Below are 57,671 nucleotides of genomic sequence, written 5' to 3'. Positions count from 1 at the left end.
TCGATCCCACGAACGACAACGCTCTAGACCGCGCCATCGTGTTGCATAGCGCATGGTATGCGAACGAGGACATGATCCATACGCATGGAATGCTGGGACGCAGCCAGGGATGCTTCGCTGTGGGGGAGACGCACCTTGACGATCTCTTCTCGTTTCTTGGCAAGGGTCGCATGATTTACGCGGGCCGCGCCTGAACTCTTCGCGCCGTTACTTTTCCGGCCATGCAACATCGGTGATGCACAATCGTTAACATACAGGTCTTTCAAGGAGATCCGTGTGCGAAAGAGTGTCATTGCCGCTTCGATCATGGTCTTGACCATGACGCTTGCCGGCTGCGGAGCAACATCGGGAGATGCCAATGGGCAGGCGTCGGGCTCCGGCCAGCTGAGCTGGAGTTCATCGAGCCAGCGTCAATTGCGTGAAGCGCTCGACCAGCGCGCCGTGCACGGGCTCGATCACGTCACCTTCGCGGCAGACGGCGCATCGCAGGCAGGCGAGGCCTTTACCCAGGAAGCACTGCGTTACGCCCGTGCGCTTGCCCAGGGTGCCTCCTCGCCTGAGGAACTCTTCAAGATCTACACCATCCCTCGTCCGCACCCCGATCTCCTTCAGGGGCTGACGAGGGCCCTGGCCGACGGGAATCTGGAAAGCTGGCTCAATGGCCTGGCTCCGCAGAGCGCGGCCTATCGCCGCCTGTCGAAAGCCTACATGGAGCTCAAAAACAAGCAGGCGTCCCCCTCCCCCGAGATTCCCCTTGAGGAGGACCCGCTGGAGCCCGGTGACAGCGATCCACGCGTTGCTGCGGTCGCCCGGCAGCTTGCCGCCTCGGACTATCTGGACAACCCGTCCGGCACCGGCAATCGCTACTCCCCGGACATGGTCCGCGCAGTCAAGCGCATGCAGGCCGACTATGGCATCAAGCCCGACGGCATCATCGGCAAGGACGCGCTTGAGATCCTCAATCTCTCGGATACCGACAGGGCGCGTGCGCTTGCCGTTGCCATGGAGCGACTGCGCTGGCTCGAGCGCGATCCGCCGGCAACCCGCATCGATGTGAATACCGCTGCGGGCAGGCTGACTTACTGGCGCGATGGCAAGGTTGTCGACACACGCAAGGCCGTCGTCGGCGAGCCGGGCCGGGAAACACCCCAGCTGGGTTCTCCAATCTACCGACTGGTGGCCAACCCGACATGGACTGTCCCCCGGTCGATCCAGGAAAAGGAGTTCGCAGGCAAAGGCGGCGATTACCTGCAAAGCCACAACATGGCCTGGCAAAACGGCTGGATCGTTCAGCAGTCGGGGCCCGAGAATTCCCTGGGCCTGGTCAAGTTCGACATGAAGAACGACCACGCAATCTATCTGCACGACACACCGGCAAAGTCACTGTTCCAGGAAGTGCAGCGGCAACGCAGCCATGGCTGTGTGCGTGTGCAGGACGCGCTGGGCTTTGCCGAATTGCTCGCCCGCGACGAAGGCGTGCTCGACCAATGGCGCAAGTCCCGCGCCAAGGGCGATGAGACGTTCGTGCCGCTGCCGCGCGAAATCCCGGTGAGGCTGCTCTACCAGACCGTCCTGTTCGATGCGAAGGGCGCCCCGGTGGTCCGCGCCGATCCCTACGCTTGGGATGATCGCGTGGCCGTCGCACTGGGTTTCCCATTGGCAAAGAGCCACTTGCTGCGCAATCCCAGCGGAGACGTCGGACCATGATATCGCTTTCGCGCTGCGTCCTCGCGAGACGTAAGGCTCGACTACGACAGGCGAATTCTGCGACAGGCGAATTCTGCGTAGAAACAACGCGGTCGACACAGGCTGACCGAGTAGATGGCTCGTGACGCGCGCCGGCGATTGGAGCAAGACCTGTTGCGCTGCAGATCTCGGGGAACCGGGATCGATCTGGATACTTTTGATACGTCGTGTGGAGCGATGGAACATGGAGATGCCTGCGTGCAGGATGAGACGGTACCAGAGAAGCTTCGCACGTTCTTTCAGGATTCCCCTGTTGCCCTTGCGCTGGCTGCCCCGGCCCGTGACAATCCCCTCATCCTCGTCAACGGACGCTTCGTGGCGCTGACCGGCTATTCCAACGCTGAACTGGCGGGTCGCAATTGCCGCGTCCTGCAGCAAGACGCGGATAACCGCGAAGCACGGGCAAAGCTGCGGGCCTTCCTCGACGACGAGGACGCCCCGAACGTGCGCACCCCGATCCTCAATTTCACCAAGGACGGCACGCCCTTCGTGAACCTGCTCTACATGTCGCGGCTGCGGCAAGCGGATGGTGAAGCGCGCTACATCTTCGCCTCGCAATTCGATGTCAGTCGCGCCCGGCCCGAGCGCCTGCAGGCCTATGATCGCGACCTCGGCCAGACCCTGACCAAGCTGAGCCCCGTCGCAGCGGAAAGCGGCATCATCGTCGAAGGTACGCTGACCTCCATCGCCAACTCGGCGGCAACGATCGCGCAGGCGAAACTTTCGCTCGCGGGTCTGGATGACAGTTCCTTGCTGTGAGCCAGGGCGACGAACACATGGATGCGGGCAACCGCGCTGACGCCGGGACAAGTGTTCCAGTCATCGGGATCGGCGCGTCCGCTGGCGGTCTGGAAGCCTTGCGCGAAATGCTCTCGGCCGCCCGGCCACCGACGAACCTCGCATTCGTGGTCGTCCAGCATCTCGATCCCAATCACGAAAGCCTGCTCGCCCAGCTTCTCGATCGAGCGAGTCCGCTCGACGTCCTCCAATGCGAAGGCGGCGAGGAACTGCAGCCCGAGCGCGTCTACATCATCCCACCGGGTCGCGGCCTCGCCATCCGCGAGGGCAAACTGCAACTGACCGACTTCGCGCAGCCGCGCGGCCTGCGCCGTCCGATCGACGACTTCTTCATTTCCCTGGCCGCCGACCAGCAGGCCAATGCCGCCTGCGTGATTCTCTCCGGGACCGGCGCCGACGGATCGACCGGGCTTCGCGCGATCAAGGAACATGGCGGCGTCTGCGTCGTCCAGCAGCCCGAGACCGCACGGTATGACGGGATGCCCGTTGCAGCAGTCGGTACCGGTCTTGTCGATTACGTGAAGGCCCCCGGCGAAATCCTCGACTGCCTGCTGTCCTTTTTCCAGCGACGCTCGGGAGAGCCGCAGGATCAGGCGGGCCGGCTCGTCGCCGACCATGTCGACGATCTGTGCGCCACCTTGCGCAAGGTCATCGGTCACGACTTCTCCGGCTACAAGCGCTCGACGCTGGTCCGCCGCGTCGAGCGTCGCATGCATGTACTCAGCATCGACAGTGCCAGCGCCTACGTCCAACGCGTGCGCACCGATCCGGGAGAATGCGAGGCGCTGTTCCGCGACCTGTTGATAAACGTTACCCGCTTCTTTCGCGATCCTGACATATTCGAGGCCCTGCGCGCCAGGGTCGTCGAGCCACTGCTAAAGGAACGGAACGCAGAGGAAGAAATTCGCGTCTGGGTTCCGGGCTGTTCCAGCGGCGAAGAAGCCTACAGCATAGCCATGCTCTTTGCCGAGGCTGCTCGCGATCAGGGTCTGGCAAACCCGGTGCAGATCTTTGCAACCGACATCGACGAACAGATGCTGCAGGTCGCGCGCGAGGGAAGCTATCCCGCGGCCGCGCTGGCTGACATCCCCTCGCCCATGCGCGAACGCTGGACAGTCCCGCACGGTGAACGGTTCTCGATTGCCGGTCAGATCCGCGACCTGATCCGCTTTTCGAACCACAGCGTCATCAAGGACCCGCCCTTCTCGCGCATCGACCTGGTGTCATGCCGCAATCTGCTGATCTATTTCGACGACCGGCTGCAGCAGTCGGTCATGCCGATCCTGCATTACGCGCTCAAGCCGGGCGGCTACCTGTTCCTCGGCCCGTCGGAAAGTATCGGCCGCTTCGACAACATGTTCCCAGCGCTGGATCATCACGCTCATATCTTCGAACGTGCCCCGGGCGATCCCATCTACCCGATCGACCTTCCAGCGAACGAGTACAATCAGCCGAGCCGCAATTCCAGCTCGGCCATGAACATCGGCAAGATGAAAATATCGGAAGGTGGGATGGCGATCAAGCGTCTGGCGGAGGGCTACGCACCGCCGGCGATGGTCGTCAACCAGGACGGCGCGGTGCTCTCCGCCTACGGCAAGCTCAGCCGCTACTTCGACTTTCCGGTGACCCGCACCGGTGGATCGAACGCAATTTCGCTGGCCAAGCCGGGACTTCGCGACGTCCTGGGCCCCCTGGTGCGTCAGGCCCGTGACAGCGGCAAGCGGGTCATCGCACGGGAGGTCGACGTCACTTCCGACTATGGCGTCCAGCCGATCGAGGCCATCGGCGAACCGCTGGGCGATGGCACCTTGCTGCTGATCTTCCGCGACCGGGGCCCATTCGCGCCATTCGCGGCCGCCGATCTGTCCGAGATCGAAAGCGGCGACGATCACATGGAGGCGCTGGAGGAGGAGCTGCGGCTCACCCGGCACAAACTGCGCACCGCGGTAGAGGAACTGGAGACAGCCAACGAGGAACTGAAAAGCTCCAACGAAGAAATGATGTCGATGAACGAGGAGCTGCAATCGACCAACGAGGAGCTCTCAACCGTCAACGACGAATTGAAGAGCAAGGTCGACCAGCTCACCGTGGCCAACTCCGACTTGCGCAATTTCTTCGAATCCACCGAGCTGGCCGTGATCATCCTCGATCGCGATCTTCGCATCCGCAGCTATACCGAGGCGGCTACCACGATCTTCCCGCTGCAGGTAACCGACCGGGGCCGTTCGATCGCCGATGTTGCGACGCGGCTCGACGAGGGCAACTACCTGGACGATGCCCGCGCCGTCGCCACCCACGGCGAGCCCGTCCAGCGCCGCGTGCACACGCGAGACGGCAAGCGCACTCTCTCGCTGCGCGTACTGCCCTACCGCACCCAGCATGGCACGATCGATGGCGCGACCCTGGTACTGACCGACATCACCGAGGCGCTATCCATGGAACACGATCTGGCCGCCGAGCGTGAGCGCCTCGATCTTGCCATCAGGGCCGGCGGCATCGGGGTTTGGGAATACAGCGTCGATAGCGGCGAACTGATCGCCGACGCCACCAATCGCCGCCTTCTGGGCCTGCCGCCTACCGGCGACGTGCGGATCGACGATGCGTTCGCGAACGTCCATCCTGAGGACCGCGCGACGATCGAGGCGAGCCTGCGCAAGGCCAGCGCCGCCAACGACGATTTCGAAGCCTCGTTTCGGGTCATGCTGCCGGACGACAGCGTCCGGCACCTCAAGAGCTTCGGTCGCCTGATATCGAGTTCGGAACCCAAACGCCTCGTGGGTGCAGCGATCGACATGACCCCGGAATACGCGCTGGCGGAAACCAGGGCGCTGATGCTGCGCGAGATGAACCACCGGGTAAAGAACCTCTTCGCGGTGGTCAGCGGCATGATTTCGGCTGCCGGCCGCTCGCACGACGACGTGCGCAGCTACAGCGAGGACTTGCGCGAACGGATTGCCGCGCTGGGACGTGCGCATTCGCTGGCCGCGCCTTCGGGCGACCAGCAGTCGATCCCCTTGCGCGCATTGATCGAGACGACAACCGCCCCCTATGACGGCCACGCGCGGATCGAGTTGCACGGCCCGGATGTCTCCATCGAGCGCTCCTGCCTCTCCTCGTTGGCGCTGATCCTTCACGAATGGACGACCAATGCCGCGAAGTACGGCGCGCTCGGCTCCGGCAATGGCGCCCTCGTCGTTACATGGGAGCTGGGCGAGGAAGGCCTGGACCTCAACTGGACCGAGCGCAGCCAGGGAAGCGTCGAGATACCGGAGGGCAGCGGCTTCGGAACGCTGCTGGTTACGACGTCCGCCCGCCAGCTCAAGGCCGAACTGTCGCGAGAAGTGAACGATGACAGCTATAGGCTGCGCATACAGCTTCCGCCCAAGGTGATGCTGGCATGACCCGCTCCGTGCTCATCGCCGAAGACGAACTGATCGTCGCGCTCGACCTGGAAGCCATCGTCGAGGAGGCCGGTTTCGCGGTCTCGCGGACCTGCGAGTCCCTGTCTTGCACGCAGGAGGCACTCGATCACGGGATGCCCGCCTGTGCAATCCTAGACGTGCGTTTGGTGGATGGAGAAGTCTATCCGGCCGCGGATCGGCTCCATGCTGCCGGCGTGCCCATCATCTTCCACTCCGGCCATGCCGACGAGGCGCAATTGCGGGACCGCTACCCGGACGCCCAATTCTGCCCAAAGCCCAGCTCACCCTGGTCCCTGCGCGACGCCCTGCAACGCGCGCTGGCCGGGTAGCCGTTCCCACTCCTTCGTGTTCCCGCTCCGCGCAACCGCACCTTTCGGGCAGCGCGCAGCCTCGCTTTCCAGCCTCTTCCCGACTGGATTTCGTGCCGGGATCAAGGAGGCGGAAAGGATGGCAATTCGGGTTCGGGGCCGCCGCCCTCCCGCTTCGCCGGGCCCCTTCCGCAAGGGGCGGCACTTGCTCGCAGTCCTGCGGCGCAGGACTTAACTTAGGCCTTACCGTCCAACGTTGCCTGTATTCAAGCGGCGAGAGCCCTGTCGCGCGCCTAAGAGCCCCCCGTAGATCCGCAATACCTCCCACGTCTACCTGTATTCTTCCCAGGCCAGTGAGGCCTCGCTGGTATCGACCGGAAAAACCGCCCGGATGCCCAGGGCCTCGCGCGCCTCCACTATCGGCAGGTGGAACACGTCTTCGTATTTCATCATGAATATGGGCTGCGACTGCTCGCCCACGCGCATTCCGGCCTGAGCTGCGGCAAGGGCAGCGAGGAAGGACTGCTGGTAGTGCAGCCCCGTGCGCGAAAGAAGCCTTAGCGCCCCCAGCAGTTGCCCGGCGTTGACCGGTCCGGCAAGCGCGGGATCGAGAAACCTCGGAACGTTGGACAGACGCGCGAAATAAGGAACCAGTTCGCCCAGAATGTCGAAGTTGCCGCCAGTGACGATGTGCTCCAGATCATGGGTCTGACCGCTGCGCAGCGCATAATATTCGAACTGGGACCTGGGCTCGAAGCGCGGAACGATGTCGATCTCGAAGCCATTGTCGGTCAGGTATTTTCCGAAGGTATGGCCAAGCGAACCTTCGGGATGGGCAAGCAGGTCCTTGACGCCGAAGGTCGAGGAGAAACCCTCCGCGAACCATTTATCGAGTTCGGGCCATTTGAGCCGTTGCTCGCTGAAGAGCGTCTCGATCAGGTCCAGATCGAGCACGTCGCGCAAGATGCGGTGCAGTTCGTAGGAATCCGCCGAGGTCGGCCGATCCTTGCCGCTACGCCGCAGGAAGCTTGTCGCGATCCAGTCGCGCAGGCGCAGCTCGTTGAGATAGGGTGACGAGCTGACGAGAACACTGCTCTGCGTGGCGATGCCCTTAATCCCGCGAAGCAGATAGGGAATGTCGTCATTGGTCTGCATGGTCTTGCGCATCCTCCTCGATTTCGTGGATCTGCCTGCGGTCAGGCACTTAATGAGCGGGCAAGGCTGGCCGGCACCATGACCGGCATTTCGAGCAGGAACTGCCCCATCGTCTTGGCCGCTGCGTCAAACCGCGGCGACATGTTGATCCCCCCGCCCTGCGCATCGTGAACGACAAGGTTCAGCGCTTCGCATCCGGGCGCGAGGTAGACATCGACACGCGCCCGGGCGGGATCGTCGAACTGCTCGCGGTACCAGCGCGCAACCGCTTCGGCCGACAGGCATGCCCGGATGTACGGCAGAAATTCGGGGCGCCGCGCGATCACGCCGACATTGAACAGGCGCCCCTTGTCGCCGCTGCGCGCCCATGCGAGCCGGACGAGCGGAACCTGCGTATGTCCGTCTTTCGGCGCATCAAACGCTTCCACTTGCGGCAAGCATTGCGGGTCGAAACCCGCGAGGTCGGGGAAACGAAGCGGAATCTCTCGGCCCTCGATTTTGACGCAGGGTCGCACCCGGTCCTTGTCGATCAGGAACAGGAACATCTCGGTCAACGGCACGGCGCGGGGCGCAGCAACGATGGGCGCGATCGAGGTGCCCACAGCCATGTTCATGATTGCGGTCGATTGTTCGCGCCCGAACATGGCGGCAGCGGCGACGTCCTCGTGATCGACAACAATCTTCAGCAAGACTTCGCGCGGGTTCAGCGGCCGGGCCATTTCGCCATAGCTCACTTCGGTGCCGATAACCTCGACATGGGTCATGCGCCAATCGGGCTGAGAGCGCCCCTTGAGGATGTTCGAGGTGCGCTCCAGCAGCGCATCGGCAGTCCTTCGCGCCTTGGCCACCGCATCGATCCCGGCGATCGGGATCAGCGCAACCGACCGCCATCCCGCGTCATACGTCGCGCAGGCCTTGTATTGCGCCGTTGGCGGACGGCCCTTGGCACCCGAAACCCGAACGCGGTTCGCGCCAATCTGCTCGATGCGGACATCGGCGAAATCGCAAACGACGTCCGGAAGAAAATAGGCGCGCGGATCGCTGACCTCGTAAAGCAACTGCTCGGCCACGGTGCCGACCGAGACCAGACCCCCGGTGTCTTCAGGCTTGGTGATTATGCAGGTGCCGTCCGAGTGGCATTCGCCCACCGGAAAACCGATGTTCGCCCAATCCGGCACGTCCTGCCAGTCGGTGAAGGTTCCACCCGTCACTTGTGCGCCGCATTCCAGCAGATGCCCAGCCAGCGAGCCCGCTGCCAGAAGGTCGAATGCATCGTTATCCCACCCGAACTCGTGGATCAGCGGCCCAAGGATCAGCGCGCTGTCGACGACGCGGCCGGTGATCACGATGTCCGCTCCGGCATCGAGCGCCGCCGCAATCGGGAATGCTCCAAGATAGGCATTGACGCTGCCGATGGCGGCTTGCGGGAAGGGCTCGCCGCTGAACATCTCGCACACACCCTCGTCGCGCAGCTCCGAAACCAGGCCTTCGATGTCGTCGCCCGAAACGGCGGCAACCTTGATGTCCAGGCCGAGTTCGCGCCCTTTGCGGCGGATCAGTTCGGCCAGTTCCCCCGGGTTCAGTCCTCCGGCGTTCGAAATCACCTTGATCCCCCGCGCCTTCAACTCAGCAAGGTAGGACCCAATGTGAAGATCGACGAAGTCGGTCAGAAAGCCGGAGCGCGGATTGGCCTCCTTGAGGCGGCGCATGAGGCCCATCGCCCCTTCGCCAAGATAATCGAATGCAAGGTAGTCTATATCCGGTACACGCAGAAGCTGTGGCACGGCGATGAGGCTGTCGTTGAGGGCGCCTGCCGCGCCGCCGATTTTCACTACCTTCTTGACGTGTTCCTGGGCCACCCGATCCGCTCCCGATAAGCAGCTTGAACTGCCTTGTCGTCCGATGTGTAGAAACATGCCTCCGGGCAGTGTAGTAAGCGAATTCAGCCTATGACCCAGAGTGACAGCCTAATCCATCCGCAGCCGGACGATGCTGCATCCTGGCGGCGGCGCGAGCTTGCCACTTTCCTGCGTTCACGGCGCGCAAGACTGTCTCCAGCAAGCCACGGCATTCCCGAAGGCGGTCGCCGCAGGACCAGTGGGCTGAGACGCGAAGAAGTGGCCATGCTGCTGGGCGTTTCGGTGTCGTGGTACACCAAGCTGGAACAGGGACTGGACGTAACCGCCTCGCCGCGCCTGCTGGGCAAGATTGCGGACGTGCTGGCACTGACTTCGGTCGAACGCACGCAGCTCATGCATCTCGGGCTAGAGGATCAGGGAGCCGTAGCGGTGCCAGCGGTCGAGGAAATACTGGTGTCGGCACAGATGATCGTCGATGCCATGCACTATTCGCCCGCCTTCGTGCTGTCACCGCGCGCCGACTACGTCGCCTGCAATCGGGCGGCGCGGGCGTTCTTCGGCAATTTCGAGGATTTCGCAGGCAACGGAAACCAGTTGATCTCGCTATTTCTGGACAAGGCCGTCAGGGAAGTCCTGCCCGACTGGATGGAGTCTGCCCGCAGCCAGGTGGCCATGTTCCGCGCTGCGTTCGCGCGCAACATGCACGATCCCGATCTTCAGGCGCTCGTCATGCAGCTGCTGGAAGGGAGCGAGGAATTCAGGGACTTGTGGGAGCGCTATGAACTGCCGTCAGGAACTTCGCGGGATCTGAATTACCTGCTGCCGAGCGGTCAGCAGTGCCACTTCAGACACTTCACCTTCTTCGCGGACATGTCCGGCGAATTCAGGGTGGAAGTCTTCAACCCGATTGGCGAGGCAACCTTGCAATGGATGATCTCCATTGTGAGCGCCAAGGAAGCATCGGCGCACGGTTGACGCCCGCTTCACTGCCCACGCACCGGATCGCCTGGCCGCCGCCCTCAAGGAAACGGCAGCGGCATTCGCCAACGGCAATATGGCATCGCTGCCTTTCCCGATTGAGCGTACCGAGCCGGTAAACTTTCACAAGAAGTACGAAATTCACATCCGCCACTTGCTCAGTCCTGCTGCGCGGTGCGCGCAGCGGCTGGGTCTTCTTCAGCCAGGCTAAGGCCATCGGCCCGGTCTGCCAACCCACTGTCCTGAAGTGAGTGCCTGCAAGACCAACGGCGGCAGCGAGGCGATGATCCACCTCGCTGCCGGCCGTCATAAACCCGCGATAAATCCCCGCGATCCTCAGAGTTTCACCGACAGGTCGACGCCGTAAGTCACCGGATCGTCGAACATGCCGGTCGCGGTGATCCCGGTATTGGCATTGAAGTTCAGTTGTTGCTTGTTTGTGAGATTGCGGCCCCAAAGCGAGACGGTTGCAGTGGTCGGCCCCACCGGAATATCCATGACCGAAACGCGCGCATTGAGCGTCAGCAGAGCCTTCTGCGTGTTCATGTCGTTGATATAGCCGTTGTCATAGGCAATCCCCGCAGCGACAAAGCCCGCATCGCCGACCAGGCCGGAGCTTACCACGATCCTCGAGCGGTATGCACCGTCCACGCGCACGGACATGCGCGTGTCGCCTGCAAACGGCACGACGTATTCGGCAGAGACGTTCGACATGAACTCGGGCCGCAAGGACTTCGGATAATCCTGGACCCGGCTCACGGCGGCATTCGCCAGCACGGCCGGGTCGATTTCCAGGAACCTGAAGCTGGTATAGCTGCCCGATGCGCTCAGCGTCAGATGGTCGACCGGCACCGCAGTAATTTCAAGTTCGGCGCCATAGGCCCGCGACTTGCCGAAGTTCGTCGTGAAGGCGGACGAGGTGATCGGCTCGCAGGTTCCGCTCGGAGACGTGATGCAGCCCTCTGCAGAGAAAATCGCGGTCTGCTGGTTGGTGTAGCGTACGTGGAACAGGGCCAGGTTCGTGCGCAGACGGCGGTCGAACCACTCCGCCTTGACGCCGCCTTCGAAGGAATAGGCGCGTTCCTCCTTGTAGGGGATGGCCGCACCCTGGAAGACCTGGCCCGTCACGCTGTCTATTGCGAGCGGTCCCGGCGAGGAACCACCGGCAATGAAGCTGGTGACGTACTTGGCGTAGAGCAGAAGGTCGGGATTCGGCTTGTAAGTGATGTTGGCCAGGTAACTGAAATTGCCCTTCGAATAATTGAAGTTCGCGCCGGGCTCGCCTGCCGAGGTGTCGAAGAAGGTCTTGTCGTCCTGCGTGTAACGAATGCCGCCGGTCACATCGAGAGTATCGGACGCATGATAGGTCACCTGCCCGTAGCCCGCGACCTGCCGGACCTTGAAAAAGAAACTGCGGTCGAAATCGGTGATCGGATCGCCCGGATGGCTGTTGCCGGGGAAAGGCTGGAAGGCGTCGACGAGAATGAGGCCAAATGGATTCGTGTCCGGCGGCGTTCGGCGATTGTAGATGAACAACCCGCCCGTCGCCGTTACCGGCTGCGTCTCTATGCTGAACTGCAGTTCGTTGCTGAACTGGCGCAGTTGATTGCAGCAGCGCACGGACAGGAGCGCGAAGGGCGCGAAGGCGGTCGGGGTTCCATCGGGCGCATAGGCAATGGGCCCGATGACCGCGCCGGCTCCATCGAGGTTCGAGGTGAAGGCGTTGCGGTCAAGATTGCGCCAGCTCGTGGTATTCTTGATCGTGATGTGTTCGTTCGCCCTGTAGGTGGCCACGATCAGATGCGACCGCGTCCTGGTAGTGCTGGGCGCGGTGTTGTTGTTGAAGGCAATCCTGCCGCGCCTGGTCTGTATATATTCATCCAGCGGCGCCCCCCCGAAGTAGATCTGCGATGCCACCAGCTGGTAGGCGCCGATGCCCCCCGGTGTATCGGGAAACCCGAGCAGGTAGACAGGCGGCGGCGTGAACTTCTGGCGTGACCAGTCGAACTTGTAGTCGATCGTGAGATCGTCTGCCGGTTGCCAGCGAACGGCCGCATGTACGGCATTGGTGACGCTTTCATTGAGGTGCCTGACCGAGGTCAGTTCGCCCACCCGTCCCGACGTTTCGTTAGAGTAGTCGAGGGTGATTCGGTCGAAATTGCTGACGTTGCTTCGTCTCTCGTTATGCAGGTAGGAGATCGAGGCGCTCAAACCGTTCCACTCGGGCAGGTCGAGGCGGGTCTTGGTGCGAAACGAACCGAACCGCGAATAGCCCGCGTCTTCGGTAATTCCAAAAGTCCCGCGCGGGCCGGACGTGATGTAGTTGATTGCGCCGCCGGTCGAGTTGGTGCCGAAGAGCGTTCCGGCGGGTCCACGGATCACTTCGATCCGCTCGATGTCGGCAATGTCGAAGATAATGCCGCTGAGCGAGCCGAGGTAAACGCCGTCGATGTAATAGGAAATGCCGTTATCGACGGTAGGGTTCGAGGAAGCGCCCGACACCTGCCCACGTATCACCGTAGTCGGGATCGAACTCCCGCCGGGCTGCGTGACCACATATAGGTTGGGCGCGATCGAGCGCAGGTCAGCGATATTCTCGATACGCGCATTCTTGATCTCAGCCGACGTGATGGCGGTCACGGCGACAGGAACTTTCTGCAGGTTTTCCGTCCGCTTCTGCGCGGTCACGATGATTTCCTGGATCGCGCTGCCCGACCGGTCGGCGAATTGCTCTTCGCCGGAAGTCCTGTCCGGGCCTGACTGCGCGAGCGCCGGCCCAGCCACGATGCAGGTCGCGAATGCAAGAGTTGAACAGCCGACGACATAAATACGGCTCAAGTCCTTCATTATTCAGGCACCTCCCAAAGTGGTCATATTGATTATTATTCGGCGATCTCTCCGGCTATTGCCGGGCCATTCCCCCAACCGAACCCGCAAGGATTGCCGATACGGCCGCGCCTCCGCGCACCAGGGCACGCAAGTTTTTCACCAGGCATGCGCCGCTGGAAACTGCGTTTGCGCGCGCAGATGACGCGGGAAGCCCGATGACTCCCCGCGGACATCCGCGTTGCCACTCGATGAATGCAGGTTTCCGATTCCGGCAAAGCCGTCGCAGCGACGGTGCTTCCGGTTTATTCGGCGGCTTCCATGAGCGGAACGCCGTAGTTTGGATCATCCTCGTTGCAGAGACGATTTGTTTCGAGCCAGAGCCCATCCTCCACCGGCGTGATCCCGAATTCGCTGCGGATGTCGGCAATCTGCCAGTCGACGTAGGCGCGCCAGTCAACGAGCATCAGCGGGAACTTCCAGTTGCGTCCCTGCTCCGCCCCGCGAAACTCGGCCTCGAGGTGAACGACCATCGCCTCGGGATAGTGCAGTCCGTCCTTCATCACCGTCTTCGCCTTGAGGTAATACTGGATCCGGGAGAAAAAGGCCGAGAGTTCAGGATGGAAGTAACGCGACTTGGCATGCATGTTAGCCGACAGCAGCGCCAGTTCGCCGCCGTGATTTGGGCCGAATCCGGTGACCATGTGCTCGATGTCGTGGGTGAGCGCCGTCTGCCGCAAATAGAAGGTGAAGTCGTTGACCACCTTCACTTCCTGGAAAAACAGATCGAGCTGGTAGCCCGAGTTCACCATGAAGCCGCGGATCGCCGCACCCAGTGTGCCGGAGGCGCAGCCTTCGAGCTCGGCGATGGTGAAGTCCGACAGGCTGCGGCCTTCCAGCCACTCGCGAAACTGCGGGAGACGGGCCTTTTCGATCTCGAACAGCTCGATGATACGCGGCATATCTTCCAGATCGTGGAGGATTTGCGCCACCTCGGGAATGTAGGCGGTATTGGGCAGGTCCGGCCCGTTTCGGCGCAGCATTTCCTGCGCGATAAGAGCCCTCAGGCCCGCATGGTTGAGATAGCGCGACGAGCTCACCAATACGGAACTTTCCGTGGTCACCTGCTTGATGGCACCGTTAAAATAGGCACGGTCCGCATCGCCGATCTGGGCTTCATTCATCTTGGCATCCTTTCCACTGAAATGGGCGCACCTCTCTTCGGGAGGCGCTGCCCATGATTTTGCGATCAGGCCTTCATTCGGCCGCCACTGCCATCTGCTCGGCCGGGGCATACGAAGGCGAAAGGAATTCGCCCGGCATGGCTCCGGTGAATGCGCCGTTCTCGAAAGTCGGCACGCCGTTCACCAGCGTCAGCCGGGTCGGCATTGCCTTTCGGGTGAAGCGCCATGTCGTACCGCCGCGCCCGTCCGGCACGTCATTCGCCTTTTCCATTTCCTGGCGTTCGATTTCGGCGAGGTTGAACACGGCGATATCGGCACGCTTGCCCGGCGCGATGACGCCGCGATCGGACAGGTTGAAGTGCCCGGCGAGCTTGCCGGTCATGACATGGACGGCCTCCTCGATGGTGAGACTGCCTTCCTCGCGCACATACTGGGTGAGGAGCAGCGCATTCTCGCCGCCGCCGCACAGCATCTGCAGGTGCGCACCGGCATCGGAGATATTGCCGACAGTCTTGGGATCGCGCATCAATTCGATGGTCAGGGCCTCATCCTTCGGGAAAGGCGCCATGTGAACGGTCGAGCGGGTGCCGTTCTTGAGGATCCAGTCCGCCATGGCATCGGAGCGATGCAGGCCCAGCGAATCCGCATATTCCTTCAGCGTGATATTGAGCGGGCCGGCCCCATTCTCGCTGTCGATCAGGTGGAGCTCCTGCGGGTTCTTGAGCGGCGAGTGATCCCAGGCCTTTTCGTCCCAGCTCGCGCGGGCACGCGCGCGCCATTCCGGATCGGCGAGCAGCTCGGCCTTCTTGTGATGATCGTCCTCCATTACGACCTCGTGCCAGACGAAGTCGTTCGACTGCGCGAAGATCAGCGACTTGACCAGCGAGAGCACATTGGTCGGCGATACGTGCGCGAAGCCCGGCCACACGTCGACATCGGCCTCACGCATCTTGCGCAAGGATTCCTGCATCGCGGGAAGGATGCCCTTCTGGAATTCCAGCGTCGGCACCGCGCCCGCGATCTGACAGCGGATCTTGCGACCACCGAGCAGTTTGGCGAGCCTTTCAAGATCGGCCGGGCCGGTCATGCGCATGAAGGTATCGACGATGACCTGGTAACAGGAGTTCGGGTACTTCTCCATGACGTCGAACAGCGCGGCGAATTCGGCATCGCTGGCCTTGAGCGTCGGCACGGGGCGGTCCTGTCCGTCATGATCGTGCAGGTTGTCCGACATGCCGAGCGCGCCTGCGGCCAGGGCATCGTCAAGCAGTTCGCACATGTGCGCGATTTCTTCCGGGGTCGCTTCGCGGTCCCACGCCTCGACTCCCATGGCAGCAAGACGGATGGCGATGTGACCGACATAGGCGGCATAATTGAGTGGCACCGTCACGTTGCGCTCAACGGAGGCACGGTATTCCGACCACTTGTGCCAGTCCCATGGAAGGTTCTGCATGAAGGGGCCTTCGGGGATATCCTCGAAGAACGAGAAAATGCCGATCATCTCGCGCTGGGCTGGCATGTACTTGTGCAGCGGCGCGGTCGAGAATCCGCAGTTGCCGAGGATCATCGTCGTCGCGCCGTAACCCGGCAGTGGGTCGAGATCGGGCTGCCACCACATCGTCCCGTCATAGTGCGTGTGGCTCTCGATGAAGCCGGGCGTCACGTAGCAATCCGTGGCATCGACGATACGTTCGCCCCTGGCCTCAAGGTCTGCGCCGACCTCGGCAATCGCGCCGCCGTTTACGCGAACGTCCGCCTTGAAGGCCGAAGCCCCCGTACCGTCCACGACCGTTCCATTCTTGATGAGTATGTTTTCCATTTTCCGAGCCTCTCCCACGTTTTCTAGTCCGGCCTGAAAGCGCCGTGTGCATCTGGGCTGGGCGGATGCTATTTCAGAGGTCGATTTTCTCGAAGGATCAGCTTGAAATTCGTATCGTTTACTGCACTTATCGGTATCATCATGCGATACGATTCCGTAACTGACGCCATGCTCGGCGTCCTGCGCCGCCACCTTCGCCACGATGGTTGGACCGCCCCCCGCCTCGCCGCGCATTTCGGCATCGGCGAAGCCACTGCGAAGCGGTGGATCGTGGGCAAGGGTCTGACCCTGGAGCGACTCGAGCAGATGGCAGGCCTATGCGGAATGACCATCTCCGAACTCGCACGAGAGGCGGAACACGCACGTTCCGGCATGAAGCGCGAACTCACACTGGCACAGGAACGCGCCCTGTCGACCGACGTATTCCTGTCCTTCCTCTTCATGACGATCCTTGCCGGCGCGACACCGCAGGAACTTATCGATGACTTCGAACTGAAGCGGCATGTCCTCGACGCCGCGCTAGGCAAGCTTGAAAGGCTTGCCCTGATCGACCGGTTGCGCGGCGACCGGGTCCGGCCGCTTGTCGACCGCGCGCTGATCTTCCGCAAGCTGCCGATGCGGGCGCTCTTCGACAAGTACGTGAAGCACCAGTTCATGGAGATGGACTTCGCCGCTCCCGAGGCGGTCTATACGGCCGAGATGCTCAAGCTCTCCGATGCAGGCGCCGGGCAACTGGCGGAACTGATGGAACGTCTGCGCCGTGACGCACAGGTGCTCGGCGACCATGACCGTGAAGAGAGCCTGCGCCCACGCCGCTGGATGATGATGATGTGTGCCATACGCCCGTTCGATGCCTCGGGCGTTGCCGATTCAGCAGCCGACTTCTCCGGCAACTAATCGAGCAAGAGGTGCATCCGCCCCGTGGCGATCGGCCTGTCCCGGTCCGCCTGCCAGCAAGTTGCGTCCGCGTTTACGACCTGCCTGCCGATGCGGACCAGGCGTGCCTGCGCGAATGTATCGACCATCAGGCCGCCGCGCAGGAAATCGAAAGTCATGTTGATCGGTTTGGGCCTGCGCTCCGGATCGCCAAGCTCACGCCCGATAGCATCGAGGCAGGCGAGTTCCAGCAGACTGCCGATGACGCCGCCGTACAAAAACCCTTGCCGCCCTTCCAGCTTGGGGTCGGCGGGCAACAGGAGGACGATGGTCTCATCATCGCCGGTAATTTCACGCACGCCAAGCAACTTCGCATAGGGCGTACCGGCAATCATGCGTCACCTGTAAAGAAGAAGGTGGCGGTGGCATGGGCCACAGGATCGCCAGCATCGCCATCATGGACGTCACAGCGGGTGAAGGCGACCTTGCGGGTCACATGATAGCAGGCAGCGCGCGCGCGGAGCGTGCTGCCTGCCCGCGCGGAGCGCAAGTAATCGACGCGAAGGTCCAGCGTTGCCATTGGCCGCCATTGCCGCGTGCGCGCAATGATCGCCGCACCCGCCGCCGCATCGATCAGCGAGACGACCGGCCCCGACGATACCAGGCCGGCCCCTGCATCCATCAGGAAGCCTGGCGCGAAGGGGCAGGCAAGTTCCGCCCAGTCCGGCCCGTCATCCACATTGTAGATGCCGAGCAGGGCATGATGCCCGCGCGGCGGCAGGTTTTTCAGCCGTTCGAAGGGATCGTCCTCGCCCTTCATTCCCGCTTACGCCGTCCAGCGCGGTTCGCGCGGCAGACCCAGCCCGCGTTCGGCGATGAGATTGCGCTGGATCTGGTTGGTGCCGCCATAAATGGTATCGGCGCGCGAGAAGAGGAACAGATTGGGCAGCGTGTCCCATTCGTAATCCGGATGGTCGCTGATCTCGCCCGCCTGCCCCAGCACGTCCATCGCCAGTTCGCCGAGGCTTCGGCGCCAGCTTGCCCACTGGATCTTGTAGGTCAGCGCCGCACCGTCCATGCGCGAATGGTCGGTATTCGAGAGCATCCGCAGCGCGCCGTAGCGCATCAGGCGCAGGCCGATTTCCGCCTTGGCGATGCGCTGGCGGATCAGGGGATCGCGAGCTGCGCCGTTGGCTTTTGCCGCTGCGACGATCTCGTCCAGTTCATAGCGAAAGCCCATCTGCTGGCCGAGCGTGGAAACGCCGCGCTCGAAGGAGAGCAGTCCCATCGCGATCTTCCAGCCATCGCCCACCGCGCCAATCAGGCTGTCCGCCGGGCAGCGCGCGTCGGTAAAGAACGTCTCGTTGAATTCGGCATCGCCGTTGATCTGGCGAATGCCGCGGATCTCGATCCCTTCCTGATCGACCGGCATCATCAGGAAGGTGAGGCCCTTGGGGCCCTGCGATCCTTCCTCGGTGCGGGTGACGACGAAGATCCAGTCGGAGATATGGGCAAGGCTGGTCCAGATCTTCTGGCCGTTGACCACCCATTCGCCGTCTTCCAGCCGCGCCTTGGTCCTGACGCTGGCAAGATCGGACCCCGCGTTGGGCTCCGAGAAGCCCTGACAGAAGATCGTCTTGCCTGCCGCAATGCCGGGCAGGAAGCGCTGCTTCTGCTCATCGGTGCCGAAAGTCAGGATCGTCGGGCCGGCCAGTTCGATGCCGATGTGATTGACGCGGCCCGGCACGCCCGCGCGGGCGTATTCCTCCGCAAATATGACCTGCTGCGCCAGCGTCGCATTGCGGCCACCCCACTTTTCAGGCCAGCCGATGCACGACCAGCGGTGCGCGGCGAGCTGCTGTTCCCATTCCTTGCGGCGCTCGGGGCTGCCCGTCAGCTTGGTAACGCCCTTGATGTCCTTGAATTCGCCGGCCATCTGGCCATTGAGCCAGTCGGCGCATTCCTGACGGAACAATTCGTCATCCACCGAAAATCCGAGCTTCATGCTGCTTCCCCGAGAATCATAGTGGCAATCCTTTCGCGGTGCCAATTGCCGTCGCCGAGCATCGTCTGCAGCGAACGGGCGCGCTTGAAGAACAAGTGCGCATCATGCTCCCAAGTGAAGCCGATGCCGCCGTGAAGCTGGATCATGTCCCCCGCGCAGCGAAAGAAAGTGTCTGTGCAGAAAGCCTTGGCCGCGTGCAGCGCCAGGTCTGCGTCCGGCGATCCCTCGTCCACCGCGCAGGCCGCCCAGTAGACTGCCGAGCGGGCCTGCTCGATCTCGATCATCATGTCCGCAAGCCGGTGCTTGTAGGCCTGGAACGAACCGATCGGGCGGCCGAACTGAACGCGCTCCTTCGAATAGGCGACAGTACGATCGAGGCATTCCTGCGCTCCGCCCAGTGCCTCTGCCGCCACTGCGACCAGTGACGCGCGATAGCTGCTGGCAAGCGCGGCAGCGGGATCGGCCAGCTGATCGCCCACGGCCCCGTCCAGACGGACCGATGCGAGGGGACGCGTCTGGTCCATGCTCGTCGGCACATCGACCGAAACGCCCGGCGTATCCGCCCGCACGATCCATGCACGGCGGCCATTAGAGACGACCAGGACCTCGGCGCTTCCTCCATGCGTGACGAAGCGCGATGCGCCGGTCAGCCGACCTTCACTTTCCCTAAAGCCGGCATCTTCGACGAAGGCGGCTATCGTCTCGCCGGACAGCAGGCCTGCAATCCATGCGGACCGCTGCGCCTCGCTGCCCCCGGCCGCAATCGCCTGCGCGGCCTGCACGATGCTGCCGAGCATGGGCAGCGCCGCCACTTGCGAACCGGCTGCTTCGGCGATGATCGCAAGTTCGACGAGCCCAAGGCCCGAACCGCCCCGGTCTTCGGGAATGGCGATGCCGGAAAATCCCAGTTCCTGACAGTACCCCTGCCACAAGGCGCGGTCGATGCCATCGCCCGCCATCGCCTCGCGCGTGCGGGCACTCGTCGCATTTTCAACGAAGTAGGCGCGCGCCGTCTCCGCGATCATGTGCTGTTCGTCTGTAAACGCGAATTCCATTTCAGGTGGCCTTCAGTTTCCGGCGGCAGTCTTGCCAGGACGCAAATCGTTCGTCGCAGGCGCCGCCGATTGCCTTCGGCCAGCCGCCCGGGACCTGACTGCACCCTGCTCCGCATCCTTGCTCGCATGCACTGTGCGGCATACAAGCTGTCTAAAATTCACGCTATATGAGGTTAAACAGCATTTCAAGCTTCGATTTGCGGATTTTAAGTCTATTTCTTATCCGCATATATATCGAAGCTTTACAACTTTTCGCACATGCTTGGCAGCAAGAGCCGAACTCTCTCCGGCCCGAAGAACATTCAATTTCCGGTCAGTGCATCAGCTGCTGTTCGCCGCGCTCACGCTGACCACGCCGTTGGTGAATTTCACGGTCTTGACGGCAATCGACGTCTCTACGTGATGGACGCCCTCCACCGCCAGAATCTGGCTGACCGTAACGGCGTGCAGTTCCTCGATGTCACGATAGACACAGGTCGTCATGATATTGAATGGCCCCAGCATCGTCATGATCGAATGGATCGTGGGGATGCGCTTCAGTTCGCGCGCGATCTGGTGAAAATGGAGCATGTCCGCCTGCACCGCGACGAAGGCCAGATTGTTGCCCTTGTCGAGCCGCGGGCTCGTCAGCGCCGTAAAGGCGATGAGGCCCTCGTTCTGCAAACGCTTCAGACGGCCGCGGATCGTTCCCTCGTTGACATCGAGATCGGCCGCGATCTTGCGGTTCGAGACCCGTGCGTCCTGCGACAGGATGGCGATGATCCGGTGATCGAGTTCGTCGAGTTCGGGCCAGCTCATAGCACGCCCTCGACGTCGACGGGGTTGGCTCCGAGGCCATACTTGACGATGTCGAGCCCGATCGACTGCGTGATCGAACGGATTCCCGGCACTTTGGAGAACTTGGTCGCGATGAACTGCGCCAGATCCTCTATGTTCGGCAGGGCCAGCAAAACGCTGACTTCATAGCGGCCGGTCACGAGGTAAGCGGCAAAGACCTCGTCGAATCCTGCAAGATCCTCCGCCACTTCGGCAGGCGCGCGGCCGCTGACCTCGACCCCGACATGGATCAGGACGTGATAGCCGTGGACCGCGAAATCGGAGACGGCCACGACGCGAAGCATTCCCGATTCTTCCATTCGGCGAATGCGGGCGGACACAGTCGTCGCGACGAGATCGAGGGATTTGGCAATCTGCTGATGAGTGGCACGGCCGTTGCGCCGCAACTGCTCGACGATCCTGAGGTCCGTTTCGTCAAATTCCAGCATGTCAGTCATGCGCTTGCTCTGATCCCTTCCTGTGACTCGCGAAGTCAGCTTTCGTCTTGTCAGCAAAGGCGGCCGAGGTCGATGCCTAAGCGCATGTGGCGTTCCCGGCCCCTTGAGGATCAGGCGCACGTCGTCAATCGCGGAACAATCCGCCACCGTTCACGTGCCAGACCTGGCCGTTGACCCATTCCCCGTCATCCGACGCGAGGAAGGCCACCGCGCCGGCGATGTCGTCCGGCTTGCCAAGGCGGGTGTGGGGCACCATCTCCAGCATCGTTTCCACGTATTCGTCGGTCAGGTGCTGGGCGACCGCCTCGGTCATGACGAGGCCGGGGCAGATACCGTTGGCGCGAATACCTTGCTTGCCGAACTTGCGCGCGACATGGCGCACGAGCGCGTGGATCGCGTTCTTGGTCATCGGATAGGCCACCTGGAAGGCGCTGCCCGAACTGGCGGCGCCGGACGAAGTGTAGATCATCGAGCCGCCGCCTCGCTCAATCAGCACGGGGAGCGCGGCCTGCGACGCCAGAAAATGACTCTTGGCATTGATGGCAAAAGAGCGGTCCAGGACTTCCTCGGGACAATCGAGAATGTCCACGTCCCCTTGCGTTCCGCCAGCGAGGTTCGAGTGATAGAAATCGAGCCCGCCGAATTCGGACAGCGCAGCCGCGACGATATCCGCCTGCGAGCACGCCCTGGTGCCGTCCAGATAGACGCCGATCGCTTTTCCGCCTTCCTCGCGGATCGCGCTTGCGGTTCTCGCCGCCCATTCCTCCTCGATGTCGCCGATGACGATCGAGGCGCCCTCGCCCACCAGCCGCCGTGCCGTCGCCGCGCCGATGCCCCTTCCACCGCCCGCGACGATACCAATCTTGCCTGCCAATCCCTGCACTGGGTTCTCTCCTTGGGAAATCCTGTCTTCGTCACGGGCCAGTCAGAGCGCCGGACGCCTGTCCTTCCACGGCACGCTGGCCTCGATCTGTCCGGCAAGGCGGAACAGCAGCGCCTCGTCACCATAGCGGCCCACGAACATCACGCCGACCGGCAGGCCCGATGACGACATGGCCAGCGGCATCGACATCGCCGGTTGCCCGGTCATGTTCTCGATCTGCGTAAAGGGCGAAAAAGCGGCCGTGCGTGCGCCCCACTGTTCGAAGTCGACGCCGGGCGACAGGTTGATCCTGCCAAGCTCCAATGGCGGAGCGGCGAGCGTCGGTGAAAGAATGACGTCGTAATCGGCCATGAACCGGGCCATTGTCAGCGCAGCCGCCTGAAGCGTGTTGTTGGCACGCGCAAAGTCCATGCCGGTGGTCTTCTGGCCATAGGCAACGAAGGCGAGCGTGATGGCCTCGAGCACCTCGGGCCCGATCGGAATACCGGTTGCCTTGGCACGGTCCAGCATATCTGCGGCCACGTTGGAGGCGATCAGAACGAAACTCGCCGCCCCCATCGCAGCCATGTCCAGCTTGGGCGCGGCTTCTTCGACATGGTGACCGAGGCTCTCGCACAGTCGCGCGGCCTTGCGGGCGGCCTCGATGCATTCGGGATCGACCGGCGAACCGGCAGGCGCGTCCAGCATAAGCGCAATGCGCAGCTTGCCCGGTGCCTTGCCGACTTGCGAGAGGAAGCTCTCGGACGGGGTCGGAGCGCTGTAGCGGCTCCCTGGCTCGGGGCCCTGCGTCGCATCGAGGATCGCGGCGGAATCGCGCACGCTGCGCGTCACTGCATGATGCACCGACAAACCGCCCCACCCTTCCGTGCGCGGCGGCCCCATGGGCACGCGTCCACGACTGGGCTTGAGGCCGAACAGGCCGCAACATGAAGCGGGAATGCGGATCGAACCGCCGCCGTCGGTCGCGTGGGCTGCGGGCAGAACACCCAAGGCAACAGCGACAGCTGCACCGCCCGAGGAACCGCCGGCGATATGCGCCGGGTTCCACGGATTGCGGGTATCCCCGGTCAGCTTGTTCTCGGTTGTGCCGGTCAGGCCCATCTCGGGAACGCAGGTCTTGCCGAAGATGACGAAACCCGCCTTCTCGATGCGCTTGACCAGCTCGGAAGTCACCTCGGGACGATAGCCCCGATAGAAGCGGCTGCCGTTCTCGGTAGGCAGGCCGGCGATGTAGGTGTTGAGGTCCTTGAGCAGCCAGGGCACGCCGCGAAATGGCCCCTCTGGCAGCCCTGCGGCTATGGCCTTGCGGCCATAGTCGTAGTGCTTCTGTGCCATGAAGTTGAAGCGCGGATTGAGCGCCTCCGCCCGGCCGATCGCCGCATCGAGCAGCTCGCTGGCCGAGACCTGGCGCTTTCGCACCAGCTCGGCCAGCCCGAGGGCATCGTGCGTATCGAGCGGATCCCCGCCCTTCGCCGCGGCCAGGCCCGGCATTGCTGCCATTCCCGCGAAGGCGACTGCCCCCGACACCATCTCACGGCGCGTCACGCCCGTTCCATCACCAGCCATACCGTCCGCCATCAGCCTTGCGCGTAGAAGCGCGAGTAGAACTTGCGGAACTGCGGGATGGGTCCGTCTCCGTCGCAGATGATCGGGTTGGGCTCGAACTTCTGGCGGTCCCAGACAACCTTGTCCTGATCGAACTGCTTGCAGATGTCGCGGATCAGCCCTTTCGCCAGACGCCCCATCGGTCCTTCGGCCTGCGTCTTGGGCTGGGTGAAGCAGAAGCGCGCATGGACATGGTCCTGATCGACCGGCGTGAGGCAGGCCACCAGCAGCGTCTCGGAAATTCCGGTGAAGCGCGTCCAGCTCTGGCCCGGCCCCATGGTATCGTAGCTGATGAGACCATCTACTTCGCCCATCGGCGTGCCCATCTTGGCACGCACGTCAGCGCCCCGGCCCCAATCGCCCCAGCGCAAATCGCCTTCAGGCACATTCGCCGTGCCGTGGATATACTTGAAATGGGCAAAGTCCACGCCGTTTTCAGCCATGTTCTGGATCGAGCCCCAGACGTTCCATTCGTGGACCTCGTAATCGGTCCACTCGGGATCGGTCGCTTCTGGCAGAACCGCGACTTCCCATAGCGGATCGATGCCCTGCGGGTGATACCAGGCCCAGATCCAGCGATTGACCTCGACGACGTTCCAGGTGCCGATGCACTTGCGCTTGACCTGCGGCGGAATGACGCGGGCGTAGGGGATTTCCTTCACCACGCCCTCGTTGCCGTCATAACGCCATGCGTGGAACGGGCACTCCAGCAGGTTGCCGTTGACCTTGCCGCCATGGCCCATGTGCGCGCCGAGGTGACGGCAGTAGGCATCGACGATCCGGACTTCGCCGTCCTCGCCGCGCCACATGGCAAGGTCCTTGGCGAAATAGCGCAGCGGCTTCACTTCGCCCACGGCGAGGTTCGCGGACAAGTCGATCGGATACCATCCGAAAGGAATGCCATTATCGAGATTGCGCTCCTCGACCGAGGCGCGGTCCTTCACTTCGGCAAGGCGCCAGTCGATCAGGTCTTGCCCGCGGAGTTTTTCGAGGATCTGCCAAACGGCGACGGGCGGCGTGCGCGCGTCGGTGGCAGTAATTACATCGGTTGGAGTCATGACCACTCTCCTGGTAATTTCGTCCCCCTGGTCCGGGGAGCCTCCGGCGACAGGGGTTGTCTCCGCCGCCGGTCATGGGTTTGAAATGGAGCAGACTTCCCGGCTCCAATCACGAGAACTGGTCCGCGCCGCATCATTGCGCGCGCGCTTCGAGCGGCAGCCCGTCAAGCCCGCGGACGGGCACGCCAAGCCGCTCAAGCAGGTGCAGGCTGCGCACAACCTGGCCGCTCAATTCGCTTGCGGGGCGGTGGCACAGTTGCAGTGCAGCCTCGGCCATAGCCTCGACCGGCTCAATGTGGTCGTGTTCGTCCCAGCCGCCCACTGCTAGCGCGCCTTCGCTGGCAACTGCGCCGACCGGGGCCATCGCGTTGACCGCGATAGCCTCGCGCGAGAGTTCGACCGCCCAGCCCCCCGTCAGCCGGTCGAGCGCCGCCTTGCCGAGGCCATAGAGCGTCGCATGGCCATCGCGGTTGAACGCGACATACCGGTTTTCGGAATCGTAGGGAGCCGCCGGCGGCAGGTCGGCGGCGGCACTGGAGATATTGAGTATCCAGCCTGCCCCGCATGTGCGCATGTGTGGAAGCGCCTGCTGTGACAGCTCCTGCGGCGCGCGCACATTCAACTGGAGGGAAAGATCGACGTGACGCGGCTCCGCTTCCCAGATCGGCACGAAACGCGCCCAGGCCGCATTGTTGACGAGAATGTCGAGCCGCCCGAATCGCGCGACAGTTTCAGGCACGATACGCGCGCGGTCCACCGGATCCGCAAGATCGGCGCGAATGACCAGCGCCTGCCCGCCCGCCGCTTCGATCTTCGCCGCCGTCTCGGCCAGCGATCCTGCCAGCGCGGCGTCCGGTTCGGCAGTACGGGCAACGATCGCCACTCGCGCGCCTTCGACAGCGAAGCGACGCGCAATGGCCGCCCCGATGCCCCGGCTCGCTCCGGTAACGATGGCCACGCGACTGTCGAGGACGCCGCTTCTGCTCACAGCCCGAATACCTTCATCGCGTTTTCGCGCAGGAACTTGGGCCATACCTCGTCCTTGAACGGAACGTTCTGCATGTCGCTGAAGATACGATCGAGGCTGAGCCCCATAGGGAAATAGCCGGCGTAGATGATCTTGTCGGCGCCGCGCGTATTGGCGTAGTCGATAATCGCCTTGGGGTAATGCTTGGGAGCGAAAGCGCTCGTCGAATAATAAAGGTTAGGCCACTTGAGCATGAGCTTTACGGCCAGCGCCTCCCACGGCTCGGCGCCGTGGCGCATCACCACCTTGAGGTCGGGGAAGTACCAGCATACTTCGTCGAGATGCTCGACCTTCTGCGTCTCCATCGGGATGCGCGGCCCCGGAATGCCGGCATTGAGCAGGACCGGCAGGCCCAGATCCTCGGCGCAGGCATAGATCGGGAACATGTACTTGTGATTGATCGCCACCTGCGGCAACGTACCCGCCGGGAAGCAGCTTATTGCCGACAGTCCGACTTCGGCATGGATGCGCTTGATGCGGCGGACTTCCTCCATGCCGCGATTGGGATCGATCGGCAGGTCGAAGAAGAAGCGGTCGCCGAACATCTCCTTGGCGCGGTAGGAGGTCGCATTGTCGCTCCAGCCGACCAGCGCCCTTTCAACATTATGGCAGTCCATCTGCTCGACGGTCCAGGCAACGAAATCGTCGACCTTGCCGGTCTGCGGAATGTCCTTGAACATGTACTGCGCCGGCATCGCGAACTGGTCGAGGGTCTGGCGATCCTTGATCAACGGACGGAAGGGTGCGAACCACTCGGAGCGGTCCTCGGCGTCGGGGATCCCCAACATGCAGTCGATGATCTTGATGTCACCGGGCATACCCATGCGATGTGTCTCCTCTCAGTCTTCGCTGGCCAGTTGCGGCCACAGCGCACGAAGCGCGATCTTGTCGATTTTCTGGGCGGCATTGCGCGGCAGCGGACGCGCGGAAAAGACAACGCGTGCCGGCGCCTTGTAGCGCGCCAGCCGGTCGGCAACCCAGTCGATCACCGCGCCCTCGTCCAGCCCATCGGCCTGGACCACGGCGACGAGCCGCTCGCCCAGGCGTTCGTCGGGAACGCCGAAAGCCGCACATTCGGTAATTTCGGGCAGTTCGCAAAGCACCCGCTCGACTTCGGCGCAGTAGATGTTCTCACCGCCGGAGATGACCATGTCCTTGGCGCGATCGACAATGAAGATGTAGCCGTCCTGGTCCTGATAGCCGATGTCACCAGTGTGCAGCCAACCGTCCGGCGTGAGGGCCTTTGCAGTATCCTCGGGTCGATTCCAGTAGCCGTTCATCACCATGGCGCTGCGCACCATGATCTCCCCGCTTTCATTGGCGCCGCACTCGCTTCCGTCCGCATGGACGACCCGCAAGTCGACCAGCGGCAACACGCGGCCAGCCGAGGCCCGGGCCCGCAGGAAATCCTCGCCCACCGCCTGCGCAATCGCGCCCGAGGTCTCGGTCATCCCGTAGCCGACGCCGATCACCGCGTGCGGGCAAAGCTTGCGCGTTTCCTCCAGCAGGTTGAGCGGCAGCGCCTGCCCACCCGATCCGATGTTGCGCAGTGAACTGAGATCCGCTTCGGTCAGGTGCGCCTTGTGGACCATGTCCCACAGCATCGTGGGAACGGTCGACAGCTGCGTCACCTTCTCGCGCGCGATCAGGCCTACAGCCTCCTCCGCATCCCAGCGGCGCATGATGACGACCTTTCCGCCCGACAGCATCGGCGCGAGAAAACCCGACCCAAGGCCCGAGATATGGAACAGCGGACTGACCAGCAGGATCGCCTGGGGCGGCACTTGCTGCATCATGGTATCGACCGCAATACCGTATTGCTGCGCCATGTTGTGCAGTACCATAGTGCCAGTAAGCTGCGTGCCCAGAAGGCCCGTGATCAGGCTTCTGTGCGATAGAACCGCGCCCTTGACGCGCCCGGTCGTGCCGGAAGTGAAGAGGATGGCACAAGGGTCATGCGGAGCGGCGCGGGCATTGTCATCGGGAAGCGCGTCCGTGTCTTCCAGCGGCTCCGTCTGGTCCAGCAGTCGCCCCCGATAGCCCCCTTCGCGGATCAGCGCCGCCCGCTCGCTGTCCGCAATGACGAGCGCAGGCGTGACGTCATCGATCATGGCGACGAGTTCAGCGGCCGAGCCCCGGCTGTTGAGCACGGCGGCGATTCCCCCGGCCCTGATGACGGCGAGGAATGCGACGATCCATTCCGCGCGATTGCGCATGCAGATGGCAACCCGGTCGCCACGGGCTATGCCGAGGTGGCAGGCCAGACGATCACGCCACGCGAAAACTTCCGCATAGCTCAGGCGACGCTCACCCTGCGGTCCGTCGAAATCGACAATGAAAGTCCGTTCCCCAAAGCGGCGCGCGCTTTCGATCAGTTCGTTCAGATCGGACGGCGCATTGACGAAAGTACGCAGCCCTTCCCGTTCACCGATCTCGAATGGCGTGCCCGGTGCAGTCACAGCCGCGAAGACCGGATCGACCCTGCTCATGCAATTCCTCTCGACTCGCTTCGTTGTCGTTCTCGCAACAAGGATATGCCTCGCACTGCGTATTTCAAGATAATTATTTTTACGCCTGCTTGCGCGCCATTCCGCATTGCCGACAAAACGGAGACGATCCACGAATAGGATCGGAATTCTCAATAAATACCGATATATATGGTGATTTCAGGCGACTACGGCCTATCATGATGGACGTGGAACCACGCCCGCGCCTCACTCTCCCATGAATGCAGGCGACTCATAGATTCGTATTTTTGCCATTTACAAATTCCGCATTTTGACGAATTCATATGGAGCACGCCGCCAATGAGAGCGCAGGCACCGCAAGGACGCGGATCACGCACAGGAAACGGGAAGAGGCGAAGACAATGATTCGGGATTTCGAAGGACAGGTCGCGATCGTCACCGGCGGCAGCGATGGCATCGGTCTTGCCACCGCGTCCTTGCTCGCCCGGCGCGGTGCGCAAGTCGTGATTTGCGGTCGCAGGCAGGAAATGCTCGACAGCGCCCGCGCTCACATCGATGCGCAAGGCGGCAAGGTCGACACGATCCGGCTCGATGTGGCCGACGATGCGGCACTGACGGCGATGATCGCGGATACCGCACGCAAGTACGGCCGGCTCGACATGTTGGTTAACAATGCCATGTCCACCCACTACGCACCGATCGGCAAGCTGACGCTGGACCAATGGCGCAAGGACTTCGCGGTCAACGCCGACGCCGTGTTCGTCAGCACCAAGGCGGCGATGAAGGTCATGGCCGCCGCCGGCAAGGGCTCGATCGTCAATATCTCGTCCACTTGCGGCATCCGCGCCGCAGCCAACATGTCCAGCTATTCCGCGTCTAAGGCGGCCCTCATCCACTTCACTGCCGTCGCGGCCATCGAAGGCGCGCGGCAGGGCATTCGCGTCAACGCCATCGTCCCCGGCCAGGTCCAGACCGCCGGGACCGAGGAATTCTCGGCCCGCGCGCCGGAAATCGCCGCGAAGACCGCCGATGCCATTCCCATGGGCCGGGGCGGCCGACCGGACGAACTCGCCCGCGCCATCGTTTTCATGCTGTCCGACGATGCCAGCTACATCACCGGAACCGCCCTGCCCGTAGACGGCGGCAAGGCGGCCCAGCTCTACATGCCGTCCTGACCCCTAGGGCCGAACCGCCCCGGCTGCAGCCCGGCCCTGCAGACCGCAATCGATCCGAATTTCCGACTTTGCGCGAGACGACGCTTTGCCAGCCTCGCGAAACATAACAACGCTTATCTGGGAGATCTTTATGCATAGACGTCAAGCATTTGCCGCGTTTCACCTGCTGCTGGGCGCCAGCAGTTTCGCCCTTGCCGACTACGCCATGGCGCAGGAAACTTCCAATTCCCCGCAAGCATCCGCGCTCGGCGAGATCGTCGTGACGGCGCAGAAGCGCGCGCAGAATCTCCAGGACGTGCCGATCGCCATCAGCGCCATCAGTGCCGAAAAGGTCGAGCAGCTCGGCATCAAGGATTCGCGCGATCTCAGCGGCCTCGCCCCGAACGTTACCATCGTGCCCGGCACCACGAGCAACAGCGCCGCGGTCTTCTCGATGCGCGGCATCTCCAACGGCGGCAGCGAAAGCTTCGGCGTCGATGCGGCAAACGGCCTCTACGTTGACGGCGTCTACATCGCCCGTGCGGGCGCCATGGGCCTGGACGTCATGGACATCGAGCGCGTCGAAGTGCTGCGCGGCCCGCAAGGCACGCTGTTCGGTCGCAACACGACCGGCGGCGCCGTTCATTTCATCTCGCGTGCGCCGTCCTCGACCTTTCGCCTCAAGGCCGAAGCCGGGTATGGCAACTTCAATGCCTGGAACGGCAAGGTCGTCGTCGATCCGGGTGAGATCGCCGGTATTGCCACCAGCTTTTCCTACAGCCATTCCGAGCGTGACGGGTTCGTCGACAACATCCTTCAGCCCAGCGATTCCAGGGATCCCGGTGCCCGCAAGTCGGACGCATTGCGCGCCGCCGCACGCATCGAACTGGGCGGCAGCGGCAGTTTCCAGTACGCGTTCGACTGGAGCCGGATCAACGGCACGCCGCAGGCCTTCCAGCTCACCAATGTTGCCGACGGAACCTACCGCGATCCCATCATCGTCGACGGCCAGCCCGTCGTCGCCACGCAGCAGGCCCCGGTAGCCCAGTATCTGGCGGCCGCGACTTTCGCCGACCCGGACTGCGCCGCGCTTGCCGAACCGGCGCGCCAGTACCGCAAGAAGGTTTGCAACAACATCCTCAGCCGCGCGCTCGACAAGAGCTGGGGCCACAATATCCAGGTCCAGAACGATTTCGGCGGCTTCAAGGTCAAGTCGACCACAGGCTACCGCTTCTGGCACAGCGATACGCTGGCCGATCTTGACGGCATCGGTGCCTTTACCGGCCCGGCATTCAGCAATGCCACTCTCTTCAACGGCATGCCCGAGGCCCTGCTCCAATACATCCCGTCGATCCCGGCGGCGGCAAGGCCCTTTATCGCCGCCTCAGCCGTGCCGACGATCACGCAGGACCTGTTCGACACCAACAACCGCCGTCGCCACAAGCAGTTCAGCCAGGAAATCGAAGTTTCCGGCGATACCAGCACGCTCGACTGGGTCGTCGGCGGGTTCTACTTCTGGGAGAAGGGTTCCGAGGACGGCTACCAGAACAGCGGTTACGTGCTCGACACCAATTCGATCTTCCTCGGCAACTTCGGCGCCTTGGGCCCGTCTTTCGTTGCCGCGAACCCCGCGCAGTACCGCCTTGTCCAGACGCTCGCACGCCTGTCATACACCGCGAGGAGCGAGAGCAAGGCGCTCTATGGACAGTTCACCTTCTACCCGGGCGGACGCGGCAGCGGCATTCGCCTGACCGCAGGCGGTCGCTACACCTGGGACCAGAAGGCCATGATCCGCTTCCAGAATGGAGCCGACCCGCTGCCTGTGCCGGAAACGGGCGAGGCTTCGTTCAAGAAGTTCACCTGGAACCTGATGGCGGGCTACGACGTGGCGCAAGGGGTCAACCTCTACGCGCGCGCGGCGACCGGCTACCGTTCGGGCGGGTTCAATTCGCAGGACCCGGTGATCACCGGCACCACGCAGCTTCCCAACTTCAAGCCGGAGAACGTGACATCCTATGAAGTAGGCCTCAAGAGCGAGCTGTTCGGCCGCCGGTTGCGCCTCAACCTGGCCGCCTATCACAATATCTACAAGGATCTGGCGATCAACGTCCCGCGCACGGACGCGCCCATCGGCACGTTCGCCACGCGCATCGGCAATGCCGGCAAGGTAACGTACACAGGCTTCGAGGTTGAGACACAGGCGATCATCAACGACAACTTCTCGATCGACGGAAACCTCGGTTACGTCGACATCAAGTACAAGGAGTTCCTTGCCGGCCAGTCCACCACCGCTGGCGCGCCACCGGTCAACATCGCCTCTATCGTGACGCCGGGCTACACTTCGCCGCTGACGGCCAATGTTGCCCTCAATGCGCAGTTCCCGCTCAACTGGGGCAATGCGACGATCAGGGGCCGCGTCGGCTATACGCACGAGGACGGCAAGTACAGCTTCACCAGTGTGACCTCGTCCCCGTTCAATGAAGCGATCAAGGGCGACAACCGCGACATAATCGACGCCCAGATCGGAATCGACGGCATGCCCATCGGCGGCGGCGAAGGCAGCCTGCGCCTTTGGGTCAGGAACGTGACCAATGCCAAGGACTTCGTGCGGGCGGTCGACTTCGGCCAGCTTGGCTTTGCCGGCGGCTATTATGCCGAGCCGCGCACCTACGGCCTGACCCTCGGCATTTCCTACTGAGCTCTCCCGGCCCGGACCCGACAGGGTCCGGGCAAACACGATGAGCCCGCCTCCCTGTAATGGAGAGGCGGGCTCTTTTCGTTCTGCGACCCGAAATTGTAATCATTGTGCAGGAAAGCACGGCGCGGACGGCCACGCGTGTATGCGCCCAGCCAGGAAATGCGGGGACATTATACTCCTCAACCCGGGCCGGGACCCAGGGCTTCGGTCAGTCCCTGAGTTCGGTCTTGAGCACCTTGCCAGCGGCATTGCGCGGCAGATCAGGCATGATGCGAATGCTGCGCGGGGCCTTGTAGTTGGCCATGTTCGCGCGCGCCCACCGGAGAAGCTCGTCCTCGGTCACGGCCGCGCCCGGACGCAGGACCACAAAGGCGCGTCCCACTTCTCCCATGCGTTCGTCCGGCATGCCGACCACGGCTGCCATGTTGATCGCGGGATGGGCCGCAAGGAGGTTTTCCACTTCCACCGGATAGACGTTGAAACCGCCCGAGATGAACATGTCCTTCTTGCGGTCGGTGATCTTCAGGTAACCACGATCGTCGATGGTGCCGATGTCGCCGCTGTGAAGCCAGCCATCTGCATCGATTGCTTCCCTGGTGGCAAGCGGATCGTCGAGATAGCCTTTCATGACGGCATGGCCGCGTATCCAGAGTTCACCGGGTTGTCCGCTCGACAAGTCGTTCCCGTCATCGTCGACGCAGCGCACTTCGATGCCGGGAAGCGGTTTGCCGCAGGTGTTGGCTACGGTCTCGGCATCGTCGCCCTGGCAGGTCATGGATATGGCGCCGCATTCGGTCATGCCATAGCCATTGACGATATTCGACATGCCCAGTTCACTTCGCATCCGCTCAACCAGCGCGGGCGCAACCGGGGCCGCCCCGGTGACGGCGACGCGAAGCGAGGAAAAATCGCGCGGCTTGCCGCCGTCGAGTTCCTGAAGCAGCGATTGATAGATGGTCGGCGGTCCGGGCAGGAAGCTAATGCGGTTCTGCTCGATCTGCCGAACCGTTTCCGCAACCTCGAATACGGGCATCGGCACGATGGTGGCCCCGCGCGTGAAGCAGACGGCCCAGCCCGCCTTGTAGCCGAACGTATGAAAGAATGGATTGACGATCAGATAGCGATCACCAGCGCGCAAGTCGACGCGAACGGCCCAGTCGCCGAAAATCTGGACCGCCTGCCGATGGGAGGTCAGCGCTCCCTTCGGCCTGCCGGTCGTGCCTGAGGTGAAGATGATGTCGCAGATGTGCTCACCGGTCAGCTTGGCCAGTTCGGCATCGACGGCGGGGTCCTGCGTTCCCTTGCCGCGGGCGATGAACGAGTCCCAGGCCTGATCGAGCCGGACCACTTCCTGAAGATCGGGAAGGTCCTCGCCTGCGATCAGGGCCGCATAGTCCGTCCCGAGAAAGTCGCCAGGCGCGAAGAGGATCTTCACCCGCGCGCGGCGCAGGATGTCGCCCGCCTCGGCGCCCTTGAAGCGGGTGTTCATCGGCACGATGGTCGCGCCCACGGCCTGCGCGCCGAGTGCGGCGAGAATCCACTCACGCGTGTTGGGCGCCCAGATCGCGATACGATCGCCGTTCCTGATGCCACTTGCCAACATGGCCGAGGCGGCGGCCCGAGCGTCGGCCCAGACCTCGGCAAAAGTCCAGGCTCTCTCCCCGACGATCAGGCCCGGCACATCCGGCCATCTCTCGGCCGCCGCCTTCGCGGCTCCGGGAATGGTGGCCGGCCACGTGCCCATCGCATCCGTCATGTCTTGCAATCTTTCCGTCAGACGACTTCGAACAGACCGGCAGCGCCCATGCCGCCAGCCACGCACATCGAGACGACGACGTACTTCACGCCGCGCCGCTTGCCTTCGATCAGGGCATGGCCCACGAGGCGCGATCCGGTCATGCCGAATGGATGGCCGATGGCGATGCCGCCACCATTGACGTTGAGCTTTTCCGGATCGATGCCCAGCTGCTGCTGGCAATAGATCGCCTGGCTGGCGAAGGCCTCGTTGATTTCCCAAAGGCCGATGTCGTCGACCTTCAATCCAGCGCGCTCGAGCAGCTTGGGAACCGCGAAGACCGGCCCGATGCCCATCTCGTCCGCGCCGCAACCCGCAACCTGAAAGCCGCGATAGAGACCGAGGATCGGCAAGCCTTCCTTCTGCGCGGTGGCATGGTCCATGAGCACCTGCGCGGAAGCACCGTCCGAAAGCTGGCTGGCGTTGCCGGCGGTGATGTGCCTGCCCTCCTTGACGACCTGGCCGTTCCTGAAAACGGGCTTCAGCTCCTGAAGCTTCTCGAAGGTCGTCCCGGCACGAATGCCTTCGTCCTTCGTCAGCGTGACCTCTTCCTTGCCGGTCTCGTTGCCTTCCTTGTCGAACAGCGCCTTGGTGACGGTGATCGGCGCGATCTCGTCATCGAACCTGCCCGCTTCCTGCGCGGCGGCGGCGCGGCTCTGGCTGAGCGCGGCGAAGCGGTCCTGCGCTTCGCGGCTCACCCCATAGCGGTCGGCAACGATCTCGGCCGTCTCGATCATCGCCATGTAGGCGTAAGGATCGTGCTCCTTCACCCATTCCGAACGGTTGCGGAAGCTGGGATAGTGCTTGTCGAGCGTGAGCGAAACGTTCTCGGTACCGCCCGAAAGCGCGCAGTCGATCTCGCCCGCGATGATGCCGCGCGCCGCGAAGGCGAGCGCGTTGAGGCCCGAGGAGCACTTGCGGTCCAGGGCAAAGCCGCAGGTCGTATCCGGCAGGACCGAGCCATGTACGGCAAGACGGCCGATGTTGTAGCTTTGCGTGTTCCACTGGTTCGCGCAGCCCATGTATACGTCATCGATCCGGGCCGGATCGATCCCGGCGCGCTCTATGGCCGCGTTGACGACGTGGGCGGCCATGCGCGGCGCCTCGGTGTCGTTGAACGCACCGCGATAGGCCTTGCCGACACCGGTGCGGGCGGTGGAAATGATTGCTGCTTCGCGCATCGTGTCAGTCCTTGTCAGGAGAAGCCGTGCATGTTCTGCGGCCCGAAGTAGGCGCGCATCTCGATGACTTCGTTGTTTTCATTGAAGCGGAACGTGTCGATTACATCGACACGCTGGTCGCGGCCCTCCCAGTGCAGGTGAACCGAGAAAGCAAAGGCCGCATGATCGGCAGCGACGCGCACCGGCCCTTCGAGCTTGAGCTGCGCGCCGGTCTGCATCGACTGCGTATAGAATGCCCGGATCGCCTCGCGTCCGACGTGAGGCGGGGTCCCGACAGGGTCCTCGACCGTTGCATCCCCAGCAAAAAGTGCGGCCACGCGCTCCGGGTTGCCTTCAGCGAAGGCGGCGACGTATTCGTGGACGGCGGCTTCCATCTTGGCGGGATCGGGCATTATTCTGTCTCCGGAAAATAGCGGCTGATGGTGTCGATCACGAGCGCCGGCTTGTCGCTTCCCTCGATCTCGATCGTGACCCGCACGGTGGACTGGATCGCACCCTTCACTTCCTCGACCCTGACGATCTCTCCAGAGCCGCGAATGCGCGAGCCGACAAGCACGGGCGAAAGGAAGCGGGTCTTGTCCATGCCCACGTTCACGCCGGCCGCAAAGCGGCGAACCTCGATCATCTGCGGCAGGAACATGTTGACGAGGCTCAGCGTCAGGTAGCCATGAGCGATCGTAGAGCCGAAAGGCCCGTCCTTGGCCCGCTCCACGTCGACGTGGATCCACTGGTGATCGCCGGTGACATCGGCAAAGCCGTTCACCCGCTCCTGATCGATCGGCAGCCATTCGGTCGGGCCGAGCTGAGTGCCTTCCGCGCCGATCAGGTCGGTCGGGCGTTCGAATATCTTCGGCGCGCTCATGCGTGCTGGCTCGATACCGGGACGATCTCGCCGGTCATGTAGCTCGACAGGTCGGAGGCGAGAAACATCATCACGTTGGCGACTTCCCAGACTTCGGCCGGGCGTCCGTAGGCTTCCTTCTTGACCAGTTCGGCCAGCGCCTCTTCGGTCGTCACCTTGGCAAGGAAGGGGTGCATCGCAAGGCTGGGCGCCACGGCGTTGATACGCACGCCGTGATCGGCCGCCTCGAGGGCGCTGCAGCGCGTAAATGCCATCACGCCGGCCTTGGCCGCCGCATAATGGGCCTGCCCCCTCTGCGCGCGCCAGCCCAGAACCGACGCGTTGTTGACCATGACCCCGGACTTGGCAGCATACATCGAAGGCAGGAAGGCGCGGGTCATGCGAAACAGGCTGGTAAGCGTGACGTCGAGCACGCGGCTCCACTGCTCGTCGGTCATGTCGACGACACTGACTTCGCCGCCAAGGCCCGCATTGTTGATGAGCACGTCAACCTTGCCGAGCGCCGCAAGCGCGCCATCGCGCAGGCCCTGCACCGCCGCTTCGCTGGTGACGTCGCACACCCAGGTAGCCGGACGTTCGCAACCAACTTCATCGGCGATGCGGTCAGCCGCTTCGCCGAGACGACGCTCGTGGAAGTCGCTGATAAGCAGTCTGGCGCCCTCTTCGGCGGCGCGCTTGGCAGCCGAAAAGCCGATGCCGGTACCGGCGGCGGCAGTGACCACCACGGTCTTGCCCTTCAGCAGGCCGAGGGGCGCGGGATAGGAAGGAACGGGAACGGTCATTTGTCACCTCGAGGTTCGCGGGGAAGGCCAAGGCCGCGCTCCGCGATCAGGTTGCGCTGGATCTGGTTGGTGCCGCCGTAGATCGTGTCCGAGCGGCTGAAGAGAAACATGTTGGGCAGCAGCGACCACTCGTAGGCCTCGCCGCCTGCGATCTCTCCGGCCTGACCGAGCACTTCCATCGCCAGTTCGCCGAGGTCGCGTCGCCAGGTCGCCCACTGGATCTTGTAGGTCAGCGCTGCACCGTCGATGGCGGCGTGATCGGTATTGGAGAGCATCCTCAGCGCGCCGTAGCGCATGAGGTTGAGCCCGATTTCAGCCCTGGCGATCTTCTGGCGGGTAACGGGATCCGCGGCCTTGCCGTTAGTTCTGGCCGCAGCGACGATCGCGTCAAGCTCGTTGCGGAACTGCATCTGCTGCGCCAGCGTCGAGACACCGCGCTCGAACGCGAGCAGGCCCATGGCCACGCCCCAGCCTTTCCCGGGCTCACCCAGCGTGGCATCTGCCGGGCACCGCGCCTCGTCAAGGAAGGTCTCGTTGAACTCGGCCTCGCCATTCATCTGGCGAATTGGGCGAACTTCGATACCGGGCTGGTCCATGTCCATCAGCAGGAACGACAAGCCCTTGGGCCCCTTCGACCCTTCCTCGCTGCGGGCAACGACGAAGATATAGTCCGAGAAGTGGGCAAGGCTGGTCCACACCTTCTGCCCGGTCACGACCCACTCGTCGCCTTCGAGGCGCGCCTTGGTCTTGACATTGGCGAGGTCCGAACCGGCATTGGGTTCCGAATAGCCCTGGCACCAGATCTGCGTGCCGGCGGCAATGCCGGGCAGGTAGCGGGCCTTCTGCTCCTGCGTCCCGAAGGCGAGGATCGTGGGCCCGGCCAGCTCGACACCGATATGGTTGATGCGGTTGGGCGCACCGGCGCGCGCATATTCTTCGGCGAAGATGACCTGCTGCGCCAAGGTGGCATCGCGCCCCCCCCATTCGACGGGCCAACCGATGCACGACCACCTGTGCGCGGCAAGCTGCCGCTCCCACTCCTTGCGACGCTCGACCTTGGAAACGAGGTTGGAGATACCGGCGATATCCTTGAACTCTCCGGCCATCTGGCCTTGCAGCCACTGCGCAGCCTCGGCGCGGAAGGCCTCGTCTTCGGCGGAAAATCCCAGCTTCATGCGGCTTCTCCGATCGTCAGACGGGCAACCTGTTCGCGGTGCCAGTCCCCGTCGCCCATCATCGAGCGGATCGAGGTGGCGCGCTTGAAGAACAGGTGCGCGTCATGCTCCCAGGTGAACCCGATGCCCCCGTGGAGCTGGATCATGTGCCCGGCGCATTCGAAATAGGTGTCGGCGCAAAAGGCCTTGGCGCAATGCAGGGCAAGCTGCGCCTCCGGCGCGCCTTCATCGACTGCGCATGCCGCCCAGTAAACGGCAGAGCGCGCCTGCTCGATTAGCACCATCATATCCGCCAGACGGTGCTTGTATGCCTGGAACGAGCCGATCGGTCGACCGAACTGCATGCGCTCGGTCGAATACTGCACCGTGCGCTCCAGCGTCGCCTGTGCGCCGCCCAGCGCCTCTGCGGCAAGGCAGACCCACCCGGCGGCATGCAGCGCGTTGCGCGCGCCAGCAAAGTCCAGCGCCGCTCCTGCCGCGCCGTCGAGGGTGACGGTCGCGAGCGGCCGCGTCTGGTCCATCGTCGTATGCCTCGTGACGGTCACGCCTGCGTCCCCGGTCGCTACCAACCAGGCGGCGTCCTCGCCCACCAGAACGAGCACATCGGCAAGCCCGCCATGCGCGACGAACGGAACCGTGCCGGAAAGCCTGCCACCTACAGCCCGGATTGCAGGCGCATGGGCCGCTGCCGCAATCGCCTCACCGGAAACGAGCGCCCCCAGCCACTGCTCCTTCTGGGCAGCGCTTCCCCCTGCTGCAATCGCCTGCCCCGCGGTAGCAAGCCCAAGCAATGGGATGGCAGAGACTTGCGATCCAGCCGCTTCGGCCACGATCGCAAGCTCCACCATCCCCAGCCCGACACCGCCGTCCTCCTCAGCGATGCCGATGCCGGAAAGCCCCAGTTCCATGCAGAACGACGCCCACAATTCGCGGTCGATCCCATCGGCTTCCATCGCCGCACGGGTCCGCTCGCTCGTGGCGTTCTCGGCGAAGAAGGCCTGCACCGTCTCCGCGATCATCGCCTGCTCTTCGTTGAAGGCGAATTCCATGCCTCAACCTGCCCCGTAGACGGGCTTGGCCGGCGCGCGGTCTTCGAGCAGCTTGCGCACGATCGGATCGAGTTCGCCCGGCTCGAAGCGCGCGCCCTTGTCGATCGAAGGACTGTCGGTCCAACCCTGCGAAAGGAAGATCTCTCCGCCCTTCAGTTCGAAGACCTGCCCAGTTACCCCCTTCGACTGCGCCGAGACGAGGTAGGAGACAAGCGGCGCCATGTTCTCGGGTGCGAAGACGTCGAATTCGCCGTCCTTCACATCCATGTCGAAAGCGCCGGTATCGGTCATGCGCGTGCGGGCATTGGGGGCAAGAGCATTGGCGGTCACGCCAAGGCGCGCCAGCTCGGCCGCCTGAACCAGTGTCAGGGTCGCGATGCCGCCCTTCGCGGTCGAGTAGGCCGACTGGCCGACCGATCCCTGCAGGCCCGCCCCGCTGGTGGTATTGATGATGCGTCCGTCGACGGGCTTGCCCGCCTTGGACTGGCCGCGCCAGTATTCGGCAGCGTGGCGCGAAGTGCAGAAATGACCGCGCAAGTGCACGCGGATCACCGCATCCCATTCTTCCGGGCTGCAAGTGAAGAACATGCGGTCGCGCACGAAGCCGGCATTGTTGACGACCGCGTGCAGCTCACCGAAATTGTCCAGCGCCGCCTCGACCATGCGCTTGCCGGCATCCCATTCGGCCACGTCATCGGTATTGGCGACCGCCTCGCCGCCCATCGCGCGGATCTCGTCAACCACGCGCTCGGCCGCGCCCCTGGTCTCGCCGTCCTCACCATGCGTACCGACGCCCAGGTCATTGACGACCAGCCTGCAGCCTTCTGCCGCCAGTCCCAGCGCATAGGCCTTGCCCAGCCCGTTGCCAGCGCCGGTGACGATCGCGACGCGACCCTCGCAGATACCCATTATCCAGTCCTCTCGTGTCTCAAAGTCGTTCGATGATGGTGACGTTGGCCTGACCGCCGCCTTCGCACATGGTCTGCAGGCCGTACCGGCCGCCGGTGCGCTCCAGCGCGCCCAGCAGCGTCGTCATCAGGCGTGCACCGGTTGCACCTATGGGATGACCCAGCGCAATCGCACCGCCCTGCACGTTCACTTTCTCATGCGGGATGTTCAGCTCCTTCATCCAGGCCATCGTGACACTGGCAAAGGCCTCGTTGCATTCGAACAGGTCGATGTCCTCGACGCGCATCCCGGCCTTCTGCAGGGCGTACTGCGTCGCCGGGATCGGGCCGGTGAGCATCCACACCGGGTTCGCGGCCCGCACCGACAGGTGATGGATGCGCGCGCGCGGCGTCAGGCCGTGTTCCTTGACCGCCCGTTCGCCGGCGATCAGAAGCGCGGCGGCGGCATCGCAGTTCTGGCTGGCAACACCGGCGGTGATCGTCCCGCCTTCACGCACCGGGCTGAGCGCCGCGAGCCCTTCGAGCGTTGTCGCAGGCCGGATCGTCTCATCCATGCCGAGCCCTTCGAACTGGGCCACTTCGCGATCGAACCAACCGGCATCCCAGGCGGCCTGCGCACGCTGGTGGCTGGTGAGCGCGAACTGCTCCATCGCCGCACGGCTGATGCCCCACTTCTCGGCGATCATCTCGGCCGAACGGATCTGGTTGACTTCCTCGTCGCCATAACGCGCATCCCAGCCCTTCGAGCCAAGGAACGGACTGTCGAAGCCATATGGCTGGCCGGCGAACATCGCAGCCGAAATGGGAATGGCATTCATCGCCTGGCTGCCACCCGCGACGACAAGATCCTGCGTGCCCGACATCACGCCCTGCGCGGCAAAGTGAACGGCCTGCTGGGAGGAACCGCACTGGCGGTCTATCGTCACGCCCGGCACGTGCTGGGGCATTCCGGCGACCAGCCATGCAGTACGCCCGATATCGCCGGCTTGCGGTCCGATCGTGTCGCAGCAGCCCCACACGACATCGTCGACAAGATTGGCATCGATCCCCGTACGCGCGACCAGCGCCTTGATCGGATGCGCGCCAAGATCGGCAGGATGAACCTGCGCAAGACTACCCTTCTTGCGGCCGATGGGCGTACGGACGGCATCAACAATGTATGCTTCAGGCATGGACTGTCTCGCGTGCAAAAGTCTGGTCTGGGCCAAGCGGCTGCGCCGCAATGCGATGCATGATCCGCTGGCGGTGGAAGTAGGGCGTGCCCCACGAACTGGTCAGCGCAAGTGTGCGCTTGAGGAAGAGGTGGACGTCCACTTCCCAGCTGTACCCCATCGCGCCGTGCACCTGGATCGAGGCGCGGGCGGCCTGATCGGCGGCCTCCAGAGCCACGAGCTTGGCATGGCTGATACGGGCGCGCGACTGGACATCGCCATGGGCGAGGTCGGCAGCCGCCGCCAGCACGACCGGGCGGGCGAACTCGATGGCGACCTGCGCCGAGGAAAGGTGGTGCTTCACCGCCTGATAGGTGCCGATGGGCTTGCCGAACTGCTGGCGTTCCTTGGCATATTCGACGGCGAGATCGACCGCGCGCTGGGCAAGGCCAAGACCCTGCGCGGCGGCGAACAGGGCGCCGCGATCGAGCGCGAGCTCCCAGTCCACCGCGCCGAGCGGCTGCGCCTTGGCAGGGTCCCACTCGACCGTATAGAGGCGGCGGAACGGGTCGATGCTCTCCTTGCGCTTCAGCGTAACGTCCTCGCGCGCCGCAAGGTAGGCTTCGTCCTCTTTGTGCAGGATCAGGGCACTGGCGGCTTCGGCATCGGCGACATAAGGGTTAGCCGGGTGCTGGATCGCAACGATCGCCGCCGGATCGGCCATCAGTTCGATGTCCGGGCGCGCGGCGGCCAGCAGCGGCGTCGCGATGCCTGCACTCTCAACCAAAGGATCAGGCAGCGCGTTGTAACCGGCAGCTTCGGCGATCACCGCGAAATCGAGTTCGCCAAGGCCCAGCCCGCCGGCTTCCTCGGGAAGCAGCACGAGGGGAAAGCCAGTATCGACGATCTGCGCCCAGCGCTCCTCGTCCAGCACCGCGCCGCTTTCCATCTGGCGGCGCCAGTGATCGGGCGTGCAGGTATCGGCGAAAAGCTGGCGGGCGGTTTCCGCGAACATCTGCTGCTCGTCGTTCAGGGTAAAGTCCATGGGCCTGTTCCCCCTTACTTGCGCGGCAGACCGAGCATGCGCTCGGCGATGATGTTGCGCTGGATCTCGTTCGACCCGGCGTAGATCGGCCCGGCGAGCGAGAAGATGTAATCGTCGATCCAATCGTGCGCGCCCGGCTCGCTCAGTACCTCGGCTTCCGGTCCAAGGATGGCCAGCGCGGTTCGATGCAGGTGAATGTCGAGTTCCGACCAGAAGATCTTGTTGGTCGAGGCTTCCGGACCGATCTTGGCGCCCGCCATCAGCCGCGAGGCGGTCTGATAGATCGACAGCGCATAGGCCTCTGCGTTCATGAAGGCGCGCACGACGTCGGCCTCCAGCGCGGGATCGACCCAAGGATCATCCTTGCGGGCCTGCCACAGCCTGGCCAGTTCCGCCGCCGCGACCTGATAGCGGGCCGGACTGCGCAGCATCAGGCCGCGCTCGAAGCCGGCCGTCGCCATGCAGATGTGCCAACCCTGCCCTTCCTCGCCGAGGCGATTGAAGGCGGGAACGCGCACGTTCTCGAGGAAGATTTCGGCAAAGCCGACGTGGCCGTTGATCTTCCGGATCGGATTTACCGTCACGCCCGGCGCGTCGAGCGGAAAGAAGATCAGGCTCATGCCATGGTGCCGCTCGCTGCCCGGCGCGCGAAACAGGCCGAAGGCCCAATCGGCGAAGGCGGCGCGGCTCGACCAGATCTTGTGCCCGTTGAGGACGTATTCATCGCCATCGAGAACGGCGGTCGCCCGAACACCGGCAAGGTCGCTGCCCGCCATCGGCTCGGACCAAGCCTGCGCCCAGATTTCCTCGCCCGAGGCCATCCTGGTCAGGAAGCGGGACTTCTGCTCGTGCGTGCCGAATTCCATCAGCGTCGGGCCAAGCAGGAAGATGCCGTTCTGGTTGACGCGGCCCGGCGCCCTGGCGCGGTAATATTCTTCCTCGAAGATCAGCCACTGGATCAGGTCGAGCCCGCGCCCGCCATATTCACTGGGCCAGGTGACCATACCCCAGTCGCCGGACTTGAGCGTCTTTTCCCATTCGCGGTGCGCCTCGAAGCCTTCGCGCGTGGCGTCGTAGTGTTCGAGCGGCGCCTTCGGCACATGCGCCTCCAGCCAGCTTCGCACTTCGGCGCGGAAAGCCTGCTGCTCGGGAGTGTAGCTCAGGTCCATCAGAACTTGGCCGCCTTGCCGGTCTCGACGAAGGCATCGCGGCTCTTCTGCGAATCCTCGTGCATGTACATTTCAAGCGTGAAGCCCTGCTCCCAGCGATAACCGCGATCGACGTCGCGCGCCTCGAGACCGTTCAGCGCCTCCTTGGCGATGACCAGCGCCTTGCGGCTCTTGGCGGCGACAAGCTCGCAGAAGGCGCGGGCTTCCTTCACGAGATCGGTGCGCGGGACCACCTTCTCGATCGCGCCGAGGCGGTAGGCCTCCTGCGCCGGGATATTGCCGCCTGTGAAGAACGCCGCGCGCACCTTGTGAAGCGGCAACATGCGCGACATGTGGCTAGCCCCGCCCATCGCGCCGCGATCGACCTCGGGCAGCGAGAAGAAGGCGTCATCGGCAGCGATGATCGTATCCGACGCACCGCAAATGCCGATGCCGCCGCCGATCACGAATTTGTGAACGGCGACCACGACCGGCACCTCGGCCTCGTGGATCGCCTTGAAGGTCAGGTAATTGCCGCGGTTGAGCACGGTAATGCGCTCTGGATGCGCCTGCATCTCCTTGATATCGACGCCGCCGCAGAAACCGCGCGATTCCTCGGCCGCGCGGATCAGCACGCAGTTGACGTCCGGGTTGCGCCCCGCCTCGGTGACGATCGCGGGGATCGACATCCAGGTTTCGCTGTCAAAGGCGTTCACCGGCGGCACGTCGAAGACGATTTCGGCGATGCGGTCCTTGATTGTCGTCGTTATCGGCATGTTGCGTCCTCTCAGGCAGCGCTGGCGGGCTGCGGTGCGGGCACGCCAAGGGCTTCGAGCCGCCCGCGCGCCTGTTCCATGATGCGGCCGACAAGCTGCTCGCATGTCGGGATTTCGGCGATGCGGCCGCCGACGACGCCGGTGGCCATGACGCCGTGTTCGACGTCGCCCTCGACGACGGCCTTCTGGATCAGCATCGGCATTGTCGCGGCCATCATTGCCTGCTTCAGGGGCATGGCGCCGTGCGCGGTCATGCCCTTTGCCGACCGGATGAACTCCAGCCACGAGGCCCCGGTCTGCTTCTTCATCTGAAGCCCTGCTTCCATGGCGCGCAGCCACATGCCCAGACTGCCCGATTCCTCGATGCGGTCCATCAGCTTGCTGCGGATCATGCGCTGGGGAATGCCGTCCAGCTTCGTGGTCACGACGATCGCGTCGGTCGAGGCCTTGAGGTATTCGGCCTTGGTGACATCGGGCACCGGGCTCTCCTGCGTCAACAGGAAGCGCGTCCCCATGGCGATGCCCACCGCGCCGTAAGCCAGCGCCGCGACGAGGCCGCGCCCGTCGGCAAAGCCGCCGCAGGCAATCACGGGAACGTCCACGCTGTCGAGCACTTGCGGAAGCAGGATCGTGGTGGGCACCGAACCTGTATGCCCGCCGCCCTCGCCGCCCTGAACGCTGACCATGTCGACACCCAGTTCGACCATTTTCTTCGCGTGCTTCACCGCGCCCACGGTGGGGATGCAGAGGATGCCCGCATCCTTGAAACGACCGATCATCCTGGCGTTCGGTCCCCGCCCGAAGCTGACCGCGCGCACCTGCTCGCGGTTCTCGAGGATCAGTTCGACGATCCTGTCGGCGCCGGGCTGGAACGAGTGGAAGTTGACGCCGAAGGGACGGTCGGTCCCCTTGCGCACGGCAAGGATCTTCTCGCGCACCTCATCGGGCGTCATGACCGCTGCGCCGAGAAAGCCGAAGGCCCCGGCATTGGAGCTGGCGATGACGAGCGAAGGCTCGGCCACCCAGCCCATCGCGGTCTGGATGATCGGGGCCGAACAGCCCAGCCTTTCGCAAAGAACCGTTTGAAGCGGATTGCCCATCAGCTTTCGCCCGCATCTTTCTTGTTGGCGCTCGCGGCCGACTTGCCGCTGACGCCCGCAATCGAATTGCCGGTGACGAGATCGTTCTGGGCATGGGCGAAGTGGTGCATGTGATAGACTGCATCCATCGCCGTGCGCTTGCCGCCCAGTTCCTCGACATGGTTCACGGCCTGCTTGGTCAGCCAGTTGCCTAGACGCGGCTGACCCGCAAGCTTTGCAGCCCAGGTGGCCACCGCGTCACGCAATTCGGCGCGCGGCACCAGCTTGTTGACCATGCCGAACTGCTCGGCGCGCTGCGCGCTCATGCGCTCGCCCAGCAGCAGGAACTCCTTGGCAATGCGCGGCGGCAATTCATAGGCATGGGCGAAGTATTCGACCCCGGGAATACCCATCAAGGGGTTCACCGGGTCCTGGAAGAACGCATCCTCGCTGGCCACGATCAGGTCGCAGACCCACGCGAGCATGAGGCCACCCGCCACGCAGGCGCCCTGCACCATGGCTATCGTCGGCTTGGGCACGTCACGCCAGCGCCGACACATGCCCAGGTACTGCTCCTTTTCGCGGGTGTAGAGCAGTTCCGCCGCCGGCTTGTTGGTGTGCGGGGCGACCATCAGCCGCTTGTCGAACTCGAAATGCAGGTCGCGCCCCGGCGTGCCGATGTCGTGCCCGGCGGAGAAGTGCTTGCCGTTGCCGCCCAGCACGATGCAGCGGACCTCGTCGTCATTCGTCGCGCGCATGAAGGCGTCATCGAGCGCATAAGTCATCTGCCCGTTCTGGGCATTGTTGAACGTCGGCCGGTTCATCATGATCCACGCGACATGGTCGATCACCTCGTAGGTGACTGGCTCGCCAGTCTCATAGACGATGTCGACTTTCTGCGGTTCGACGAAGTCGCTCATGGTCGCTCTCCAATGCACTTCTGGCTCAGCCGCGAAGGGCCGGCGGGTTATCCTTAATCACACTCGCGCGGATACCGTGCGGATCGAGCCGCGCGATGATCTCCAGCGCCTCGGCGCCCGGCAGCGGCGTTTGCGCAACGTCTTCAGCCAATTCGAGTGCGAAACCGGTCGCTTCCTGCACTTCGTCGAAGGTCACGCCGGGGTGCAACGAGACGACGCGCATCGCCCGGTTGCCCTCAGCGTCCTTGCCGCCGAAGTCGATCACGCACAGGTTGGTCACGATCGTGCGCAGGTCGACTCCGGAGTAGTTTCCGCCCGCAACGCGCTTGGCCGGATTATACCCCGCTCCCGAGATCATATCGACCTCGCCGGGCACGAAAACACGCGGACTGTGCGCCGGGAAGAAGAACGAATTGGGGTGGTAGATCGTGTTGCCAGGAAAGCCGCGCACGCCCAGCATCTGCGTCTTGGGCTGCTGGTATGTGCCGCCCATGTACGAGAGGTTGATCTGGCCGAAACGGTCGATCTGGGTCGGCGTGACCATCGCGTGGCGGCGCCCCGTCCACACCGCGCTGTCGAAGAAGCGCGAGAATGGGAGGTGCCCGGCAGGCTTGCGATCGTCGTAGGCACGCGGCCCGATCGGCACCGGCTGCTCGACCAGATAGCATTCACCATCGGTCATCATCAGTTCGGGACTGTGGGTCAGCTTGGCGAGACTGGCACCCAGACGCGGCACAGGGCCGACGCCCGTCGCGACGATTTCGCCATTGCCGCGGAAGGCCTCCGAGGCCGCGAAGATGCAGAGTTCTGTAAGGGTAACCTGGGTCATCAGAATATCGGGAGCGGAAGAGCCGCCACCGCCTCCTTTCCGCCATTGCTTTCAAGGTATTGCGCTTCGCTCGCGCCGACGAAGCGGTCTTTCACCGCATCCCAGTCGCCCGGGTCCTTCGCCGCGCCGGCGTAGGCCTTGAACGCCTTCATGTCCCAGCCATAGTGCGGGGGCATCGAGCTGGGATGAGCGCCGCAGTGCATCTCGACGACACCGCTCACGAAGCACCGCTCGAACAGGTTGGCCTGCGCGTGCTCGGGATAGTGGTCCTCCATGCGGTCCACCAGTTCCTCGCAAGACACGAAGGTCTTCTGCGCGGCTTTCGCGAACCACTCGTCATAATAGACGTCGGGCCCGTAGACCTGCACATTGCCGCGCCAGTCGGAACGGTTGACGTGGACCAGCGCGACATCGAGCTTGAGCGCTGGCATCGCAATCAGCGTCTCGCCGTCCGCGTAGGGCGATTGCACTGTCTTGAGCCCGCCCAGCTCGGCAAGATCGGTGCCCAGCCCGACACGGGTGGGCAGGAAAGGAAGCTGGAAGGCAGCTGCCTTCAGGCCCCACTGGAACATGCCCTCGTCCACTTCCAGGACTTCGAGCTTGCCACCCTCGCGCGCCTTGCGGAACCATGGTTCGAGCGGGATCGCATCAAGCGAGACGAATGCGAAGACAAGCTTCTTCACCTTGCCGGCCGCGCAAAGCATGCCGACATCGGCGCCGCCATAGGCAACGACGGTCAGGTCCTTGACGTCCGAACGCAGAAGCTCGCGCACCAGCGCCATCGGCTTGCGACGCGGACCCCAGCCGCCGATACCGACGGTCATACCGTCCCTGATCTGCGCGACGATTTCCGCCGCGCTCATCCGCTTGTCGAGCATCATGCCCCTTTCTCTTGTTCCTGCTGTTCCTTGAGGGCCTTCTGCCAGGCCCATTCATGGCCCCAGACGCTAATCCCTTCGTGCTTCGTCACTTCCCAGCTGGCCGGATCGATGATCAGGCTGTCGCACCCGATCTCGAGATCGAAACCCGAGGGAGTCTGTACGTAGAACCCTGTCGTCTCGTCGTTGACGTGGCGGCCCAGCGTGGCGCTTTCCGGGTAGCCGAAGCGCTTCATGCGATCGTGCGCCTTGCCCACCTCGATTAGGTCGGGAAGCTCCAGCATGATATGCACAGCGCCCGAAGGCGGAACCGGGCCTTCCCCGAAAGCGATAGAATGATGACGGCCGTTGTCCGCATGCAGGAAGGCAAAGCCCATCGACGGCGCATCCGGCCCCATCAGGTGAAAGCGCGGCATGTCGGTCTCGTGGAAACCCACGACATCGCGATGAAACGCAATGGTCTCCTCGAAATCGGGGGCGGAAAATACCGCATGGCCCATTCCAAGATCGCCGGTGAGAAATTCCGGCACGCCGATCGGAGAGACGAAAGGCTTATCGCTGCGCGCATCGCCGCAATAGAATTCAAGGCCGTTTCCGGCCGGATCGCTAGTCCGGAACATCGCCTCCGCACCGCGGCCTGCGGCCTCGTTCGCATCGGCCCATTCGACCGGGCGCGCGGCATCGCCTATCCTGACCGCCAGGGCATCGAGCGCGGCGCGATCGGTCAGTTCATATCCCGCCGCGACGAACCATTCGCGCGTGCCGGCCTCGATCCGGAAACGAAACACCCGATCATCCACGCGGTACAGCGCAGCGCCATCGGCAGCATCGGGCGCACGCATGGCTCCTGCGAACTGCGTGAGGAAGGTATTCCATTCCTCGGGCTTCGCCGTTTCGACGACGACATAGCCAAGTGCCTTGATACCCATGGTCAGTTCAATTTCCTTTCACGAGGTCGAGGAAGTACGGACGCTCGCCACCACCATCGACGTTGATCCGCGCGCCGCTGACCCATGAGGCCATCTCCGAGCAGAGCCAGAGCACGGCGCCCGCTGCATCCTGGCCTGTCCCCATGCGGCCCAACGGCATCGAAGCACCGACACGGGCCTGCGCTTCCGTCTCGCCATAGGTGAGTTGGGAAGTTTCGGTCTGCATGAGCCCCAGGATCAGGGCGTTGACGCGGATGCCGTCAGGCCCCCATTCCTGGGCCAGACTTTGCGTAAGATTGAGCAGCCCTGCCTTCGCAGCTCCATAAGCTGCCGTGCCGGGGCTGGGCCGGATGCCCGATACGCTCGCAATATTGACGATGCTTCCCGCTCCGGCAGCCTGCATCGGCGCATGGGCTGCCTGGGACATGTACATGGCCGCATTGAGATTGAGCCGCACGATCGCATCGAAGAAGCGCGAGCTCGCGGTTGCCGCCGGTGCTTCGGGCGATCCCCCGGCATTGTTGACCAGAATGTCGAGGCGGCCATGGTCTTCGACAACAGCCTCCACGAGCGCGGCAGCCTGATCGGCCTCGCGTATGTCAGCTGCGCGAAAGCGCACCCCGGCAGGGAGGTCGTCCGGCTCTCTGCGGCCACATACCACCACCGAGGCACCCGCCTGCGAGAGGGCGTCAGCAATGCCGCGACCGAGGCCACGCGTGCCGCCGGTCACGATGGCAACCTTCCCTGAAAGATCGATGGTCTGCTTGCCCATCACGGGCTCCTCTCTCCTGCAAAACCGATTCGGCCAACGGAAATTCGCGTCCGTTCAGACCTTGCCAATCTGCACATATCGAAAGCTCAACGGCTTTTCAATTGACGATTTGCGTATCACATGCCATTTATTTTTACGAATGCAGCGCAGAGGAGCGTTGCCCTGATTCGTTACGAGGGAGAGAAGAGCGAAATGGCCAGCACAGCCTCAGTCACAGACGCGGCCGCAGCGATCCCGACGCCCGAGCAGCTCGTAGAGCGTGCGCGCGCCATGATCCCGGTATTGAAGGAGCGCGCGGCGAAATGCGTCGCCGATCGGGACGTTCCGGCGGACTCGATTGCCGAGATGCAAGACGCCGGATTCTTTCGAATTCTCCAGCCCAGGCGCTGGGGCGGCTTTGAAATGAGCCCGAATGCCTTCTACGACGTACAGAAGGCCCTCGCAGAAGGCTGCATGTCGACGGGCTGGATGTTCGGTGTCGTCGGCTGTCACCCCTACGAACTCGCGCTTTTCGATGACCGGGCGCAACAGGAGGTCTGGGGCACGGACACCAGCGTACTGGTCTCCTCTTCCTACCAGCCTGTAGGCAAGGTCACGCCCGTCGAAGGCGGCTTCAGGCTCTCGGGCCACTGGGGCTTTTCCACCGGCTCGATCCATTGCGACTGGGTCCTGCTCGGGTCGATGGTGCCGCCCAGCGAGCCCGGCGGCGCACCCGACATGCGCACTTTCCTGCTGCCGCGCAAGGACTACACGATCAATCGCGATGCCTGGCAGGTCTTCGGCCTGCAAGGTACCGGCAGCCACGACATCATCGTCGACGATGTATTCGTCCCCGAATACCGCACGCATCGCTCGGTCCATGGTTTTCTTTGCGAAAATCCCGGCCAGAAAGAAAACGACGCACCGCTCTTCACCCTGCCCTGGGCGCAGGTTTTCACCCGCTCCGTTTCGACCGCCGCTTTCGGGGGGGCGCGCGCAGCCGTGAATGCCGCGGTACAGATCATGAAGGACCGCGTCTCGACCAACACCGGCAAGGCATCCAAGGCCGACCCGTTCCTCCATGCAGCCATCGCCAAGGCGCACGCCCAGATCATCGAGATGGAAACGACCCTGCGCGCGACGTTCGACGAGCTCATGGGCTATGCAGAGCGGGGCGAGAAGATACCGATGCAGAAACGCACCCTCTTCGCCTACCAGTCATCGACCGTCGTGCGCCGTCTAGCCGACCTTGCCGACGACATGATGAAGCTGCTGGGCGGCCGGGCGATCTATAACACCAGCCCGATCATCCAGCCCTGGCTCGACCTGCACGCCGGGCGTGCCCACGTTGCCAATGACCCAAGCAATCGCACGGCCGATCTCGTCGGTTCGATGCTGGGCGAAGAGCCCAAGTTCACTTTCCTGTAAGGGAGCACGGCATGGCTGACATGAAGGAGGCGACGTACCGCGTCGCCGGCGGCTACGACATTCACATCCGCGAGTGCGGACAGGGCCCCGCCGTGGTCTTCTTCCACGGCAGCGGCCCTGGCGCTTCGGGCATTTCCAACTTCCGGCAGAACGTCGACGCATTCGTCGAGGCGGGCTACCGCGTCGTGCTGCCCGATCTCATCGGCTACGGCTCCTCGTCGAAGCCCGAGGGGATCGACTACACGCTTACCCTCTTCGTCGAGACGGTATACGAGGCCCTGCGCCAGCACGGCCTCGAGAAAGCCTCGCTCGTCGGCAATTCGCTCGGCGGCGGGATCGCCATCGAGATCGCTGCGGATCATCCCGAATTCGTTCAAAACATGATCCTAATGGCCCCCGGCTGCATCGAGGAACTCGACGTCTATTTCGCGATGCCCGGCATTGCCAACATGCGCTCGTCCTTCGGCAGCCCGGATTTCTCAGAGGCCGATCAGCGCCGGCTCAACGAGAGCCTCGTCTACGACCCGGCCATGGTCACCGACGAACTCGTGGCCGAGCGTTTCGCCGTCTCGAAGACGCAGCCCAAGGACGTCATCGTCAGGATGCGCACCCACAACGTGCGTCCGCGCCTGCCCGAACTGAAGATGCCGATCCAGCTATTCTGGGGCCGCGATGAGGCGTTCATGCCGCTATCCGGCATCGACTACTTCTTCGAGGCCTGCGAGGACGTGCGCTGCGTGACCTTCAGCAAGGTCGGCCACTGGGTCCAGCTTGAACGCGCTGCCGAATTCAACCGCTATGCAACCGGATTCCTCGATGAGCACTGCTGAAACTTACGGAAAGGCACTTTACGATGCCCTTCGCGGGCGCAAGACGCTCGCCCCGCTCATCGAGCAGGATAACGCGCTGACGATTGACGATGCCTATGCGATCAGCCTGGATTTCCTTGCCCGCCGCCGGGCGGATGGGGAGAAGGTGGTCGGCAAGAAGATCGGCGTCACTTCGCGGGCGGTGCAGGACATGCTGGGCGTGCACCAGCCCGACTTCGGCTTCCTGACCGACTGGATGTACATCGAGGGCGACATCGGCATCGACGACAAGGCGCTGATCGCGCCGCGCGCCGAAGCCGAGATCGCCTTTGTCCTCAAGGAAGGGCTGAAGGGCCCCGGGGTCACCGCCGCCGATGTCATGGCAGCGACTGAAAGCATCGTCCCGTGCTTCGAGATCGTCGACAGCCGCATCACCGACTGGAAGATCTCCATTGTCGATACCGTCTCGGACAATGCCTCCTGCGGCGTCTATGTGCTGGGTGAGGAACGCCTCGATCCTGCCGGGCTCGACCTGCCGGGCCTGCACGTGGCCGTCACCAAGAACGGAGAGCCGCTATCCGAAGGCTATGGCCACGCGGTCCAGGGCGACCCGGCGCAGGCCGTCGCCTGGCTTGCCAATACGCTGGGCCAATACGGCGTCACCCTCGATGCGGGCGACGTCATTCTCTCCGGTTCGCTGGTTCCTCTTGCCCCCGCGGTGAAGGGTGACCGTTTCGAAATGATCCTGAGCGACTCCAACCCGGAAAACGGGGGCCGGAAAATCGGCTCTTGCGTCGCGCAATTCGTTTGAAAGCCAAATAGGTTTAAAGGACTGTGACATGGCACGCGTGAAGGCGGCAATCATCGGCTCGGGCAATATCGGCACCGACCTGATGATGAAGATGATCAAGTATCCCCAGAACATGGAACTCGCGGCCGTCGTCGGCATCGATCCCAACTCGGAAGGCCTCGCCATGGCCCGCGAGCACGGCATCGCCACGACCCACGAGGGCATCGAGGGCCTCAAGAAGCTGCCCTGCTACCCTGAAATCGGCATCGCCTTCGATGCGACCAGCGCCTATGCGCACAAGGTCCACGACGAGGCCCTGCGCGCCGACGGCATCCAGGTCGTCGACCTGACGCCTGCCGCGATCGGCCCGTTCACCGTGCCGCCGGTCAACATGCATGCCAATCTCGATGCGCCCAACGTCAATATGGTGACCTGCGGCGGCCAGGCGACGATCCCGATGGTCGCTGCGGTGAGCCGCGTTGCGAGCCGCGTTCCCTATGCCGAAATCGTGGCTTCGGTCTCCTCGCGTTCGGCAGGCCCGGGCACGCGCGCCAATATCGACGAGTTCACCCGCACCACGGCAAACGCCATCGAGAAGGTCGGCGGCGCCGAGAAGGGCAAGGCGATCATCATCCTCAACCCCGCCGAACCGCCGATGATCATGCGCGACACCGTCTTCACCCTGTCCGAGGGCGCCGACGAGGACACCATCCGCCAGTCGGTCAAGAACATGGTCGCCGAAGTGCAGAAGTACGTGCCCGGCTACCGCCTCAAGCAGGAAGTCCAGTTCGAACGTTTCGGCGACAACAACAAGCTCAAGATCCCGGGCCGGGGTGAGTTCACCGGCCTCAAGACCATGATCATGCTCGAGGTGGAAGGTGCAGGCGACTACCTGCCCAGCTATTCCGGCAACCTCGACATCATGACCGCCGCCGCCAAGGCGACCGGCGAACTGCTGGCCCAGCGGCGCATGGCCGCCAAGGAGAATGCATGATGGCCAAGTTCAACGTGGAAGCGGGCGAAAAGCTCTATATCCAGGACGTCACCCTGCGTGACGGCATGCACGCCATTCGCCACATGTACGGAATCGACCATGTGCGCGACATTGCCAGCGCCATTGAGAAGAGCGGCGTGGACGCGATCGAGGTCGCTCACGGCGACGGTCTCTCGGGCGCCAGCTTCAACTACGGCTTTGGCGCGCATACCGATTGGGAATGGCTCGAGGCCGTGGCGGATGTGCTCGACAAGTGCGTGCTTACCACGCTGATCCTGCCTGGCGTCGGCACGGTGGAAGAACTGCGGCGCGCCTACGATATCGGCGTGCGCTCGGTCCGCGTGGCGACCCATTGCACCGAGGCCGACGTCTCCAAGCAGCACATCGGCATCGCCCGCGATCTCGGCATGGACGTCTCGGGCTTCCTGATGATGAGCCACATGATCGAGCCCGAGGCGCTGGCCCGGCAGGCTCTGCTGATGGAAAGCTATGGCGCCCAGTGCATCTACGTCACCGACAGTGGCGGGGCGCTCGACATGGACGGTGTGCGCGCCCGTTTCGAAGCCTATGACCGGGTGCTCAAACCGGAAACGCAGCGCGGCATGCATGCGCACCATAACCTTGGCCTTGGCGTCGCCAACTCGATCGTTGCCGCCCAGTGCGGCGCGGTGCGCATCGATGCCAGCCTCACCGGCATGGGCGCCGGTGCGGGCAATGCGCCTCTCGAGGTGTTCATAGCCGCGGTCGACCGCAAGGGCTGGAATCATGGCTGCGACGTCAACCTGCTGATGGATGCAGCCGAGGACCTCGTGCGCCCGCTGCAGGACCGCCCGGTCCGCGTCGACCGCGAGACGTTGAGCCTTGGTTATGCCGGAGTCTACTCGAGTTTCCTGCGCCACGCCGAAAAGGCCAGCGAGACTTACGGCATCGACACCCGCGCAATCCTCGTCGAACTCGGCCGCCGCAAGATGGTGGGCGGCCAGGAGGACATGATCGTCGACGTCGCCCTCGACATGCTCAAGGCACGCGACGAGTAATCGGAGAAGTGTGATGACCACACTGGACAAGGCCATCGAGCTTGCCAGCGCGGGCGTGGAAGCGGATCGCCCCACCTTCGTCGTGGCGCTCGGCGGCACCACCAGCGCGAACAGCAGTACCGAAAAGGCGCTGCGCATCGCGCTGGAAGGCGCGGCGGCGGGCGGGGCCGAAACCCTGCTGATCAGCGGGCCGGAACTCGAACTGCCGATCTATGCGTGGGAGCGCAAGGAACGCACTCCGGCGGCACAGCACCTTATCGCTTCCCTGCGCCGCGCCGACGGCGTCATCATCGGCTCGCCCGGCTATCACGGCACCATCTCCGGCCTCGTCAAGAACGCGCTCGATTATGTCGAGGACATGTCCAAGGATGAGTGGCCCTATTTCCACGGACGCCCGGTCGGGGCGGTCGCGACCGGCGCCGGTTGGCAAGGCGCGGTCATGACACTGACGACCCTGCGCGGCATCGTCCATGCACTCAGGGGCTGGAATACTCCGCTCGGCGTTGCGATCAACACATCCCAGCCCATGTTCGATGGCGATGGCCGCTGCCTCGACGAAAAGATCGACACCATGCTCCGCGCCATGGGCCGGGAAGTTGCCGAAGCCGCCCGCACCCGCGCCCTGTTGGAGACCCCTCGCCTGTGACGGACATTTCATTGCACCGCCCCTTCCCGGCTTCGCAAGTTCCTGCCTGGGACTTTGAAACCCAGGTCGTTGTCATCGGCTTCGGCGCGGCCGGGGCTTGCGCCGCCATCGAGGCTGCCGACGCCGGTGCCAGGGTCATGTTGTTCGAACGCAATTCCGGCAGCGGCGGTGCATCGGCGCTGTCCGGCGGCGAGATCTACATCGGCGGGGGCACCGACGCCCAGCGCGCCGCCGGCTTCGAGGATACGACCGAAGCGCTTGCCGCCTACCTCAAGGCGGCGGGCGGCCCCTGCGCGGACGAGGCGAAGTGCGATCTCTACGCCGAGCAGTCGCTTTCGCATTACGATTGGCTCAAGGCTCAGGGCGTGCCATATCGCGGCAACTACCTGCCCGGAAAGCACATCGAGCCAGTCGACGATTCCACGCTGATCTGGTCGGGCAGCGAGGCGGCGCAGCCCTTTTGCGATATCGCGACTCCCGCCCCGCGCGGCCATGTCATCCAGCACGCAGGCTGGGGCGGCGGTCGCCCGCTGATCGACATTCTTGAAGCGCGCGCGCGCGATCTCGGCGTCGAGGTCGTGGCCGATGCTCGCGCCGTGGCGCTGATCGCCGACGGTGAGCGGATCGTTGGCGCCGTCTTCCGCATCGACAACCGGAACCGCTACGTGAAAGCGGCCAGAGGCGTCGTCCTCGCAACCGGCGGCTTCGTGTTCAACGAAGAGATGCGCCGCAAATATTGCCCCGAAACCTTCAGCATCAACGCCCCGATCGGCGACAAGGACGACGGGACCGGCATCCTGCTGGGCATGGGCGCGGGCGGCGATGCCATCCACATGGAGCAGTTCTTCACAACCTGCCCCTGGACCATGCCCGAACCGCACGCCAAGGGCGTCTTCGTCAATGTCGCGGGCCAGCGCTTCGTCAATGAGGACTGCTACCATGGCCGCGTCAGCCGCTGCGCAGTCGACCAGCCCGGCGGCAAGGTCTACCTGCTGCTGGACTGCGCGCATTTCTCGCAGCCGCTGGACATCGCCCAGATGCGCATTGCCGCCACAGGCGAAACCTGGGAAGAAGTCGAAGCCGAACTGGAGATGCCACAGGGCACGCTTTCGGCGACGATGGCGTTCTACAACCGCCATGCACGCAAAGGCTGCGACCCGCTCTTCGGCAAGCGCACGCCGATCCTGACGCCGCTTGAGGAAGGCCCCTTCGTCGCGCTCGAACTCGATTTCATGGACAGTTACTTCAGCTTCTTCACGCTCGGCGGCCTGCGCACCAGCGTGGACGGCGAAGTCCTCGACCGCGCTGGCCACCCCGTCTCCGGCCTCTTCGCGGCAGGGCGCTGCACCTCCGGGCTGCCGGCATGGGGCCATGGTTACAGCTCTGGCATGAGCCTTGCCGACTGCACCTTCTTCGGCCGCCGCGCCGGATCGAGGGCTGCCGGCTCGTAGCCCAGACCTTCGACGCACGCCAAATCAGAACAAAATGGGAGAGAACAACATGATCCTTCAGGATAAAGTCGTCATCATCACCGGTGCGGGCCCCGGGATGGGCCAGGCCATGTGCCGGGGCGCTGGCAGGGAAGGCGCGAAAGTCGTCGTCTCCGCCCGTTCGCGCGAGGCCATCGAGGCCATTGCGCATGATATCCTTGAGGCAGGCGGCGAGGCTATCGCCGTTCCCTGCGACGTCGCCCAGACCGACCAGTGCAACGCCCTCGCCAAGGCCGCGCTCGACAAGTGGGGCCGGATCGACGGACTCGTCAACTCGGCCTACTACCACCCTGACTGGACCGGACTAGACACCCATTCCATCGAACAGCTACTCACGGCCATGGATGTGATCGCGGTCGGCGGCGTGCGCATGGCTCAGGCCGTAATCCCAACCATGCGCGAGCAGAAGAAAGGCGCGATCGTCAACGTCTCGACGCTCGCCAGCCGCAAGCCGATGCCGGGCGAAGGCGGCTATGCCATGGCCAAGGCGGCGCTCAACCAGATGAGCCGCCAGCTTGCCGTGGAACTCACCGGAACCGGCATCCGCGTCAACACCGCGCTGATGGGCTGGATGGTGGGTGCGCCGCTCGAACAGTACATCCAGTCGCTCGGCGATGGCGCTGAGGCGTTCCGCCAGCAGCGCAGCTCGGAAATTCCCGTCGGTCACATTCCACCCGACGCGGACTGCGCCAAGGCGGTCTACTTCCTCCTGTCCGATTATGCGAGCGAGATCACCGGCGCCGCTCTTGACGTGAACGGCGGCGACTGGGTCGCGGTCTGAAGGAGGAACGACATGCTGGACTGGATGAGGTGCGCCCCCACCCTCGCCGAAGATCCCGTCAACGGCTTCGATCCCGAGGCCGTCACCGTCAGCGAGACGGTCGAGATCGCCGCCCCGGCCCGAATCGTCTGGGCAATCCTGACCGACATGCCGCGCTACGCCGAATGGAACCCGTTCTGCGTGCGCGCCGCTTCGACGCTGGAAATGGGCGCGGCCGTGGAGATGACGCTGGTCAACTAC

53 protein-coding genes (2 of these 53 cut by a window edge) are annotated in these 57,671 nt (G+C 63.6%); 18 read left to right on the top strand and 35 right to left on the bottom strand.

Translation table 11 applies throughout. From position 1 onward, the window contains the following. The 5 genes from J3474_RS08885 to J3474_RS08865 all read left to right on the top strand — a co-directional run. On the top strand, positions 1-194 hold the end of the coding sequence (locus J3474_RS08885; RefSeq protein ID WP_207093851.1) for a murein L,D-transpeptidase catalytic domain family protein. The gene continues 496 nt to the left of window position 1, outside the view; the window shows 194 of its 690 coding nt (coding positions 497-690); its start codon lies beyond the left edge, outside the window; it ends in the stop codon at positions 192-194. A gap of 82 nt (positions 195-276) precedes the next feature. After that, complete coding sequence (locus J3474_RS08880) at positions 277-1,707, top strand: L,D-transpeptidase family protein (RefSeq protein ID WP_242528291.1); 1,431 nt, start codon at positions 277-279, stop codon at positions 1,705-1,707. 216 nt (positions 1,708-1,923) lie between these two features. Next, positions 1,924-2,505, top strand: a complete 582-nt coding sequence (locus J3474_RS08875) for a PAS domain-containing protein (RefSeq protein ID WP_207093850.1) — start codon at positions 1,924-1,926, stop codon at positions 2,503-2,505. A 17-nt stretch (positions 2,506-2,522) separates the two neighbouring features. Beyond that, a complete protein-coding gene (locus J3474_RS08870; protein ID WP_207093849.1) occupies positions 2,523-5,945 on the top strand; it encodes a CheR family methyltransferase in 3,423 nt (1,140 codons plus the stop codon). After that, positions 5,942-6,295, top strand: coding sequence for a response regulator (locus J3474_RS08865; protein WP_013836468.1), 354 nt, complete (start codon positions 5,942-5,944; stop codon positions 6,293-6,295). The genes J3474_RS08870 and J3474_RS08865 overlap by 4 nt, the downstream gene beginning before the upstream one ends. A gap of 309 nt (positions 6,296-6,604) precedes the next feature. Here the strand turns inward: J3474_RS08865 and J3474_RS08860 are convergent, their stop codons facing one another. After that, a complete protein-coding gene (locus J3474_RS08860; protein WP_242528290.1) occupies positions 6,605-7,441 on the bottom strand; it encodes a Coq4 family protein in 837 nt (278 codons plus the stop codon). A gap of 29 nt (positions 7,442-7,470) precedes the next feature. Next, complete coding sequence (locus J3474_RS08855; RefSeq protein WP_242528289.1) at positions 7,471-9,288, bottom strand: acyclic terpene utilization AtuA family protein; 1,818 nt, start codon at positions 9,286-9,288, stop codon at positions 7,471-7,473. 90 nt (positions 9,289-9,378) lie between these two features. On the opposite strand from J3474_RS08855, the gene J3474_RS08850 reads away from it, so the two are divergent. Next, entirely contained in the window at positions 9,379-10,263 is an 885-nt protein-coding gene (locus J3474_RS08850; RefSeq protein WP_207093847.1) for a helix-turn-helix transcriptional regulator, read from the top strand. Between the two features lie 339 nt (positions 10,264-10,602). On the opposite strand, the gene J3474_RS08845 is transcribed toward J3474_RS08850, so the two are convergent. The 3 genes from J3474_RS08845 to J3474_RS08835 form a co-directional block, all read right to left on the bottom strand. Continuing rightward, entirely contained in the window at positions 10,603-13,050 is a 2,448-nt protein-coding gene (locus J3474_RS08845; RefSeq protein WP_242528288.1) for a TonB-dependent receptor, read from the bottom strand. 347 nt (positions 13,051-13,397) lie between these two features. Then, positions 13,398-14,276 carry a Coq4 family protein gene (locus J3474_RS08840; protein ID WP_207093845.1) on the bottom strand — a complete coding sequence of 293 codons (879 nt, stop codon included), beginning with the start codon at positions 14,274-14,276 and terminating at the stop codon, positions 13,398-13,400. A 73-nt stretch (positions 14,277-14,349) separates the two neighbouring features. After that, positions 14,350-16,095, bottom strand: a complete 1,746-nt coding sequence (locus tag J3474_RS08835; RefSeq protein ID WP_207093844.1) for an amidohydrolase family protein — start codon at positions 16,093-16,095, stop codon at positions 14,350-14,352. Between the two features lie 141 nt (positions 16,096-16,236). Here J3474_RS08835 and J3474_RS08830 point away from each other — a divergent pair, with 141 nt between their 5' ends. Then, positions 16,237-16,992: a hypothetical protein gene (locus tag J3474_RS08830; RefSeq protein ID WP_242528287.1), complete on the top strand. Its 756-nt coding sequence runs from the start codon at positions 16,237-16,239 to the stop codon at positions 16,990-16,992. On the opposite strand, the gene J3474_RS08825 is transcribed toward J3474_RS08830, so the two are convergent. The 12 genes from J3474_RS08825 to J3474_RS08770 form a co-directional block, all read right to left on the bottom strand. Beyond that, positions 16,989-17,330 carry a PaaI family thioesterase gene (locus J3474_RS08825; RefSeq protein ID WP_242528286.1) on the bottom strand — a complete coding sequence of 114 codons (342 nt, stop codon included), beginning with the start codon at positions 17,328-17,330 and terminating at the stop codon, positions 16,989-16,991. The two genes, J3474_RS08830 and J3474_RS08825, sit on opposite strands and share 4 nt — an antisense overlap. A 32-nt stretch (positions 17,331-17,362) precedes the next feature. Then, positions 17,363-17,791, bottom strand: coding sequence for a PaaI family thioesterase (locus J3474_RS08820; RefSeq protein ID WP_207093843.1), 429 nt, complete (start codon positions 17,789-17,791; stop codon positions 17,363-17,365). Between the two features lie 6 nt (positions 17,792-17,797). Further along, positions 17,798-18,976 carry an acyl-CoA dehydrogenase family protein gene (locus J3474_RS08815; RefSeq protein WP_013836478.1) on the bottom strand — a complete coding sequence of 393 codons (1,179 nt, stop codon included), beginning with the start codon at positions 18,974-18,976 and terminating at the stop codon, positions 17,798-17,800. Beyond that, positions 18,973-20,031, bottom strand: a complete 1,059-nt coding sequence (locus J3474_RS08810) for an acyl-CoA dehydrogenase family protein (protein ID WP_207093842.1) — start codon at positions 20,029-20,031, stop codon at positions 18,973-18,975. Before J3474_RS08810 ends, J3474_RS08815 begins: the two co-directional genes overlap by 4 nt. 321 nt (positions 20,032-20,352) lie before the next feature. Beyond that, positions 20,353-20,829 (bottom strand): Lrp/AsnC family transcriptional regulator, encoded by a 477-nt coding sequence (locus tag J3474_RS08805; RefSeq protein ID WP_013836480.1) that lies wholly within the window; start codon positions 20,827-20,829, stop codon positions 20,353-20,355. Further along, positions 20,826-21,305, bottom strand: a complete 480-nt coding sequence (locus J3474_RS08800; RefSeq protein WP_041558234.1) for an Lrp/AsnC family transcriptional regulator — start codon at positions 21,303-21,305, stop codon at positions 20,826-20,828. The genes J3474_RS08805 and J3474_RS08800 overlap by 4 nt, the downstream gene beginning before the upstream one ends. A 124-nt stretch (positions 21,306-21,429) precedes the next feature. Beyond that, a complete protein-coding gene (locus J3474_RS08795) occupies positions 21,430-22,188 on the bottom strand; it encodes an SDR family NAD(P)-dependent oxidoreductase (protein WP_242528285.1) in 759 nt (252 codons plus the stop codon). A 42-nt stretch (positions 22,189-22,230) separates the two neighbouring features. Continuing rightward, positions 22,231-23,754, bottom strand: a complete 1,524-nt coding sequence (locus tag J3474_RS08790) for an amidase (RefSeq protein ID WP_207093841.1) — start codon at positions 23,752-23,754, stop codon at positions 22,231-22,233. 11 nt (positions 23,755-23,765) lie between these two features. Beyond that, a complete protein-coding gene (locus tag J3474_RS08785) occupies positions 23,766-24,851 on the bottom strand; it encodes a Rieske 2Fe-2S domain-containing protein (protein WP_207093840.1) in 1,086 nt (361 codons plus the stop codon). A 133-nt stretch (positions 24,852-24,984) separates the two neighbouring features. After that, a complete protein-coding gene (locus J3474_RS08780; RefSeq protein ID WP_207093839.1) occupies positions 24,985-25,839 on the bottom strand; it encodes an SDR family NAD(P)-dependent oxidoreductase in 855 nt (284 codons plus the stop codon). Further along, positions 25,836-26,702, bottom strand: coding sequence for an amidohydrolase family protein (locus tag J3474_RS08775; protein ID WP_207093838.1), 867 nt, complete (start codon positions 26,700-26,702; stop codon positions 25,836-25,838). The genes J3474_RS08780 and J3474_RS08775 overlap by 4 nt, the downstream gene beginning before the upstream one ends. A 15-nt stretch (positions 26,703-26,717) precedes the next feature. Further along, on the bottom strand, positions 26,718-28,367 hold the full coding sequence (locus tag J3474_RS08770) for a class I adenylate-forming enzyme family protein (RefSeq protein WP_207093837.1): 1,650 nt from the start codon (positions 28,365-28,367) through the stop codon (positions 26,718-26,720). A 380-nt stretch (positions 28,368-28,747) separates the two neighbouring features. Here J3474_RS08770 and J3474_RS08765 point away from each other — a divergent pair, with 380 nt between their 5' ends. Together J3474_RS08765 and J3474_RS08760 are read left to right on the top strand one after the other, a co-directional pair. Next, a complete protein-coding gene (locus J3474_RS08765) occupies positions 28,748-29,521 on the top strand; it encodes an SDR family NAD(P)-dependent oxidoreductase (protein WP_013836488.1) in 774 nt (257 codons plus the stop codon). Between the two features lie 130 nt (positions 29,522-29,651). Then, positions 29,652-32,198: a TonB-dependent receptor gene (locus J3474_RS08760; RefSeq protein WP_207093836.1), complete on the top strand. Its 2,547-nt coding sequence runs from the start codon at positions 29,652-29,654 to the stop codon at positions 32,196-32,198. A 208-nt stretch (positions 32,199-32,406) separates the two neighbouring features. On the opposite strand, the gene J3474_RS08755 is transcribed toward J3474_RS08760, so the two are convergent. From J3474_RS08755 to J3474_RS08670, 18 genes are read right to left on the bottom strand one after another with little or no spacing between them, the layout of a single operon-like run. Then, positions 32,407-33,954, bottom strand: a complete 1,548-nt coding sequence (locus J3474_RS08755) for a FadD3 family acyl-CoA ligase (protein ID WP_242528284.1) — start codon at positions 33,952-33,954, stop codon at positions 32,407-32,409. Between the two features lie 17 nt (positions 33,955-33,971). Continuing rightward, positions 33,972-35,174 carry an acetyl-CoA C-acyltransferase gene (locus tag J3474_RS08750; RefSeq protein ID WP_207093835.1) on the bottom strand — a complete coding sequence of 401 codons (1,203 nt, stop codon included), beginning with the start codon at positions 35,172-35,174 and terminating at the stop codon, positions 33,972-33,974. A gap of 14 nt (positions 35,175-35,188) precedes the next feature. Further along, the gene (locus J3474_RS08745) at positions 35,189-35,566 is read right to left on the bottom strand and encodes a steroid Delta-isomerase (protein ID WP_207093834.1); all 378 of its coding nucleotides are present in this window, start codon (positions 35,564-35,566) and stop codon (positions 35,189-35,191) included. After that, the gene (locus tag J3474_RS08740; RefSeq protein WP_207093833.1) at positions 35,566-36,036 is read right to left on the bottom strand and encodes a MaoC family dehydratase; all 471 of its coding nucleotides are present in this window, start codon (positions 36,034-36,036) and stop codon (positions 35,566-35,568) included. Before J3474_RS08740 ends, J3474_RS08745 begins: the two co-directional genes overlap by 1 nt. Next, positions 36,033-36,818, bottom strand: coding sequence for an SDR family oxidoreductase (locus J3474_RS08735; RefSeq protein WP_013836494.1), 786 nt, complete (start codon positions 36,816-36,818; stop codon positions 36,033-36,035). Before J3474_RS08735 ends, J3474_RS08740 begins: the two co-directional genes overlap by 4 nt. After that, entirely contained in the window at positions 36,815-37,993 is a 1,179-nt protein-coding gene (locus tag J3474_RS08730; protein WP_207093832.1) for an acyl-CoA dehydrogenase family protein, read from the bottom strand. The genes J3474_RS08735 and J3474_RS08730 overlap by 4 nt, the downstream gene beginning before the upstream one ends. Further along, positions 37,990-39,042, bottom strand: a complete 1,053-nt coding sequence (locus J3474_RS08725; RefSeq protein WP_207093831.1) for an acyl-CoA dehydrogenase family protein — start codon at positions 39,040-39,042, stop codon at positions 37,990-37,992. Before J3474_RS08725 ends, J3474_RS08730 begins: the two co-directional genes overlap by 4 nt. 3 nt (positions 39,043-39,045) lie before the next feature. Further along, positions 39,046-39,951, bottom strand: coding sequence for an SDR family oxidoreductase (locus J3474_RS08720; protein WP_207093830.1), 906 nt, complete (start codon positions 39,949-39,951; stop codon positions 39,046-39,048). Positions 39,952-39,970: 19 nt separating this feature from the next. Then, positions 39,971-41,122, bottom strand: coding sequence for an acetyl-CoA C-acetyltransferase (locus J3474_RS08715; protein WP_207093829.1), 1,152 nt, complete (start codon positions 41,120-41,122; stop codon positions 39,971-39,973). Further along, complete coding sequence (locus tag J3474_RS08710) at positions 41,115-42,146, bottom strand: acyl-CoA dehydrogenase family protein (RefSeq protein WP_207093828.1); 1,032 nt, start codon at positions 42,144-42,146, stop codon at positions 41,115-41,117. Before J3474_RS08710 ends, J3474_RS08715 begins: the two co-directional genes overlap by 8 nt. Positions 42,147-42,160: 14 nt before the next feature. After that, positions 42,161-43,315, bottom strand: a complete 1,155-nt coding sequence (locus tag J3474_RS08705) for an acyl-CoA dehydrogenase (RefSeq protein ID WP_207093827.1) — start codon at positions 43,313-43,315, stop codon at positions 42,161-42,163. After that, entirely contained in the window at positions 43,315-44,070 is a 756-nt protein-coding gene (locus J3474_RS08700; protein WP_207093826.1) for an enoyl-CoA hydratase family protein, read from the bottom strand. Before J3474_RS08700 ends, J3474_RS08705 begins: the two co-directional genes overlap by 1 nt. Before the next feature lie 11 nt (positions 44,071-44,081). Then, positions 44,082-45,170 carry a nitronate monooxygenase family protein gene (locus J3474_RS08695; RefSeq protein ID WP_207093825.1) on the bottom strand — a complete coding sequence of 363 codons (1,089 nt, stop codon included), beginning with the start codon at positions 45,168-45,170 and terminating at the stop codon, positions 44,082-44,084. Beyond that, positions 45,170-46,069: an enoyl-CoA hydratase gene (locus J3474_RS08690; protein ID WP_013836503.1), complete on the bottom strand. Its 900-nt coding sequence runs from the start codon at positions 46,067-46,069 to the stop codon at positions 45,170-45,172. The genes J3474_RS08695 and J3474_RS08690 overlap by 1 nt, the downstream gene beginning before the upstream one ends. Positions 46,070-46,094: 25 nt before the next feature. Then, on the bottom strand, positions 46,095-46,898 hold the full coding sequence (locus J3474_RS08685; RefSeq protein WP_013836504.1) for a CoA-transferase subunit beta: 804 nt from the start codon (positions 46,896-46,898) through the stop codon (positions 46,095-46,097). Next, the gene (locus tag J3474_RS08680) at positions 46,898-47,779 is read right to left on the bottom strand and encodes a CoA transferase subunit A (protein ID WP_376706521.1); all 882 of its coding nucleotides are present in this window, start codon (positions 47,777-47,779) and stop codon (positions 46,898-46,900) included. The genes J3474_RS08685 and J3474_RS08680 overlap by 1 nt, the downstream gene beginning before the upstream one ends. Then, complete coding sequence (locus J3474_RS08675; protein WP_013836506.1) at positions 47,776-48,705, bottom strand: VOC family protein; 930 nt, start codon at positions 48,703-48,705, stop codon at positions 47,776-47,778. The genes J3474_RS08680 and J3474_RS08675 overlap by 4 nt, the downstream gene beginning before the upstream one ends. 7 nt (positions 48,706-48,712) lie before the next feature. After that, positions 48,713-49,477 carry an SDR family oxidoreductase gene (locus J3474_RS08670; RefSeq protein ID WP_207093824.1) on the bottom strand — a complete coding sequence of 255 codons (765 nt, stop codon included), beginning with the start codon at positions 49,475-49,477 and terminating at the stop codon, positions 48,713-48,715. Between the two features lie 192 nt (positions 49,478-49,669). Between J3474_RS08670 and J3474_RS08665 the strand changes: the two genes are divergently transcribed. The 9 genes in view from J3474_RS08665 to J3474_RS08625 are tightly spaced (at most 49 nt apart) and all read left to right on the top strand, a layout consistent with a single transcriptional unit that may run on beyond the window. Next, a complete protein-coding gene (locus J3474_RS08665) occupies positions 49,670-50,884 on the top strand; it encodes an acyl-CoA dehydrogenase family protein (protein WP_013836508.1) in 1,215 nt (404 codons plus the stop codon). A gap of 11 nt (positions 50,885-50,895) precedes the next feature. Further along, entirely contained in the window at positions 50,896-51,714 is an 819-nt protein-coding gene (locus tag J3474_RS08660; RefSeq protein ID WP_013836509.1) for an alpha/beta fold hydrolase, read from the top strand. Next, entirely contained in the window at positions 51,701-52,504 is an 804-nt protein-coding gene (locus J3474_RS08655) for a fumarylacetoacetate hydrolase family protein (RefSeq protein ID WP_207093823.1), read from the top strand. Before J3474_RS08660 ends, J3474_RS08655 begins: the two co-directional genes overlap by 14 nt. A gap of 28 nt (positions 52,505-52,532) precedes the next feature. Continuing rightward, entirely contained in the window at positions 52,533-53,477 is a 945-nt protein-coding gene (locus J3474_RS08650) for an acetaldehyde dehydrogenase (acetylating) (RefSeq protein WP_207093822.1), read from the top strand. Continuing rightward, entirely contained in the window at positions 53,474-54,514 is a 1,041-nt protein-coding gene (dmpG, locus tag J3474_RS08645) for a 4-hydroxy-2-oxovalerate aldolase (RefSeq protein WP_207093821.1), read from the top strand. The genes J3474_RS08650 and dmpG overlap by 4 nt, the downstream gene beginning before the upstream one ends. A 13-nt stretch (positions 54,515-54,527) precedes the next feature. Next, positions 54,528-55,160 carry an NADPH-dependent FMN reductase gene (locus J3474_RS08640; RefSeq protein WP_013836513.1) on the top strand — a complete coding sequence of 211 codons (633 nt, stop codon included), beginning with the start codon at positions 54,528-54,530 and terminating at the stop codon, positions 55,158-55,160. After that, positions 55,157-56,611 carry an FAD-dependent oxidoreductase gene (locus J3474_RS08635; RefSeq protein ID WP_207093820.1) on the top strand — a complete coding sequence of 485 codons (1,455 nt, stop codon included), beginning with the start codon at positions 55,157-55,159 and terminating at the stop codon, positions 56,609-56,611. The genes J3474_RS08640 and J3474_RS08635 overlap by 4 nt, the downstream gene beginning before the upstream one ends. Positions 56,612-56,660: 49 nt before the next feature. Then, positions 56,661-57,431, top strand: coding sequence for an SDR family oxidoreductase (locus tag J3474_RS08630; RefSeq protein ID WP_242528283.1), 771 nt, complete (start codon positions 56,661-56,663; stop codon positions 57,429-57,431). Positions 57,432-57,443: 12 nt separating this feature from the next. Beyond that, on the top strand, positions 57,444-57,671 hold the beginning of the coding sequence (locus J3474_RS08625; RefSeq protein WP_207093818.1) for an SRPBCC domain-containing protein. Its footprint extends 300 nt past the window's final position; the window shows 228 of its 528 coding nt (coding positions 1-228); it begins with the start codon at positions 57,444-57,446; its stop codon lies beyond the right edge, outside the window.

The organism is Novosphingobium sp. PY1 (assembly GCF_017312445.1).
Classification (GTDB): Bacteria; Pseudomonadota; Alphaproteobacteria; order Sphingomonadales; family Sphingomonadaceae; genus Novosphingobium.
This window is presented reverse-complemented; position numbering and strand designations above follow the sequence as displayed.

Bases quoted from the DNA above. Each gene is read 5' to 3' on its own strand.
- J3474_RS08765 (WP_013836488.1), top strand. From the start codon at position 28,748: ATGATTCGGGATTTCGAAGGACAGGTCGCGATCGTCACCGGCGGCAGC.
- J3474_RS08705 (WP_207093827.1), bottom strand. From the start codon at position 43,315: ATGGACCTGAGCTACACTCCCGAGCAGCAGGCTTTCCGCGCCGAAGTG.
- J3474_RS08865 (WP_013836468.1), top strand. From the start codon at position 5,942: ATGACCCGCTCCGTGCTCATCGCCGAAGACGAACTGATCGTCGCGCTC.
- J3474_RS08840 (WP_207093845.1), bottom strand. From the start codon at position 14,276: ATGAATGAAGCCCAGATCGGCGATGCGGACCGTGCCTATTTTAACGGT.
- J3474_RS08690 (WP_013836503.1), bottom strand. From the start codon at position 46,069: ATGAGCGACTTCGTCGAACCGCAGAAAGTCGACATCGTCTATGAGACT.
- J3474_RS08670 (WP_207093824.1), bottom strand. From the start codon at position 49,477: ATGGGCAAGCAGACCATCGATCTTTCAGGGAAGGTTGCCATCGTGACC.
- J3474_RS08830 (WP_242528287.1), top strand. From the start codon at position 16,237: ATGCGATACGATTCCGTAACTGACGCCATGCTCGGCGTCCTGCGCCGC.
- J3474_RS08775 (WP_207093838.1), bottom strand. From the start codon at position 26,702: ATGGGTATGCCCGGTGACATCAAGATCATCGACTGCATGTTGGGGATC.
- J3474_RS08675 (WP_013836506.1), bottom strand. From the start codon at position 48,705: ATGGGTATCAAGGCACTTGGCTATGTCGTCGTCGAAACGGCGAAGCCC.
- J3474_RS08725 (WP_207093831.1), bottom strand. From the start codon at position 39,042: ATGGAATTCGCCTTCAACGAAGAGCAGGCGATGATCGCGGAGACGGTG.
- J3474_RS08710 (WP_207093828.1), bottom strand. From the start codon at position 42,146: ATGGACTTTACCCTGAACGACGAGCAGCAGATGTTCGCGGAAACCGCC.
- J3474_RS08860 (WP_242528290.1), bottom strand. From the start codon at position 7,441: ATGCGCAAGACCATGCAGACCAATGACGACATTCCCTATCTGCTTCGC.
- J3474_RS08745 (WP_207093834.1), bottom strand. From the start codon at position 35,566: ATGCCCGATCCCGCCAAGATGGAAGCCGCCGTCCACGAATACGTCGCC.
- J3474_RS08750 (WP_207093835.1), bottom strand. From the start codon at position 35,174: ATGCGCGAAGCAGCAATCATTTCCACCGCCCGCACCGGTGTCGGCAAG.
- J3474_RS08735 (WP_013836494.1), bottom strand. From the start codon at position 36,818: ATGACCGTTCCCGTTCCTTCCTATCCCGCGCCCCTCGGCCTGCTGAAG.
- J3474_RS08730 (WP_207093832.1), bottom strand. From the start codon at position 37,993: ATGAAGCTGGGATTTTCCGCCGAAGACGAGGCCTTCCGCGCCGAGGCT.
- J3474_RS08700 (WP_207093826.1), bottom strand. From the start codon at position 44,070: ATGCCGATAACGACGACAATCAAGGACCGCATCGCCGAAATCGTCTTC.
- J3474_RS08640 (WP_013836513.1), top strand. From the start codon at position 54,528: ATGACCACACTGGACAAGGCCATCGAGCTTGCCAGCGCGGGCGTGGAA.
- J3474_RS08650 (WP_207093822.1), top strand. From the start codon at position 52,533: ATGGCACGCGTGAAGGCGGCAATCATCGGCTCGGGCAATATCGGCACC.
- J3474_RS08685 (WP_013836504.1), bottom strand. From the start codon at position 46,898: ATGACCCAGGTTACCCTTACAGAACTCTGCATCTTCGCGGCCTCGGAG.
- J3474_RS08695 (WP_207093825.1), bottom strand. From the start codon at position 45,170: ATGGGCAATCCGCTTCAAACGGTTCTTTGCGAAAGGCTGGGCTGTTCG.
- J3474_RS08820 (WP_207093843.1), bottom strand. From the start codon at position 17,791: ATGAAGGGCGAGGACGATCCCTTCGAACGGCTGAAAAACCTGCCGCCG.
- J3474_RS08815 (WP_013836478.1), bottom strand. From the start codon at position 18,976: ATGAAGCTCGGATTTTCGGTGGATGACGAATTGTTCCGTCAGGAATGC.
- J3474_RS08760 (WP_207093836.1), top strand. From the start codon at position 29,652: ATGCATAGACGTCAAGCATTTGCCGCGTTTCACCTGCTGCTGGGCGCC.
- J3474_RS08655 (WP_207093823.1), top strand. From the start codon at position 51,701: ATGAGCACTGCTGAAACTTACGGAAAGGCACTTTACGATGCCCTTCGC.
- J3474_RS08850 (WP_207093847.1), top strand. From the start codon at position 9,379: ATGACCCAGAGTGACAGCCTAATCCATCCGCAGCCGGACGATGCTGCA.
- J3474_RS08870 (WP_207093849.1), top strand. From the start codon at position 2,523: ATGGATGCGGGCAACCGCGCTGACGCCGGGACAAGTGTTCCAGTCATC.
- J3474_RS08770 (WP_207093837.1), bottom strand. From the start codon at position 28,367: ATGAGCAGGGTCGATCCGGTCTTCGCGGCTGTGACTGCACCGGGCACG.
- J3474_RS08630 (WP_242528283.1), top strand. From the start codon at position 56,661: ATGATCCTTCAGGATAAAGTCGTCATCATCACCGGTGCGGGCCCCGGG.
- J3474_RS08660 (WP_013836509.1), top strand. From the start codon at position 50,896: ATGGCTGACATGAAGGAGGCGACGTACCGCGTCGCCGGCGGCTACGAC.
- J3474_RS08810 (WP_207093842.1), bottom strand. From the start codon at position 20,031: ATGGAATTCGCGTTTACAGACGAACAGCACATGATCGCGGAGACGGCG.
- J3474_RS08720 (WP_207093830.1), bottom strand. From the start codon at position 39,951: ATGGGTATCTGCGAGGGTCGCGTCGCGATCGTCACCGGCGCTGGCAAC.
- J3474_RS08680 (WP_376706521.1), bottom strand. From the start codon at position 47,779: ATGATGCTCGACAAGCGGATGAGCGCGGCGGAAATCGTCGCGCAGATC.
- J3474_RS08800 (WP_041558234.1), bottom strand. From the start codon at position 21,305: ATGACTGACATGCTGGAATTTGACGAAACGGACCTCAGGATCGTCGAG.
- J3474_RS08715 (WP_207093829.1), bottom strand. From the start codon at position 41,122: ATGCCTGAAGCATACATTGTTGATGCCGTCCGTACGCCCATCGGCCGC.
- J3474_RS08740 (WP_207093833.1), bottom strand. From the start codon at position 36,036: ATGAGCGCGCCGAAGATATTCGAACGCCCGACCGACCTGATCGGCGCG.
- J3474_RS08805 (WP_013836480.1), bottom strand. From the start codon at position 20,829: ATGAGCTGGCCCGAACTCGACGAACTCGATCACCGGATCATCGCCATC.
- J3474_RS08875 (WP_207093850.1), top strand. From the start codon at position 1,924: ATGGAACATGGAGATGCCTGCGTGCAGGATGAGACGGTACCAGAGAAG.
- dmpG (WP_207093821.1), top strand. From the start codon at position 53,474: ATGATGGCCAAGTTCAACGTGGAAGCGGGCGAAAAGCTCTATATCCAG.
- J3474_RS08790 (WP_207093841.1), bottom strand. From the start codon at position 23,754: ATGGCTGGTGATGGAACGGGCGTGACGCGCCGTGAGATGGTGTCGGGG.
- J3474_RS08755 (WP_242528284.1), bottom strand. From the start codon at position 33,954: ATGACGGATGCGATGGGCACGTGGCCGGCCACCATTCCCGGAGCCGCG.
- J3474_RS08835 (WP_207093844.1), bottom strand. From the start codon at position 16,095: ATGGAAAACATACTCATCAAGAATGGAACGGTCGTGGACGGTACGGGG.
- J3474_RS08785 (WP_207093840.1), bottom strand. From the start codon at position 24,851: ATGACTCCAACCGATGTAATTACTGCCACCGACGCGCGCACGCCGCCC.
- J3474_RS08665 (WP_013836508.1), top strand. From the start codon at position 49,670: ATGGCCAGCACAGCCTCAGTCACAGACGCGGCCGCAGCGATCCCGACG.